The organism is Ferriphaselus sp. R-1 (genome assembly GCF_000746095.1).
In the GTDB taxonomy this organism is placed as follows: Bacteria; Pseudomonadota; Gammaproteobacteria; order Burkholderiales; family Gallionellaceae; genus Ferriphaselus.
The window spans coordinates 115,344-172,735 of the sequence record NZ_JQKP01000002.1 but is presented as its reverse complement, the minus strand read 5'-3'; the positions used below and the strand labels follow the sequence as shown (position 1 = coordinate 172,735).

General features: G+C 60.7%; 48 protein-coding genes and 1 tRNA gene (2 of these 49 cut by a window edge). 20 read left to right on the top strand and 29 right to left on the bottom strand.

Going from position 1 to position 57,392, the window contains the following annotated elements; translation table 11 throughout:
- A protein-coding gene (locus DM08_RS03220; RefSeq protein ID WP_237560206.1) for a hypothetical protein crosses the window boundary here: on the bottom strand, window positions 1-118 show its 5' portion. It extends 320 nt beyond the left edge of the window; 118 of the gene's 438 nt are visible here — the first part of the coding sequence; its start codon is at window positions 116-118; its stop codon lies off the left edge, out of view.
- Window positions 119-423: 305 nt separating this feature from the next.
- On the opposite strand from DM08_RS03220, the gene DM08_RS03215 reads away from it, so the two are divergent.
- Window positions 424-918 carry a Dps family protein gene (locus tag DM08_RS03215; protein WP_035383186.1) on the top strand — a complete coding sequence of 165 codons (495 nt, stop codon included), beginning with the start codon at window positions 424-426 and terminating at the stop codon, window positions 916-918.
- A gap of 29 nt (window positions 919-947) precedes the next feature.
- Here DM08_RS03215 and DM08_RS03210 read toward each other — a convergent pair whose 3' ends face one another.
- The 3 genes from DM08_RS03210 to DM08_RS03200 form a co-directional block, all read right to left on the bottom strand.
- On the bottom strand, window positions 948-3,221 hold the full coding sequence (locus DM08_RS03210; RefSeq protein WP_035383185.1) for a nitric oxide reductase activation protein NorD: 2,274 nt from the start codon (window positions 3,219-3,221) through the stop codon (window positions 948-950).
- 32 nt (window positions 3,222-3,253) lie between these two features.
- Window positions 3,254-4,057: a CbbQ/NirQ/NorQ/GpvN family protein gene (locus tag DM08_RS03205; protein ID WP_035383184.1), complete on the bottom strand. Its 804-nt coding sequence runs from the start codon at window positions 4,055-4,057 to the stop codon at window positions 3,254-3,256.
- A gap of 183 nt (window positions 4,058-4,240) precedes the next feature.
- A complete protein-coding gene (locus tag DM08_RS03200) occupies window positions 4,241-5,653 on the bottom strand; it encodes a ribulose-bisphosphate carboxylase (protein WP_035383183.1) in 1,413 nt (470 codons plus the stop codon).
- 126 nt (window positions 5,654-5,779) lie between these two features.
- Here DM08_RS03200 and DM08_RS03195 point away from each other — a divergent pair, with 126 nt between their 5' ends.
- A complete protein-coding gene (locus DM08_RS03195) occupies window positions 5,780-6,697 on the top strand; it encodes a LysR substrate-binding domain-containing protein (protein ID WP_035383182.1) in 918 nt (305 codons plus the stop codon).
- A 4-nt stretch (window positions 6,698-6,701) separates the two neighbouring features.
- Here DM08_RS03195 and dsbD read toward each other — a convergent pair whose 3' ends face one another.
- The 5 genes from dsbD to leuS are packed head-to-tail and all read right to left on the bottom strand — an operon-like array spanning window position 6,702 to window position 13,082.
- Window positions 6,702-8,492 (bottom strand): protein-disulfide reductase DsbD, encoded by a 1,791-nt coding sequence (dsbD, locus tag DM08_RS03190; RefSeq protein WP_035383181.1) that lies wholly within the window; start codon window positions 8,490-8,492, stop codon window positions 6,702-6,704.
- A complete protein-coding gene (gene cutA, locus DM08_RS03185; RefSeq protein WP_035383405.1) occupies window positions 8,489-8,809 on the bottom strand; it encodes a divalent-cation tolerance protein CutA in 321 nt (106 codons plus the stop codon). The genes dsbD and cutA overlap by 4 nt, the downstream gene beginning before the upstream one ends.
- A gap of 22 nt (window positions 8,810-8,831) precedes the next feature.
- A complete protein-coding gene (gene holA, locus DM08_RS03180) occupies window positions 8,832-9,836 on the bottom strand; it encodes a DNA polymerase III subunit delta (RefSeq protein ID WP_035383180.1) in 1,005 nt (334 codons plus the stop codon).
- Window positions 9,833-10,327 (bottom strand): LPS-assembly lipoprotein LptE, encoded by a 495-nt coding sequence (gene lptE, locus DM08_RS03175; protein WP_035383179.1) that lies wholly within the window; start codon window positions 10,325-10,327, stop codon window positions 9,833-9,835. The genes holA and lptE overlap by 4 nt, the downstream gene beginning before the upstream one ends.
- Window position 10,328: 1 nt before the next feature.
- Entirely contained in the window at window positions 10,329-13,082 is a 2,754-nt protein-coding gene (leuS, locus tag DM08_RS03170) for a leucine--tRNA ligase (RefSeq protein WP_035383178.1), read from the bottom strand.
- 128 nt (window positions 13,083-13,210) lie between these two features.
- Between leuS and DM08_RS03165 the strand changes: the two genes are divergently transcribed.
- The 3 genes from DM08_RS03165 (at window position 13,211) to DM08_RS03155 (ending at window position 17,969) form a co-directional block, all read left to right on the top strand.
- A complete protein-coding gene (locus DM08_RS03165; protein ID WP_035383177.1) occupies window positions 13,211-14,098 on the top strand; it encodes a phosphoribulokinase in 888 nt (295 codons plus the stop codon).
- Window positions 14,099-14,164: 66 nt separating this feature from the next.
- Window positions 14,165-16,363 (top strand): UvrD-helicase domain-containing protein, encoded by a 2,199-nt coding sequence (locus DM08_RS03160; protein WP_035383176.1) that lies wholly within the window; start codon window positions 14,165-14,167, stop codon window positions 16,361-16,363.
- Window positions 16,364-16,553: 190 nt separating this feature from the next.
- Window positions 16,554-17,969 (top strand): mannose-1-phosphate guanylyltransferase/mannose-6-phosphate isomerase, encoded by a 1,416-nt coding sequence (locus DM08_RS03155; protein WP_035383175.1) that lies wholly within the window; start codon window positions 16,554-16,556, stop codon window positions 17,967-17,969.
- A 75-nt stretch (window positions 17,970-18,044) separates the two neighbouring features.
- On the opposite strand, the gene DM08_RS03150 is transcribed toward DM08_RS03155, so the two are convergent.
- From DM08_RS03150 to DM08_RS03135, 4 genes are read right to left on the bottom strand one after another with little or no spacing between them, the layout of a single operon-like run.
- Window positions 18,045-18,767 (bottom strand): BPSS1780 family membrane protein, encoded by a 723-nt coding sequence (locus DM08_RS03150; protein ID WP_035383174.1) that lies wholly within the window; start codon window positions 18,765-18,767, stop codon window positions 18,045-18,047.
- Between the two features lie 7 nt (window positions 18,768-18,774).
- Window positions 18,775-19,722, bottom strand: a complete 948-nt coding sequence (locus DM08_RS03145) for a homoserine kinase (RefSeq protein ID WP_035383173.1) — start codon at window positions 19,720-19,722, stop codon at window positions 18,775-18,777.
- Between the two features lie 2 nt (window positions 19,723-19,724).
- Window positions 19,725-20,063 carry a DUF2782 domain-containing protein gene (locus DM08_RS03140; protein WP_035383172.1) on the bottom strand — a complete coding sequence of 113 codons (339 nt, stop codon included), beginning with the start codon at window positions 20,061-20,063 and terminating at the stop codon, window positions 19,725-19,727.
- Window positions 20,064-20,107: 44 nt separating this feature from the next.
- On the bottom strand, window positions 20,108-20,824 hold the full coding sequence (locus DM08_RS03135) for an LOG family protein (protein ID WP_035383171.1): 717 nt from the start codon (window positions 20,822-20,824) through the stop codon (window positions 20,108-20,110).
- 21 nt (window positions 20,825-20,845) lie between these two features.
- Between DM08_RS03135 and polA the strand changes: the two genes are divergently transcribed.
- The 3 genes from polA to DM08_RS03120 all read left to right on the top strand — a co-directional run bounded on the left by polA (window position 20,846) and on the right by DM08_RS03120 (window position 24,602).
- Window positions 20,846-23,563 (top strand): DNA polymerase I, encoded by a 2,718-nt coding sequence (gene polA / locus DM08_RS03130; protein ID WP_035383170.1) that lies wholly within the window; start codon window positions 20,846-20,848, stop codon window positions 23,561-23,563.
- 60 nt (window positions 23,564-23,623) lie between these two features.
- Window positions 23,624-23,700: transfer RNA gene (locus DM08_RS03125), tRNA-Met, on the top strand.
- A gap of 338 nt (window positions 23,701-24,038) precedes the next feature.
- Entirely contained in the window at window positions 24,039-24,602 is a 564-nt protein-coding gene (locus DM08_RS03120) for a response regulator (RefSeq protein WP_152555767.1), read from the top strand.
- Between the two features lie 81 nt (window positions 24,603-24,683).
- Here DM08_RS03120 and DM08_RS03115 read toward each other — a convergent pair whose 3' ends face one another.
- The 3 genes from DM08_RS03115 to DM08_RS03105 are packed head-to-tail and all read right to left on the bottom strand — an operon-like array spanning window position 24,684 to window position 25,979.
- On the bottom strand, window positions 24,684-24,965 hold the full coding sequence (locus DM08_RS03115; RefSeq protein WP_152555766.1) for a hypothetical protein: 282 nt from the start codon (window positions 24,963-24,965) through the stop codon (window positions 24,684-24,686).
- A 14-nt stretch (window positions 24,966-24,979) separates the two neighbouring features.
- Window positions 24,980-25,588: a hypothetical protein gene (locus DM08_RS03110; protein WP_035383168.1), complete on the bottom strand. Its 609-nt coding sequence runs from the start codon at window positions 25,586-25,588 to the stop codon at window positions 24,980-24,982.
- A complete protein-coding gene (locus DM08_RS03105) occupies window positions 25,563-25,979 on the bottom strand; it encodes a response regulator (protein ID WP_051937765.1) in 417 nt (138 codons plus the stop codon). Before DM08_RS03105 ends, DM08_RS03110 begins: the two co-directional genes overlap by 26 nt.
- 258 nt (window positions 25,980-26,237) lie before the next feature.
- Between DM08_RS03105 and DM08_RS03100 the strand changes: the two genes are divergently transcribed.
- Genes DM08_RS03100 through DM08_RS12160 form a run of 7 tightly spaced genes read left to right on the top strand, consistent with a single transcriptional unit; the run spans window position 26,238 to window position 37,538 of the window.
- Entirely contained in the window at window positions 26,238-26,600 is a 363-nt protein-coding gene (locus tag DM08_RS03100) for a response regulator transcription factor (RefSeq protein ID WP_035383167.1), read from the top strand.
- Window positions 26,601-26,629: 29 nt separating this feature from the next.
- Window positions 26,630-27,286, top strand: a complete 657-nt coding sequence (locus DM08_RS03095) for a GGDEF domain-containing protein (protein WP_152555765.1) — start codon at window positions 26,630-26,632, stop codon at window positions 27,284-27,286.
- Window positions 27,283-31,029 carry a response regulator gene (locus DM08_RS12170; protein ID WP_051937763.1) on the top strand — a complete coding sequence of 1,249 codons (3,747 nt, stop codon included), beginning with the start codon at window positions 27,283-27,285 and terminating at the stop codon, window positions 31,027-31,029. Before DM08_RS03095 ends, DM08_RS12170 begins: the two co-directional genes overlap by 4 nt.
- 13 nt (window positions 31,030-31,042) lie before the next feature.
- Window positions 31,043-32,185 carry a response regulator gene (locus DM08_RS03085; protein ID WP_035383166.1) on the top strand — a complete coding sequence of 381 codons (1,143 nt, stop codon included), beginning with the start codon at window positions 31,043-31,045 and terminating at the stop codon, window positions 32,183-32,185.
- 39 nt (window positions 32,186-32,224) lie between these two features.
- Entirely contained in the window at window positions 32,225-34,843 is a 2,619-nt protein-coding gene (locus DM08_RS12165) for a PAS domain S-box protein (protein WP_051937762.1), read from the top strand.
- Between the two features lie 11 nt (window positions 34,844-34,854).
- The gene (locus tag DM08_RS03075) at window positions 34,855-35,697 is read left to right on the top strand and encodes a phosphate/phosphite/phosphonate ABC transporter substrate-binding protein (RefSeq protein ID WP_237560205.1); all 843 of its coding nucleotides are present in this window, start codon (window positions 34,855-34,857) and stop codon (window positions 35,695-35,697) included.
- Window positions 35,698-35,726: 29 nt separating this feature from the next.
- Window positions 35,727-37,538, top strand: a complete 1,812-nt coding sequence (locus DM08_RS12160) for a sensor histidine kinase (protein ID WP_152555764.1) — start codon at window positions 35,727-35,729, stop codon at window positions 37,536-37,538.
- 117 nt (window positions 37,539-37,655) lie between these two features.
- Here DM08_RS12160 and purD read toward each other — a convergent pair whose 3' ends face one another.
- From purD to dusB, 5 genes are read right to left on the bottom strand one after another with little or no spacing between them, the layout of a single operon-like run.
- A complete protein-coding gene (gene purD, locus DM08_RS03065) occupies window positions 37,656-38,927 on the bottom strand; it encodes a phosphoribosylamine--glycine ligase (protein WP_035383165.1) in 1,272 nt (423 codons plus the stop codon).
- 32 nt (window positions 38,928-38,959) lie between these two features.
- Window positions 38,960-39,277 carry a hypothetical protein gene (locus DM08_RS03060; protein WP_035383164.1) on the bottom strand — a complete coding sequence of 106 codons (318 nt, stop codon included), beginning with the start codon at window positions 39,275-39,277 and terminating at the stop codon, window positions 38,960-38,962.
- A 36-nt stretch (window positions 39,278-39,313) separates the two neighbouring features.
- Window positions 39,314-40,876: a bifunctional phosphoribosylaminoimidazolecarboxamide formyltransferase/IMP cyclohydrolase gene (gene purH / locus DM08_RS03055; RefSeq protein WP_035383163.1), complete on the bottom strand. Its 1,563-nt coding sequence runs from the start codon at window positions 40,874-40,876 to the stop codon at window positions 39,314-39,316.
- A 16-nt stretch (window positions 40,877-40,892) separates the two neighbouring features.
- Entirely contained in the window at window positions 40,893-41,156 is a 264-nt protein-coding gene (locus DM08_RS03050; protein ID WP_051937760.1) for a helix-turn-helix domain-containing protein, read from the bottom strand.
- Window positions 41,153-42,160, bottom strand: a complete 1,008-nt coding sequence (gene dusB / locus DM08_RS03045) for a tRNA dihydrouridine synthase DusB (RefSeq protein ID WP_035383162.1) — start codon at window positions 42,158-42,160, stop codon at window positions 41,153-41,155. Before dusB ends, DM08_RS03050 begins: the two co-directional genes overlap by 4 nt.
- Before the next feature lie 94 nt (window positions 42,161-42,254).
- Here dusB and DM08_RS12980 point away from each other — a divergent pair, with 94 nt between their 5' ends.
- The 5 genes from DM08_RS12980 (at window position 42,255) to DM08_RS03020 (ending at window position 48,439) form a co-directional block, all read left to right on the top strand.
- The gene (locus tag DM08_RS12980; protein ID WP_035383161.1) at window positions 42,255-42,548 is read left to right on the top strand and encodes a hypothetical protein; all 294 of its coding nucleotides are present in this window, start codon (window positions 42,255-42,257) and stop codon (window positions 42,546-42,548) included.
- 73 nt (window positions 42,549-42,621) lie between these two features.
- On the top strand, window positions 42,622-43,860 hold the full coding sequence (locus tag DM08_RS03035; RefSeq protein ID WP_035383160.1) for a TolC family protein: 1,239 nt from the start codon (window positions 42,622-42,624) through the stop codon (window positions 43,858-43,860).
- Window positions 43,857-44,993 carry an efflux RND transporter periplasmic adaptor subunit gene (locus DM08_RS03030; protein ID WP_035383159.1) on the top strand — a complete coding sequence of 379 codons (1,137 nt, stop codon included), beginning with the start codon at window positions 43,857-43,859 and terminating at the stop codon, window positions 44,991-44,993. The genes DM08_RS03035 and DM08_RS03030 overlap by 4 nt, the downstream gene beginning before the upstream one ends.
- A 1-nt stretch (window position 44,994) precedes the next feature.
- Window positions 44,995-48,096, top strand: a complete 3,102-nt coding sequence (locus DM08_RS03025; RefSeq protein WP_035383158.1) for an efflux RND transporter permease subunit — start codon at window positions 44,995-44,997, stop codon at window positions 48,094-48,096.
- A gap of 16 nt (window positions 48,097-48,112) precedes the next feature.
- Window positions 48,113-48,439: a P-II family nitrogen regulator gene (locus DM08_RS03020; protein WP_035383157.1), complete on the top strand. Its 327-nt coding sequence runs from the start codon at window positions 48,113-48,115 to the stop codon at window positions 48,437-48,439.
- Window positions 48,440-48,442: 3 nt separating this feature from the next.
- Here the strand turns inward: DM08_RS03020 and DM08_RS03015 are convergent, their stop codons facing one another.
- The 8 genes from DM08_RS03015 to DM08_RS02980 all read right to left on the bottom strand — a co-directional run.
- Window positions 48,443-49,228, bottom strand: coding sequence for an ABC transporter permease (locus tag DM08_RS03015; RefSeq protein ID WP_035383156.1), 786 nt, complete (start codon window positions 49,226-49,228; stop codon window positions 48,443-48,445).
- Between the two features lie 144 nt (window positions 49,229-49,372).
- Window positions 49,373-50,287, bottom strand: coding sequence for an ATP-binding cassette domain-containing protein (locus DM08_RS03010; RefSeq protein WP_081908760.1), 915 nt, complete (start codon window positions 50,285-50,287; stop codon window positions 49,373-49,375).
- Between the two features lie 160 nt (window positions 50,288-50,447).
- On the bottom strand, window positions 50,448-51,110 hold the full coding sequence (locus DM08_RS03005) for an alpha/beta hydrolase (protein WP_035383155.1): 663 nt from the start codon (window positions 51,108-51,110) through the stop codon (window positions 50,448-50,450).
- Entirely contained in the window at window positions 51,110-51,409 is a 300-nt protein-coding gene (locus DM08_RS03000; protein ID WP_035383154.1) for a (2Fe-2S) ferredoxin domain-containing protein, read from the bottom strand. The genes DM08_RS03005 and DM08_RS03000 overlap by 1 nt, the downstream gene beginning before the upstream one ends.
- Window positions 51,410-51,433: 24 nt before the next feature.
- A complete protein-coding gene (locus DM08_RS02995) occupies window positions 51,434-52,537 on the bottom strand; it encodes a VanZ family protein (protein WP_051937758.1) in 1,104 nt (367 codons plus the stop codon).
- Entirely contained in the window at window positions 52,534-53,220 is a 687-nt protein-coding gene (locus tag DM08_RS02990) for a DsbC family protein (RefSeq protein WP_035383153.1), read from the bottom strand. The genes DM08_RS02995 and DM08_RS02990 overlap by 4 nt, the downstream gene beginning before the upstream one ends.
- Before the next feature lie 8 nt (window positions 53,221-53,228).
- Entirely contained in the window at window positions 53,229-54,386 is a 1,158-nt protein-coding gene (locus DM08_RS02985; RefSeq protein WP_035383152.1) for a UbiH/UbiF family hydroxylase, read from the bottom strand.
- A gap of 61 nt (window positions 54,387-54,447) precedes the next feature.
- Window positions 54,448-57,392, bottom strand: partial view of an efflux RND transporter permease subunit gene (locus tag DM08_RS02980; RefSeq protein ID WP_035383151.1) — the 3' portion only. The gene runs 163 nt beyond the window's last position; only the last 2,945 of its 3,108 coding nucleotides appear in the window; its start codon lies off the right edge, out of view; it ends in the stop codon at window positions 54,448-54,450.

The window sequence follows — 57,392 nt, the reverse complement described above, 5'->3', positions numbered from 1 at the left end:
CCGTGCTTACTTCCCGGTGAACGATCACTTCAGCGGTATCTGCGGCGAGCGGACTCAGGGCGAGAACGATGCCGTAGATCAGTTGGAGCGGTCTATTTCGCGTGATTTGCCTGGGCAAATGTACTCTCCTCGATTCCAAAGGGACTCCCATCATGTCGCTTCCCCTGCCCCGGCAGCTAACTGAGTGCGCGGGATGCACATGTCGACCCGAGTGCCAACATCCCCTATTAGTGTGGGTTTTTTACCCCATCTTCTATAGTGGGGTAAGTAGAGCGCATTACTGGGGGGCCGTCAAGCGTTCGTTCAGTGTGTGGCGTTGCGAGTTTGTTTGGTCGTGCTAGGATACGGCACGGGGGCTGCTGCTCGGCGGTCGCTCAAGATTGGCTGTAGCGAGCATCCCCGGTCTTTCTCATGGAGGGCATCATGGCAAGCAAAAAGATCAACTTGGCTCATATCGATATCGGGCTTTCCGACAAACAGCGTGCCGAGATCGCCGACGGCTTGAAGCATTTGCTGGCGGATACGTACACGCTTTACCTGAAGACTCACAACTACCACTGGAACGTGACCGGACCGATGTTCCAAACTTTGCATCTGTTGTTCATGGATATGTACAACGAGCAATGGCTGGCGGTCGATCTGCTGGCCGAGCGTATTCGTGCGCTAGGTTTTCCTGCACCGGGTACGTATCGCGAGTTTGCTGCGCTGACTCGTATTGCCGACAGCGAGGGTGCACCCAACGCCAAGGAAATGATCCGCCAGCTTATCGCCGGACAGGAGACCGTGGTGCGCACGGCCCGTGCCATGTTCCCGGTGGTGGATAAGGCAAACGATCAGCCGACCGCCGACATCCTCACCCAGCGGATGCAGATCCACGAAAAGAATGCGTGGATGCTGCGCAGCCTGTTGGAAGAGTGATCCGGATCAGCCCGCAGACGCGGGCTGATTCATTTGGTCAGCGAGATGAATAGCTGAGGCAGCTGTTCCGGCAAGCGGGCAACATTATCGATCACCGTGTACTGCTTGCCGAAGATGTCTGCCACATACTCGTCAGCCTTGGGGTCGAGGTTGATGCAGTAACTATAGATTCCATCCTGATCCAACTCCTTCACTGCCTGACGCGCGTCGGCGATCAGCAAATTGTCGTCCTTGGTATCCACGTCGGACGGCTGACCGTCGGTGAGGATCAGCAGCAGCTTCTTGTCCGCCTGTTGCGTTTTCAGATAGTGACCGGCGTGGCGTACCGCCGCACCCATGCGGGTGGAGTAGCCTGCCTGCATCGCCGCCAGGCGCGATTTGACCTCATCACCCCAAGGCTCCTTGAAGCCCTTCAGATGGTAGTAACGCACATCGTGGCGGGTGTTGGAGTGGAAACCGCCGATAGCGAACGAATCACCAACCTGCTGCACCGACCAGGCCAGCAAGGAAACGGCCTCCTGACTGAGTTCGAGGATGGTCTGGTTGCTGCCAGCGGCCTTCTCGCCTAGCGACTGCGACAGGTCAAGCAGCAAGGTGATGGCGAAACTGCGGCCATCGGTGCGATGCGACATGTTGATGCGCGGGTCGGGCGAACTGCCGCTCTTGTAGTCGATCAAGGAGCGGATGGCGACATCCAGATCGAGCTCCGAGCCTTCCTCCTGATAGCGGATGCGAACCTTATCCTGTGGCTTGAGCAACTCCAGCATCGCTTTCAGGCGCTTGGTCAGTTTGGCATGCTTGGTCAGCAGAGCGTCGATCATCGCCGGATTGCCGCGCGGATGCAGCGCTTCATACACGCTCACCCAGTCCGGACGATAGTTCTGTGCGTTGTAATCCCACTCGTCGTAGTGACGGGGAGGCAGCGCGTGCAACTCCGCTTCCGTGCTCTGGCGCTTGTCGAGATGCTCGAACATCTCGTCTTCGTCGCTCTCTTCGATGTAGATCCACAAGTGACGGTTATCGTCGCGGTAGTCCACCTCGGTATTGTCGAAATACATTTGGGCCGACAGGTCGCGCTGGCCGCGTGTGCGCGCGATGAACGCCAGGGCGATCGAAGCCATCGCTGCGCTGGTCGATGCGCCTGTCGCCATCAATTCATGGAAGCGTCTGACGAACTCACGGACATGCTCGTTCTGGTAGGCGTAGTCCGGATCGAGAATGGCGCGCGACAGCATGGCGAGCCGCAACCGGAACACCGAGATGCCCTGTTCTTCGAGCTGAAGGTCTTCCTCTCGGGGAACAGGGTGCAGTGCCAAGAACAACTTGCGCAGACCCGGATATTTCTGGCAGGCCAGATATTCCACGCGGGAGTCTTCGAATACCTCGACGCTGGCGCGCTGGAACGGGCTCCAGTTGTCCACGATCATCTGTTGCGACCAGCGACGATGCGCGGCCATGTGAGCCAACGCAGCGCGGTAACGGTCTATGCCCGACACGCCATTGAGATCGTCATAGACATCGGGCAAGCGGATGCCGTCGTCGGTGTAATAAGGCATAGCCTTGCGCAGGCTGGCGAAGGCGACGGAATACGGGATGAGGTAGTCGCTGTCGTTCCAAAGTGCGCGGATGTAGGCATCCAGTTTGCGCTCGTTGTCCACCAGCAAGGTGCCATGCCGCTCGCGTTGCATCACCGCAATGGCATCGGCGGATTCCAGGCGGAAATACTCCTCCTGTCGCTCAGGATGATTGTTGTAGTACTTGATGCCGTACTCGATCCAGTTCTGGAATCCCTGCAAGGACAGGACGCTCAACAGCTTGGGCGATTGTTTGAGCAGGTCGGGCAACCCGGGACTGGCGAAGGTCGTGTGGTGACCGTGGATCGAGCCAGAGGTGCGATCCATCATGTCGCGGACGATCTCGATGTAGCGGCGGAACATCTTGTCGTCGTGCAAACGGCGTGCGATGGCCCCGCTGGTTTGCAGGAACGGCACGATCGCCTTGAAGTTGGTATGCGTGGACATGTACTCGGAGAATTCGCGCAGAGTGATCAGCGCATGCTCCCCGACGATGCTGGCTACGCTGGGCGCCTCTTCCAGATAGACCAGCAATGGTTCCGCGCCACGCCCCATCTTGCCGATGATGCGGGCATTCTCGATATAGGCTGCTAGGCCCGCTTTCGACAGCAGCGCCTGGGCTTCCTTGATGCACTCGTCAAAGACGGCATTGACCTGGGAGAACCGGCAACCCAGTTGCTCCCAATACCTAGCCGCCTCTTCGGTTCTTTCCGCCACCACATCCGTCATCACTTCACCTCCTGCCGGTTTCCGTTCTGATCTCAGGCGAACGAAGCATCGATCGCGTGATCGAGCGTGTCGCGGATGTCGGCATCGTCGGTGATCGGACGCACCAGCGCCATGCGGCAAGCCGCCTTGGCATCCACGCCATTCCGGATCAACGTGGCCGCATAGACCAGCAAACGGGTCGAGATGCCTTCATCCAGGCCATGTCCCTTGAGGTTGCGCGCGGCTTGGCCGATTTGCACCAGCTTGTCGCACACCGCCGCATCCAGCCCGGTTTCCTTGGCCAGGATCGCCGATTCGAGCGCGGCATCGGGGTAATCGAACTCGAATGCGGTGAAGCGCTGTTTGGTGGATTGCTTCAGATCCTTCATCAGGTTCTGGTAGCCGGGGTTGTAAGAGATGACCAACTGGAAGTCAGGGTGGGCTTCGATCAGCTCGCCCTTTTTGTCCAGCGGCAGGGTGCGGCGGTGGTCGGTCAGCGGGTGGATCACCACGGTGGTGTCCTGACGCGCTTCCACCACTTCGTCCAGATAACAGATCGCACCGATGCGCGCTGCCGTGGTCAGCGGGCCGTCCAGCCAGCGGGTGCCGTTGGCATCCAACAGATAGCGCCCGACCAGGTCGGAAGCGGTCATGTCTTCGTTACACGCCACCGTGATCAGTGGCTTGTTGAGCTTCCAGGCCATGTATTCAATGAAGCGCGATTTGCCGCAGCCGGTCGGGCCTTTCACCATCACCGGCAGACGGGCGGCGTAAGCGGCCTCGTACAGTTTCACTTCATCGCCCTGGGCCTGATAGAACGGTTCCTTGCCCACAGTGTATTGGTTCTTGTTTGTCATCGCTAACTCCTGAGTCTCCCACATCAAGTGATGTGCATTGATAGAGCAAGGCAACGCGGGTCGATGCCGCGCTTGTCCTGCTCAAGCCCCGCACCGGCAACGGTGAGGGCTGGAATCTTGGGAAAAAAACGCCCCCATCGTGTGGGGGCGCATTTTCGTTGCTTCGATATTACCGGGCTACGCTTACTTGTGTACGCCCAGCTTTTCGCGCCAGCCTGCGAAGTACTTGTCGGCATCCTTGGGGAAGGACTCGAAAGCACGGGCGAATTCCTTGTGGGTCTTCGCGTATTCGATCGGGTCGGTACCGCTCTTCCAGCACTCGTAAGCCTGGCCGAGGGAGATACCACCGGCTGCCGGGCTGTCGATGTGGCCGAAGGAGCCGCCGCCGCAGGTGTTGATCACGTTGCCGTGGCCCAGGTTCTGGAAGAAGCCTGGCAGACGCAGCGCGTTCATGCCGCCGGAGATGATCGGTGCTGTCGGCTTCATGCCGTACCACTTCTGGTAGAAGTAAGGCCCTTGGCACTCATCGCGTTCCAGCATGTAAGCCAGCACGGTTTCCTTGGCGTGGCCTTCCATCTTGCCGTAGCCCATGGTGCCGGTATGGATACCGGAAGCGCCCATCAGACGGGAGAGCTTCATGTAGCACAGCGGATCCATACCCATCGGCGACTTGTAGGAAGTCACAGCGCCGTGGCCTGCGCGGTGGAAGTGCAGGAAGGTGTCCGGGAACGCGCGGCGGGCGGTGGTCACACCTGCTGGGCCGGTCACGAAGCCGTCAACCAGGAAGGCAACGTGCTTCTCGGAGCCGATCTTGGCAAACTCGCCGAGGATGTACTCACCGCGCTTGATCATTTCGCCGTGGAAGTCAGCAGTCACGTTAGCCGAGAACAGTTTGGCTTGGCCGGTTTCCTGTTGCGCCTTATCCATTGCTTGAACGACCTTGGGAATCACCACTTCCATCGGGCAGAACACTTGGTTGGCTTGCGGTTCATCGTTCTTGATGAAGTCGCCGCCCAGCCAGAAGTCGTAACATGCCTTGGCGAACGGATCCGGACGCAGGCCCAGCTTAGGCTTGATGATGGTGCCGGCGATGTAGCCGCCATCCACTTCGGGACGGCCCAGCACGCGCCACAAGTCGGCGATGCCAGCGCTCGGGCCATCGAACTTCTTGACCATGCACTCGGGCACCAGGAAGTCCAGCATACGCAGACCAACGTGGTCGCCCATGCCTTGGTTGTTACCCAGAATCAGGGACCACATGTGGGAAACGTTGTAGTAGCCATCGATCAGGTTAGGGTCGAACAGGTCGACGGGATAAGCGATCTTCATCAAACCGCCGCCCTTGACCGGGTCGTCGCCGAACGCAGTCTCGTCGATCTCATAGACCAGCGCGTCAACACCACGGGTGAAGTCGTCGGTGGTGGACACTTCCACATTGGTGCCGGTAGAGGATTCAGCTGCAACGTGAGCAGCCACTTCCAGGAAGCCATAACCCTTGGCGGGGATCAGCTTGTAGGCAACCAACAAGTGCTTGCCGCCAGCGATCAGGTCCGCTTCTTTCAGATTCAGGTTTGCGTAACGATTTGATTGATCCATTGTGTTCTCCTCTTGTCGTTGAATGTAACTACTACGCTGCGAACTTTACGGGTTTGCCATTATAAATAACAGTCAAATGTTTTTATTCGGACCATAAGATCTGCTTATGGTTTAGAATCCCGCACCATGCTGCCATTGAGTCTGCGACAACTTCAGGTTTTCGAAAGTGTAGCGCGCCATCTGAGTCACTCGCGCGCTGCTGCCGAACTGTATCTGTCACAGCCTGCCATTTCCATGCAGATCAAGCAGGTGGAGCAGATTAGCGGATTGGCCATGTTCGAGCAAGTCGGAAAGAAGCTGTTTCTTACCGAGGCTGGACGCGAGTTGTTGCACTACAGCCGCGCCATCATGCAGCAGATGCAGGAGTTGGAGTCCGTGCTGGGTGAGATGCGGGGTTTGGAGCGAGGCCATCTCAACATCGCTGTGGTGAGTACCGCCAATTATTTCATGCCACAACTTCTGGCCAAATTCATCCAGACCCACGCCAACATCCAGGTCAGCCTGCATGTCGCCAACCGCGATGCGGTGCTGCGCGAGCTCACCGACAATCTGGCCGATTTCGCCATCATGGGCTTGCCTGCGGAAGACGGGGAGATGGATGCACACCCGTTCATGGAGAACCCGCTGGTCATCATCGCTGCGCCCAACCACACCTTGGCTGGGCGCAGCCAGATCACACCCGGGGAGCTGGTCGGCGAGACCTTCTTGCTGCGCGAACAGGGCTCGGGTACGCGCCGGGTGATCGAGCGCTACTTCGCCAAGCACCGATTACCGTTGCCGCGCAGTATGGAGATGGATACCAACGAGGCGATCAAGCAAAGCGTGCAGGCGGGTATCGGTCTCGGCATCATTTCCCTGCATGCCATCGAGCTGGAGCTGGAGACCGCGCGCTTGCGGGTGCTCGATGTCCAGGGTTTTCCCATTCTGCGCAACTGGCACATCGTTCACCGCAAGAACAAGCGACTTTCGCTGGCGGCACAGGCTTTTGTGCAGTTCCTGCTGACCGAGGCCACCAGCCTCACCCCGCTGGCTACGCTGGCTTGAGTCCTTACAGGCCGACCGCCTGCAGCGAGCGCAGGAACAGCTCGGCATTCTGGAAGCCGGTCACACGGAAGTCGCTCAGCTCCTTGCCCTGCGTATCGAAGAACAAAGTCGCGGGTGGGCCGAACAAGCTGTAGCGCTTGAGCAGCGCCTTGTCGTCGTCATTGTTGGCCGTCACATCCGCCTGGAGCAACACCACATCCTTCAATTTGGCGCGAACCTGCGCGTCAGCAAAGGTGAAGCGCTCCATCTCTTTGCACGACACGCACCAGTCGGCGTAGAAATCCAGCATCACCCGTTTGCCATGCGCCTCGGCGATACTCGCATCGAGCTCGGCCAGTGACTTCACCCGTACGAACGGGAGATTCGCCGGAGCCTCGGCGGACGTGTGTCCCAGGGCAGCGAGCGGGCGGAAGATGTCGCGTGCGCCCGATAAAGCCCCGACCAGATAGGCCGCACCCAGCAGCAACATCAACACCCCCACGCCGCGCCACAGTTTACGCCAGCCGGAAGCGTTGGGTGGCAAGGCATCCAGCACCCGCAGGAACATGGCGGACAGGATCAGCAGCGCTGCCCATAAACCCATCTGCACCGAAACCGACAACAGCGGCGACACGATCCAGATCGCCAATGCCAACATCAGCACACCGAAGATGCGCTTGACCGACTCCATCCAGGCCCCGGCGCGCGGCAGCAAGGCTCCGGCGGAGGTGCCGATCAACAGCAGCGGCAAGCCCATGCCCAATGCCAGAGCAAACAGGGCCGAACCGCCCAGCAGCGCGTCGTGCGTCTTGCCAATGTAGAGCAACGCGCCCGCCATCGGCGCGGCGACGCACGGGCTCATGATGATGGCCGACAGCGCGCCCATGGCGAACACGCCGCCGAAATGCCCGCCGTGTAACTGGTTGCTGGTCTCGGTCAACCGGCTTTGCAGGGCGGAAGGCAGTTGCAACTCATAGAGGCCAAACATCGACAACGACAGGAGCACGAACAGCGCCGCGAAGCTGCCCAGCACCCAGGGCGTTTGCAGCGCGTTCGAGATCAGCTCGCCCGACAAGCCTGCCGCCACACCGGCAGCCGCGTAAGTGAGCGCCATGCCCAGCACGTAGGCCAGCGACAGAAAGAAGGCGTGGCGATGCGTGATCTTGTGGCCGTGGCCGACAATGATGCCGGACAGGATGGGCACCATCGGGAACACGCAGGGCGTGAAGGCCAGCAACAGTCCCGCGCCGAAGAAAACGGAGATCACCAGCCAGAAATCGCCTTGTTGCAGCACGTGGGCGATGCGGCCATCTTCGCTGGCGGGCTGGCTCGCCGCCGTTGCTGGGGCAGCGCACACATTGCGCGACAGATTCAGCGTGACCGTTTTGTTGATGGGCGGGTAGCACAGGCCATCTTCGCTGCAGCCCTGATAGGTTGCCGCCAGAGACAGGGGCTGCGCGGGGTCGGCACCTTCCAGTTCGAGCTTGGCCTGGAACGACTGATGATAGACCTCGATTTTGCCAAAGTTGGGGTCGTCCTTGGTCTCGCCGGGCGGCAACGTGATGCGGGCGAGCTTGCCGCTACCCCCCGCCAGTTCAAACGACACTTTGTTGCGATACAGATAATAGCCCGGTGTGACGCGGAAACCGGCAATCAGCGTGCGTTCGTCGCAGCTGCTGACTTCCAGTCCGAACGCCTGATCGGGGGGCAGGAAGGTGGCCGCCTTGCCGCCGCCGATGCGGTCGAACACGCCGGCCTGGGCGAAAGTCGCCGCACAGAGCAGACACAGGGATACGAAGAACTTGAATGGTTTCATGGTGTAGTCAGGTTGGTTTCTTGCGCGACCCAGGCCAGGTAAGCGGGCAGGCCTGCGACGACAGGGACCGCCACGATCTCGGGAAGTTCATAGGGATGCAACTCGCGTATCGTCTGCTCCACGCGCGGATAGGCGGCGGGCGTGGTTTTGATGAGCAGAGGAACCTCGTTTGCCTGTTCGACGGCACCGTTCCAGCGATAGACCGAACGGCATTCGGCCAGGATGTTGACGCAGGCGGCGGCACGGTCGGCGATGAGCGCAGCGGCCAGGCGTTCGGCGCTGGCGTGGTCCGGCAGATTGGTCAGGACGATCAGCATCTGTTCCACGCTATCTCCGCGCTCAGGTTTTGGCGAAGCGCAGACCCAGCTGCAGCAGCTCGTCCCAAACATCACCGGAGCGCAGGCCCTTGATGGTCTTGTCCAGCCGTGCCGCGTGGCGCAAGGCCACCTCGGCCTGTGGCAGACGGATGCGCCGCACGGCCTGGCCCACGGACTCTTGCCGATTGCCCCACACCCGCGCCTCCTTCATCAGATAACCCAGATTGTCGCCGCGCTGGATACCGCCCAGCAGCTTGACCAGCGTGCGTACCTCCTCGGTCAGCGCCCACAGGATCAGCACCGTCGCCGTACCTTCGGCGCGCAAGCCGTCCAGGATGCGCGCGTAACGCGCCGCGTTGCCGGACAGCATCGCCTCGGCCAGCTTGAACACGTCGTATCGCGCCACGTCCATCACGGCATCTTTGACTTGGTCGAAACTCAGCGCCCCCGCCGGGTAGAGCAGTGCCAACTTCTGGATCTCCTGCCAGGCCGCCAGCAGATTGCCTTCCACGCGGTCGGCCAGGAACTCCAGCGTCTCGCGCTCGGCGGATTGGCCGTGGCGCTGCAAGCGACCGGCGATCCAGGCGGGCAGTGCGCTGCGCGGGATGTCATCGGCGGCGATGGTCACGCCGTGCTGCTCCAGCGCGGCGAACCACTTGCTCTTCATGCCCGAGCCATCCAGTCGCGGCAAGGTGATGAGGGTCAGCACATCGGGCGTGAGCCGGGCGCAATGTTCCTGCAGCGCTTGCCCGCCCTCGGTGCCCGGCTTGCCGCTGGGGATGCGCAGGTCGATCACCTTGCGATCGGCGAACAGAGAGAGGCTTTGCGCGCTGTCGCGTAGTTCCGCCCAACGGAAGTCCTTGTCGGCAGTGAGCACGTCGCGTTCCGCATAGCCCGCTGCCCGTGCTGCAGCGCGGATGCTGTCTGCTGCCTCCAGCGCCAGCAGCTGTGCGTCGCCGTGGATCACGTACAGTGGTTTCAGCCCCGAAGCCAGGTGGCGCGGCAGACTGTCAGCGCTCAGCTTCATTCCTGCACGGGCGGTTTGGCGAACGACAGGCGACGGATGATCTGCTGCACCATGTCGCTGCGCATGTTCTCGTTCAGCATGACTTCTTCCTGCAGCTTGGCCAACACCTGGGTGTCATCCCAGGGGAAGTCGCGGTGCAGGGTGATCTCTTGCGCAGGCAGCCAGTCGTTTTGCTGCTGGTCGTACATGCGCAGCGAGACGTGGTAGAACAGCTGATACTCCAGCACCCGCCCGCCACCGCCCAAGGTGAGGATTCGCTTCTCGGGCAGCTCGCTGATGATCTGCAGCACCACTTGCGCCTCACCCGGCTTTTGGGTCAGCGCGATGCCATTACCCTCCAGACCGCCGCGCAACTCTTGCGCCAGTGGCGAATATTCATTCGCTACCTGCAAGTAGAGCGAGGTGAACGGCAGCTTGGCTTGTCCGCGCAGATGGAAGCCGCAGGCGGTGAGCAGCAGGGCGAACAGAGGTAACCACCAGCGCAGGCTCATCTCAGGCCACCACGTTGACGAGCCGGCCCGGTACCACGATCACCTTCTTCGGTGCCGCACCATTGAGCTGTTTCTGCACCGTGTCGGTAGCCAGCGCCAGTTGCTCGATGGCGGCTTTGTCCGCGCCAGCAGGCACCTTGACGCTGCCGCGCAGCTTGCCGTTGATCTGGATCATCAGCTCGATCTCGTCCTGCACCAGCGCGGATTCATCCACCTCCGGCCAAGCGGCGGCGAGGATGTCGTCGCCGTAGCCCAGCTCTTGCCACAGGCTTTGGGCGATATGTGGGGTGATGGGCGACAACAGGCGCAGCAGGATGGAGCAACCTTCGGTCAGTACGCCCCGGTCGGCGCTGGCGCGCGCCTTCTCCAGCGCGTTGAGCATCTTCATCGCGGCGGACACCACGGTGTTGAACTGGAAGCGGGTGAAGTCGAAGCTGGCCTGCTTCAACGCCAGATGGAGCTCGCGGCGCAGCGCCTGATCGTCGGCGGACAGTTGCGCGGCCGGTGCAGCGTTTTCGCCCAGCCCGACGGCGAAATTCCACACCCGGCGCAGGAAGCGGTAAGCGCCTTCCACACCCGCGTCCGACCACTCCAGCTGCTGTTCGGGCGGCGCGGCGAACATCATGAACAGGCGCGCGGTGTCGGCGCCGTACTGGTCGATGATGGCCTGCGGGTCCACGCCGTTGTTCTTGGACTTGGACATCTTCTCGGTGCCGCCGATGACCACCGGCTGGCCGTCAGACTTCAGCGTCGCGCCCACCGGGCGGCCACGCTCGTCGGTCGCCACATCCACGTCGGCCGGGTTGATCCACAACTTCTTGCCGCCCTCGCCCTCACGGTAGAAGGTCGGCGCGACCACCATGCCTTGGGTCAGCAGGTTCTTGAACGGCTCGTCAAGGGGTTGGAACGCGCTCCGCGCGCCGCTTGCCCCCTCTCCCCCCGGGGGAGGGTTGGGGTGGGGGGCTTTGCGCCCCACCTCACCGAACACGCCCACATCGCGCATCAGCTTGCTGAAAAAGCGCGCGTACAGCAGGTGCAAAATGGCGTGCTCGATGCCGCCGATGTATTGGTCCACCGGCAGCCACTGGTGGGCGCGCTCGTCCACCAAGCCGGTATCGCAGCCGGGGCTGGCGTAGCGGGCGTAGTACCAGGACGACTCGACGAAAGTATCCATGGTGTCGGTCTCGCGCCGCGCCGCGCCGCCGCACTTGGGGCAGGTGCACTCGTAAAACGACGGCATCTTGGCCAGCGGCGAACCCGCGCCGTCCGGCACCACGTCTTCCGGCAGCGCCACCGGCAGTTGCGCATCCGGCACCGGCACGTCGCCGCAACTCGGGCAGTGGATGATGGGTATCGGGCAGCCCCAGTAGCGCTGGCGCGAGATGCCCCAGTCACGCAGGCGGAACTGCACCTGCTTGTCGCCCAAGCCCAGCGCTTTCAGGTCGGCGGCGATGGCATCCACAGCGGCGGAATAATTCAGGCCGTCGTATTTGCCGGAGTTGACGCAGACGCCCTGCTCCTTGTCGCCGTACCATTCTGCCCAGACTTCGGTCGAGAAACTCTCGTCTGCCACCCGAATGGACTGCTTGATGGGCAAATCGTATTTTTTGGCGAAGCCGAAATCCCGCTCGTCGTGCGCCGGAACGGCCATCACCGCACCTTCGCCGTAGCCCATCAGCACGTAGTTGCCGACCCACACCGGCACTTGCTCGCCAGTGAGCGGATGGATGACTTTGAGGCCGGTGTCCATGCCCTTCTTTTCCATGGTGGCGAGGTCCGCCTCGGCGACGCTGCCCTGCTTGCATTCTTCGATGAAGGCGGTCAGTTCGGGGTTGCCCTGCGCGGCTTGCAGCGCCAGCGGGTGCTCGGCAGCGACGGCGACGAAGGTCACGCCCATGATGGTGTCGGCGCGGGTGGTGTAGACCCACAGCAAGTCTTGCTCCCCTCGCCCGCTGGCGGGAGAGGGGCTGGGGGAGAGGGCATCGTCGGCCACCCTCTCTCCTTGCTCTCTCCCGCCAGCGGGAGAGAGGGACGGAGTCCCTGCGGGGATTTTGAACGCGAAGCGCACGCCGGTGCTCTTGCCGATCCAGTTGCGCTGCATGGTTTTGACTTGCTCGGGCCAGCCGTCCAGCTGGTCGAGGTCGGCCAGCAGTTCTTCGGCGTAGTCGGTGATGCGGAAGAAGTACATCGGGATCTCGCGCTTTTCCACCAGCGCGCCGGAGCGCCAGCCGCGCCCGTCGATGACTTGCTCGTTGGCCAGCACCGTGTGGTCTACCGGGTCCCAGTTCACAGTGGAGAGCTTCTTGTAGATGATGCCCTTCTCGAACAAGCGGGTGAACAGCCATTGCTCCCAGCGGTAATACTCCGGCGTACAGGTCTTGACCTCGCGCGACCAGTCTATGCCCAGTCCCAGCGACTTGAGCTGGGTCTTCATGTATTCGATGTTGGAATAGGTCCAGGCGGCGGGCGGCACGTTGTTGGCCATGGCGGCGTTTTCGGCGGGCAGGCCGAAGGCATCCCAGCCCATCGGCTGCATCACGTTGTAACCCTGCATGCGGTGGTAACGGCTGAGCACGTCGCCTATGGTGTAGTTGCGCACGTGGCCCATGTGCAGCTTGCCGGAGGGGTAGGGGAACATCGACAGGCAGTAATACTTGGGCTTGTCGCTGGTATCGGGGGCGAGGAAGGTCTGCGCGGCTTCCCATTGCTGCTGCACGGCGGGTTCGATGTCTTGGGGGAGATAGTTGGGCTGCATCTTTTGATTACGGTTTCGTTTGCGAGCGCGCATTATAGCGGCTTGGGGCCAGGGTTGCGCAGTGGGCCACTCTGGCGCAAGAATTCTGTTAGAATCGGCCAAAAATTTTTACACTTCAGGAGAGACACATGTCCCGCAAGCATCCCGTGATCGCTGTAACTGGTTCTTCCGGCGCAGGTACGACTACAGTCAAGCGCGCTTTTGAGAATATCTTCCGCCGCGAAAAGATCGAGGCCGCCGTCGTTGAGGGCGACAGCCTGCACAGTCTGGACCGCATGGCGTTTCGCGCTGCTTCCGCCGAGGCCGCCAAGGCGGGCAACAATTCCTTCAGCCACTTCGGTCCCGAAGCCAACCACTTCGACAAGATCGAACAGACGTTCAAGAGCTACGGCGAGACCGGCAAGTGTGACCGTCGCTACTACATCCACAGCGATGCAGAAGCCAAGGATCTGAACGCACGTTTCGGCACCAACCTCGGCCCAGGCCAGTTCACACCGTGGGAAACCGTGGGCGAAGGCTCCGACATCCTGTTCTACGAAGGTCTGCACGGCCTGGTCAAGCATGGCGACATCGATGCTTCGCGCTATGTCGATCTGGGTGTGGGTGTGGTGCCTATCGTCAATCTGGAGTGGATCCAGAAGATCGCCCGTGACAAGGCCGAACGTGGCTATTCCGCCGAGGCGACCGTGGACACCATCCTGCGCCGCATGCCGGACTACATCAACCACATCACGCCGCAGTTCTCGCGTACCCGCGTGAACTTCCAGCGCGTATCGACCGTGGACACCTCCAACCCGTTCATCGCCCGTGATATCCCGACACCGGACGAGAGCTTTGTGGTGGTGCACTTCAGCGATCCTACCGGTGTGGACTTCCCGTACATGCTGACCATGATCCACGATTCGTTCATGTCGCGTCCCAACACTCTGGTGGTGCCCGGCGGCAAGATGAACTTCGCTCTGGAACTGGTGCTTGGCCCGATCATCCATGACCTGATCGAGAACAAGAAGAAGTAATCGCTGTCGTCTCACGAGAATGGGGAATCAGGTTTCTGATTCCCCATTTCATTTGTTAGGTTAAAAATGGATTTGCTTTCCGGCCTCAATCCCGAACAACGCGCTGCAGTCGAGTTGCCCGCGCGCTCTGCCTTGATTCTGGCGGGGGCGGGCAGCGGCAAGACGCGCGTGCTGACCACGCGCATCGCCTATCTCATCAGTAACGGGCTGGTGTCGCCCAGCGGCGTGTTGGCAGTGACCTTTACCAACAAAGCCTCGAAAGAGATGCAGACGCGCTTGTCGGCGATGCTCCCGATCAACACGCGCAGCATGTGGATAGGCACGTTCCACGGCCTGTGCAACCGTATGTTGCGGGCGCATTACCGCGAAGCGAACCTGCCACAGACCTTTCAGATCTTGGACTCATCCGACCAGCAAGCCGCCATCAAGCGGGTGATGAAGGCGCTCAACGTGGACGACGAGAAATATCCGCCGCGCGAGTTGCAGAACTTCATCAGCCGCAACAAGGAGCAAGGTCTGCGCGCCCATGAAGTGGAGGCTTACGATCCGTACTCGCGGCGCAAGGTGGAGGTGTACGCCGCCTACGACGAGCAATGCCAGCGCGAAGGCGTGGTGGATTTCTCCGAGCTGCTGCTGCGCTGCTACGAGTTGCTGTCGCGCAACCAGTTACTGCGCGAGCATTATCAGGCGCGCTTCAAACACATTCTGGTGGACGAGTTCCAGGATACCAACCCGTTGCAGTATCGCTGGCTCAAATTGTTGGCGGGACAGGAGAATGCCTTGTTCGCTGTTGGGGATGACGACCAGTCGATCTATGCCTTCCGGGGCGCGAATGTGGGCAACATGCAGGAGTTGCTGCGCGACTTTCATGTCGAGAGCGTCATCAAGCTGGAGCAGAACTACCGCTCGCACGGCAACATCCTCGATGCTGCCAACGCGCTCATCAGCCGCAACCGCAACCGCCTCGGCAAAGAGCTATGGACGGCGGAACACAAGGGCGAGCCGCTGCGCGTGTACGAGGCTCCCACTGACATGGACGAGGCGCGTTTCATCGCCGACGAGGTGCGTCACCTGCACCGCGAGGGCGTGGCGCTGTCCGAGATGGCGGTGCTGTATCGCTCCAACGCTCAGTCGCGCGCGCTGGAGCATGCGTTGGTGGCGGCGGGCGTGAGCTACCGCGTCTACGGCGGCCAGCGCTTCTTCGAGCGGCAGGAGATCAAGCACGCGCTGGCCTATCTGCGCCTGCTGGTGAATCCGGACGACGACAACTCGCTGCTGCGCGTCATCAACTTCCCCACGCGCGGCATTGGCGCGCGCAGCATCGAGCAGTTGCAAGAAGCGGCCAGGCAATACAACACCACGCTGTATGACGCGGCGGCACGCATGGGCGGCAAGGTCACCGGCTTCGTCGGGTTGATCGAGGCCATGCGCAGCGCCACCGCGAACCTGCCACTCCACCCGCAAGGGGTAGGCCGAGGGGTACCCGGAGCCTCCGGCTCCACCCTCTCGCTCCCCGAGATCGTCGATCACGTGCTGACGCACAGCGGCCTGATGGCCAACTACCAGAACGAGACCGGCGCGAAGAAGCACGAGGCGCAAGAGCGCATCGACAACCTGAACGAGTTGCTCAACGCCGCGACTTTGTTCGTGCATGAGAACGAGGACGACAGCCTGGTCGCCTTCCTTACCCACGCCACGCTGGAGGCTGGCGAGCATCAGGCCGACGCCGGCAGCGACGCGCTGCACCTGATGACCGTCCACGCCGCCAAGGGCTTGGAGTTCCACAGCGTGTTCATCACCGGGCTGGAAGAGGGCCTGTTCCCGCACCAGAACAGCCAGAACGAGGACGGCGGGCTGGATGAAGAGCGCCGCCTGATGTATGTGGCGCTGACCCGCGCGCGTCGCCGTTTGTATCTCACCTTCGCGCAGAGCCGGATGCTGCACGGGCAGGTGAACTACAACATGATGTCCAGTTTTCTGCGCGAATTGCCGGATGAGCTGCTGCAATGGCTGTCGCCGCGACTTACCCAGCGCACGCCATCCGCGTTCAGCGTGTCCATGCCTTCATCGCTGCCTGCTGCGCCACGCCCGGCCTCGGTCAATATGGGCTGGCGTACCGGCCAGCGCGTGTTCCATCAGAAATTTGGTGAAGGCACCATCACCGGTCTGGAGGGAAATGGCTCAGACGGGAGAGTTCAGGTCAACTTCAAGCACGCCGGCAGCAAATGGTTGGCGTTGGAGTATGCCAAGCTTACCGCTGTGTAAGCGGATGTCGCTGCGACACAATTTGTAAGAAAAATACTACATTTTGCTTATATGGGAGCATGCGAAGTATTACAATCACTCCGTGGAGGCGAGTTTGAGTTGGAGTCTGCCCAGGGGCGGGAGTTGTGGACGTAAAACACATAGATAAAGTCCGGTTTGTTGTTATTCCAATTTAAGGTTGCAAATATAGATGATATATCCAGTAATTCTGTCCGGAGGATCGGGCACCCGCTTGTGGCCCTTGTCTCGTGCGGCACTTCCCAAACAGTTCCTGCCGTTGGTCACGGATAAGACGCTCTTTCAGGAGACTTTGTTGCGCCTCAACGGGGTGCCTGAGTTGGCTCCTCCTTTAGTGGTGTGTAACGCCGATCACCGTTTTCTCGCCGCCGAGCAGTTGCGCGAGATCGACATTCAGCCCCTCTCCTTGGTGCTGGAGCCGGTCAGCCGCAATACGGCTCCCGCAGTGGCGCTGGCCGCGCTGGCCGCGCTGGAGCAGAGTCAGGATGCCATGTTGCTGGTTCTGCCTGCCGATCATTTGATCCAGAACGGTGCGGCTTTCCATGCCGCGATCGGTCATGCGGTGGAGTTGGCGCAGCAGGACAAGCTGGTTACGTTCGGGATCACTCCGGACAGCCCGTCCACCGGCTTCGGTTATATCGAGCGCGGCCAGGCGCTGGGTCAGTCCGGCGACAGTTATGCCGTGGCTCGTTTCGTGGAAAAACCGGATGCTGATACGGCGCAGCGTTTTCTGGATTCCGGCCAGTTCTTCTGGAACAGCGGCATGTTCGTGTTCAAGGCTGCAGTCTATCTGCAAGAGCTGCAGCAGTTCGCCCCCGAGATGTACGCCGCCGCCCAGGCTGCCTGGCGGGGTGGCAAGCACGATCTGGATTTCAGCCGGGTCGATGAGGCCGCGTTCGCTGCTTCGCCCTCGGACTCGATCGATTATGCCGTGATGGAGCGCACCCGCTCTGCTGCGATGGTCACCGCCGATATCGGCTGGGACGATGTAGGCTCGTGGGATGCTCTGGCGGAAGCCATTCCCGGCGATGCCGACGGCAATGTGCTGCGCGGCGACATCTTCGCTCCGCAGACCAAGAACACTTACATCCGCGCCGAGAGCCGCATGGTCACTGCCATCGGTCTGGAAGATATGGTGATCGTCGAGACGCCGGATGCGGTGTTGGTGGCGCACAAGGATTTCTCGCAGAACGTCAAGCAGGCGGTCGAATATCTGAAGCAGGCCGAGCGCTCCGAGCATCTGGTCCATCGCCGCGTTTATCGGCCCTGGGGCTATTACGAGGGCATCGATCTGGGCAAGAATTACCAGGTGAAGCGCATCGTGGTCAATCCCGGGCAGAAGCTGTCCTTGCAACTGCACCACTATCGTTCCGAGCACTGGATCGTGGTGGCGGGCAATGCCAAGGTCACCGTGGGTCGGGCTAACCGCTTGCTGCATGCCAACGAGTCGATCTATATCCCGGTCGGCATCAAGCACCGACTGGAGAACATCGGCGAGACCCCACTGTACCTGATCGAGGTGCAGACTGGCGCTTACTTGGGCGAGGATGACATCGTCCGCTTCGAAGACGTGTATCAGCGCGCCTGAGTCCGACGCTCAGTAAACGACGAGGCCGCCTCCGAAATCGGGGCGGCCTCGTGGTTTGGGTGGGGCAGAGATCGGTTACGGGTTCTGGCTCGATGCGAACAGGTCGCGGTAGGCGGCGTACAGCGAAGTGAACAGCACAGGGAGCAGCACTAGCCAGCCCAGCATCGCGGGCAGTGAGGCGGCCAGAGCGAAGGGCAACAGCATCAGGCAGTAGACCGACATCGGCACGATGTTGTCCAGACAGGCCTTCAAGCTGGCCTTGAGTGCGGGTATCGCAGCCGCTTGGTCGAAGGTGACCAGCATGGGGGCGAACTGGCCCGCCATCAGCAAGGCGGTGAACAGCGTGAAGCCGAGCAGGATCGCGAATCCTGCGCCGGCCACAGCCTGTGCGACCAACGCTGGGTCGTCGATGGGCTTACCGCTCATGAACAGGCCGACCAAGGTCGCGCCGCCAGCCAGTGTCATCACCCCGAAGATCAGCAACTGGCCCACATAGTTGATCCCGCCCAGAGTGACCAGCTGCTGGCTGTGATGGCGGAAGCCGGCGAACAAGTGCGCTAGCTCCAGTTCCTCGCCCCGGTCAAGTGCCCGGCAGCCCTGCATGTAGCCCGCCAGCAGGGCGGGGAACAGTAATGTCGCCAAAGGTTCGCCCACCGTGGGCACGGCGGACAGGGCGATCAATCCGGTCAGGCCGATCACTACCAACACCACCCACAGCACCGGGCTTTTCTGGAACAGGGTCCAGCCTTGGCGTATCCATTGCCAGCCGTGCAGGGCGGTTACTTTGCGTGCTTCCATGGGTCGTTTACTCCAGCCAGATGGCGTTGTCAGCGCTGGCGATGTGATTTTGCAGAATGCGTTTGAACTGCTCCGGATCGTGCGCGTGGATCATTTCACCCGGGCGCGGCAGGTGCAGGTCGAACAGTCTTGAGATCCAGAAGCGCAGCGCGGCTACTCTCAGCGCGATCGGCCAAAGCCTGGCTTCGTCTGCCGAGAATGGCCGGATGGCGCTGTAGGACGACAGCAGCGCGCGTGCGCGAACCGGGTCCAGTGATCCGTCCGGCCCCATGCACCAGTCGTTCGTCGTGATCGCGATGTCATACAGCAGGGTGTCGTTGCAGGCGAAATAGAAGTCGATAAGGCCGCCGACACGGGGGCCATCGAACAGCACGTTGTCGCGGAACAGGTCGGCGTGGATCACGCCCTGCGGCAATCCGTCCAATGGGTGCGCACGGTGGAAGTCGATCTCGCCGTCGAGTAGCGCCGCATCTTCTGCTGACAGGAAGCCGCGCACTTGGCGTGCAGCCTCCGCACGCCAGTCGGGGCCGCGCGGGTTGGGGAGCTGGGATGGGAAACTCTGCCCGGCCAGATGCATCTCCGCCAGCATCGCGCCTATCGCGGCACACTGCTCGGCAGCGGGGTGAGTCAGCGATTTCCCCGACAGGCGACTGACGATGCTGGCAGGCTTGCCGTTGAGCTCACCCAGAAAGCGTTCGCGGCGATCGGCTACGGGAGCCGGGCAAGGGATGCCGTGCCGTGCCAGATGCGCCATCAGGTTCAGGTAGTAAGGCAGCTCACGCGCGGTCAGCTTCTCGAACAGGGTGAGCACGAAGCGACCGTTGCTGGTGGTGACGAAGTAGTTGGTGTTCTCGATACCCGAGGCAATGCCCTGCAATTCCAGCAGTTGCCCCAGAGAATAATCCTTCAGCCAGACGGTGAGTTCCGCCTCGGTGACGCGGGTGAAAACGGACATGGCTAGAAGCGGTGTATCGTCCAGGTCGGCACGCGCAGCCCGGAATCCAGGGATTCCTGGCGGGCGAACTTGCCGTCACCACGATCATCCACCAGATAATAGGGTTTGCCGTGCTTGGGGGTGATCTTGATCATGTAAAGTCGGCCACCGGAGCGGTATTCCTCGACGGTCTGGTTCTCTTCCTTTTTGATGGTGACTTCCGGCTCCGCGTCCGGCGACTGCTCGTCCGGATTGAACGCGGGGGGTGGTGGCGCCGCCTGCAGATCGGCAGAGCGTGGCTCGGCAGCGAGGGCGGTGGCGCTCATCCCGAGGGCCAACAGCAGAGGAATCAAGTGACGCATGGTAGTTCCTAGATAGATGCTAGCCCGTATTTTAGCCGATGCCGCTAGAGGTTGAGCTGCATTTCGCGTTCGGCGGCGGAAGGCTCGAAGCCACGGGTCTCGTAGTGTTTGAAGATGGCATCGACCACAGCCTCGGGCTCGTCGATCAGTTGCACCAGATCCATGTCTTCGGGAGCGATCATGCCCTCGGTCAGCAGCGAGTCGCGTATCCACTGCATCATCCCGCCCCAGAACTTGCTGCCGACCAGGATGATGGGGATGCGCCGGGTCTTGCCTGTCTGTACCAGCGTCAGCGCCTCCATCAGCTCGTCCAGCGTGCCGAATCCGCCCGGCATCACCACATAGGCACTGGCAAACTTGACGAACATCACCTTGCGGGAGAAGAAGTGCTGGAAGGTGTGGCTGACATTCTGATACGGATTGGTGTGCTGCTCGTGCGGCAACTGGATGTTCAGCCCCACGCTGGGCGAGCGCCCGTAGAAAGCGCCCTTGTTGGCAGCTTCCATGATGCCCGGACCGCCGCCGGAGATGACGGCGAACCCCGCATCCGACAGCAGGCGCGCGATCTCTTCCGTGGTGCGGTAGTAAGCGTGATCGGGCTTGGTGCGCGCGCTGCCGAAGATACTGACAGCAGGTTGAATGGCGCTCAGTCGTTCGGTCGCGGCGACGAATTCTGACATAATGCCGAAGACACGCCATGCCTCTTTCGAGCTGGTCATGTCCGACAGTTTGGACACGGGCAGTTTGGACTGGTCGCTCATTTCATAACCTATGGTCTAACGATGAAAACACTGTTGTTGGTGGATGGCTCTTCCTACCTGTATCGCGCTTTCCACGCCATGCCCGATCTGCGCAGCCCGAGCGGCGAGCCCACCGGAGCCATCCATGGCGTACTCAACATGCTGCGGCGCTTGCAGGCCGACTACCCGGCGGATTATAGCGCCTGCGTGTTCGATGCGAAGGGCAAAACCTTCCGCGACGACTGGTATCCCGACTACAAGGCCCACCGCCCTGCCATGCCCGACGACTTGCGTTGCCAGATCGAGCCGCTGCTCCAGATGGTCGCGGCCTCAGGCTGGAACGTGCTGGCGGTCGAGGGGGTCGAGGCCGATGACGTGATCGGCACGCTGGCGCAGCAAGCGGCACAGGCCGGGTCACGGTGCATCATCTCCACCGGCGACAAGGATCTGGCGCAGCTGGTCAACCCGCTGGTGATGCTGATCAACACCATGAGCAACGAAGTCCTGGACGAGGCCGGAGTCATCGCCAAGTTCGGTGTCGAACCGGCGCGCATCGTGGATTATCTGGCGTTGGTCGGCGATGCGGTCGATAACGTGCCCGGCGTGAGCAAATGTGGCCCCAAGACGGCGCTCAAGTGGCTGGGTCAATTCGGTACGCTGGATCAAGTCATGCTTCACGCGACCGAGATCGGCGGCGTGGTCGGAGAGAGTCTGCGCAGCGTGCTCGACTGGTTGCCGCAAGCTAGACGTTTGCTCACCGTCAAGTGCGATGTTGCGCTGCCCGCACGTTTCGATGCGCTGGTCTGGCAAGACCAGGACAAGCTGCGGCTGAAGGAGCTGTTCGGACACTACGGCCTGAAGACCCTGCTGCACGAGCTGGATGCGTCCGTATCAAGAGGGCGGGCAGCGGTACCGGCCTCCGAGGCTGAAGGTGCGCAGGCCGCGCTGCCGATCGAAGCGTCGGGGCAGTACGAAACCATCCTGACCGAGGCTCAGCTCGATCTCTGGCTGGATGCACTGAACCGGGCTCCCTTGGCGTGCCTGGATACGGAAACCACTGGCCTGGACGTGATGAATGCCCGTCTGGTCGGCATCTCTTTCGCTGTCGAGCCACATCGCGCCGCCTACCTGCCGCTGGCACATCACTTTCCGGGAGCCCCGACCCAGCTTGATCTCGGCTTTGCCCTGGAGCGACTCAAGCCGTGGCTGGAGAACCCGGAGCACAAGAAGCTGGGGCAGAACCTCAAATACGACCAGCATATCCTCGCCAACCACGGGGTCCGGCTGGCGGGCGTGGCGGACGATACCTTGCTGCAATCCTATGTGCTGGAAAGCCACCGGCCACACGATATGGACAATCTCGCCCTGCGCCATCTGGGGGTCAAGACCATCAGCTATGCCGAGGTGGTGGGCAAGGGGGCCAAGCAGATCGGGTTCGACCAGGTTGACCTCGACACCGCCACGCGTTACGCCGCCGAAGATGCCGACATCACCCTGCAACTGCATCACAAGCTGGCACCCCAATTGCAGGGCGGACTGGCTTACATCTACCGCGAGATCGAGCTGCCATCGCGCGCGGTATTGTGGACCATGGAGCGCAACGGCGTACTGCTCGACAGCCGCTTGCTCGGCATCCAGAGCCGCGAGCTGGGCGAAAAGCTGCTCACCCTTGAATCGCATGCCCATGCGGCGGCGGGGCAGCCGTTTAATCTGAACTCGCCCAAGCAGATCCAGGAGATTCTGTTCGACAAGCTCGGCCTGCCGGTCAAGAAGAAGACACCGAGCGGTACGCCTTCGACCGATGAGGAGGTGTTGCAGGAATTGGCGCTGGACTACCCCCTGCCCAAGTTGTTGCTGGAATACCGTGGCCTGGCCAAACTCAAATCGACCTATACCGACAAGCTGCCGCTGATGATCAATCCGGCGACGGGTAGGGTGCATACCAACTACGCTCAGGCCGTGGCGGTCACGGGCAGGCTCTCTTCCAACGATCCCAACTTGCAGAACATCCCGGTGCGGACCGCTGAAGGGCGCCGCATCCGCGAAGCGTTCATCGCCCCGGCGGGACACAAGCTCATCTCCGCCGATTATTCACAGATCGAATTGCGCATCATGGCCCACCTGTCCGGCGATCCGGGGCTACTGGATGCGTTCGCACGGGGGCAGGACATCCACCGTGCCACGGCTGCCGAGATCTTTGGCGTGGATGCCGGGCTGGTCAGCAACGAGCAGCGCCGTCAGGCCAAGGTCATCAACTTCGGCCTGATCTACGGCATGTCGGTCTTCGGTCTGGCTGGTCAGCTCAACATCGAGCGTTCCGCCGCCCAAGCCTACATGGACCGCTACTTCGCCCGCTATCCCGGCGTGGCCGACTACATGCAGCGCACCCGGCTCCAGGCCAAGCAACTGGGCTATGTCGAGACCGTCTTTGGTCGCCGCCTATGGCTGCCGGAGATCGGCGGAGCGAACGGCATGCGCCGGCAGGCCGCAGAACGCGCTGCGATCAATGCGCCCATGCAGGGTACCGCCGCTGACCTGATCAAGCTGGCGATGGTCGCGGTCCAGCGCTGGCTGGACGAGCAAGGCAGCCGTGCCCGCCTGATCATGCAGGTTCACGATGAACTGGTGCTCGAAGTCCCCGACGGCGAGGTCGAACAGGTGAGCGCCGCCCTGCCGGGCCTGATGTGCCAGGTCGGGAAGTTACGGGTGCCACTCACGGTCAGCTGTGGTGTCGGGGCGAACTGGGAGGCCGCGCACTGATTAGGTCGATTCGGATTGACAAGGGGCGGTGAAATATGGAGAATCGCGCACTCTTCAAATGGCGAATTAGCTCAGCCGGTTAGAGCGACGGAATCATAATCCGCAGGTCCCCCGTTCGAATCGGGGATTCGCCACCAGAATTCAATGGCTTGCAGCGATGCGAGCCATTTTCCTTTTCAGCTTGTGTCTTAGCGGCTTTCCCCTGCTTGCGCAAATGCAACGTTGAGTGCGGCTGTGAGGCTTGCCCTGTGCCCAATCGCCGTATCGCCGTTCGCACCCGCTCCTCCGCAAGATGCGCACGGCGGCGGAATGTAATCTTCCCCGGTAACGGTTTCCGGAAGTGATCGGCTGAACTCTCAATCGGCTCGGCGAGCTTCGCTGAGAGGTTCTCAATGAATCAAATCGATCAATTGGTTCGGTATTATCAGACGTTTTGTGTAAAATCAAAAATGTGATAGCAAGGGGCGAGGTCAAGGTGTCAGAACAGAAGGATTATTATTCCACCATCGAGGCGGCGAAGCTGCTGGGGATTTCGGTTCGCACGGCTCAATTGTGGGTTGAGCGGCAGGTGCTGGCAGCGTGGAAAACATCGGGCGGGCATCGCAGGATTTCCCGAGAGTCGGTCGATCGACTGCTGTTGCGGAATCAGTCGAACTTGGACCTCGCATCCCTTGACAGGCGGTTCAAAATTCTCGTTGTAGAGGACAATCGAGTCTTGTTGCGATTGTATGAGGCCAATCTGTCCGGCTGGCCCATGATGCCTCGTGTCATTTCGGCTAGTAATGGGCTGGAGGCGATGGTGCTGATCGGCAAAGAGCAGCCTGATCTGGTGATCACCGATCTTAATATGCCGGAGATGGATGGTCTGACAATGCTGCGCTGCTTGAAGGAGATGCCGGAGCTCGATGGTATCGAGATAGTCGTTGTAACTGCGCTGGATAAGGCTGATTCGATGCCAGAGGCGGCATGCCGCAGGGCATACCTGTTTTGCCCAAGCCGATCCCATTTGACCAGTTGCGCGAAATTGCCCTCAAAGTAAGGGCGCGCTGGCAATCATCCTGAGCATTGCCCTGCCCACGCTTACGTCGGAGGTGTTGTGAGTGGGGCGAAGGGGCGACTTTCAACGACTGGATCCTCGTGCATCATCTTCAGACGGCGGGGCAAGATGGATGATGTCGTTCAAGCTGATTCCCTTCTCGCCGTCTGTACTTAACTCTCTGTCGATGGCGATGAGTTCGTTCAGTTCGGAGGCATACTTTTCAAGCAGGGTGTGCAGCTGCTGGTTCTCTTGGCGCTGATAGTCTATGACTGCCTCCAGCGAGGCGATTTGATGGTTCAACAGGTCGACCAGACCTTCCAATATCTCAACCCTTGAAGAAGTGTGCGTTGCGTTCGAGGGCATCTTCTCTCCTGATTTCATGTGCTTTGTTCGGCGGCCGTAAACAGCTTGCGGGCCAGGACCGGGTCAAAAAGTCGTCCCTCCAGCGCTCTTATCATGGGCTTCAGTGCGATGAGGCGCAGACTATAGTTGGGACTATCCATGTCGAGAAAGTGGTGACAGAACGAAACTAGTGCGTAGCAACGTGCGGCGAAAGGAATGCTGTCGAGCGTTGGCAGGAATCGGGTGCTGCCATCGTACCAGCACATCTGATATGTAATTATTTGATGCAAAATCTCACCTACCTCGCCTTCTGGCTGGGGGCGGGCGGCTAGCGTACATGGCGAAACGGGGGATCGGGTTTGGCCCAGATGCCGGACAGCTTGCTCCAGTTTATCGGCATAGCCGGGATCTTGCCCGGCTTGCCTGGCGAGGGAGGCGCAATGTGCGGCAATCCCAAGATTGATCCACGAGGGTTGGGCATCCTCCTCCTCGCGGGAAGATTGGAACTCCTGCGATATCAGTGAACGTAAGTCGCTGGCATATTGGTCCAGTAGCTGCTGGCGTTCGGCCAAGCGCTCGCTCAGATGACTGACCGCGTAGTGCAAGACCGGGATGTTCTCAGTTGGCTTGGTCTTGTTCAGCATTGCTGGGCTTTCTGCTCGTGATGCCGCGTGACTCTACCAATCGGATGAGTTGCAGCGGTGAGAAGGGCTTGGTGAGATACGCATCTGCCCCAGCTTGATTGGCCTTCTCTCCGATGGAAGTGTGGTCGTGCCCAGTCAACAGTATCACGAAGGCATCGCTTAGTCCTGATGTGGCCTTTACTTTCTTGCAGACCTCAATGCCGTCCATCTTGGGCATTATCACATCGAGGATTATCACTGACGGCAGGTGTTTTTTTGCAAGTTCAAATGCCTGAGGGCCATCCGCAGCGGTCAATACTTTCCGGTGGTTATAGTCCAGCGTAGTTTCCAGCAGTTTCCTTAGATACCCATCATCGTCTGCGATCAGAATGGTTTCAATTTCTTCGGTCATTTGCGTCACCCAAGTGAGGTCAGAATGGATGTGATGATAGCATGGCAATATTAATGATAAAAATGAAATAATGAATTTACCCCGTTTTGTTGGTGGATCTATTCTCTATTTAAGATTACTTATGTGTAATAAAGATTGTGTTTGTCGGGTCTTTGGTGGGGTGGTCTGTGTAAATTATGATATAAATGATAATATGTGCAGGATTTGTCATTCGGACACGCAGAAAAACATCGATGTAATAGGTGGGCTTGACTTGCAATGGAAAAAATACTTGTTGTAGATGATCAATTCGACATTCGCAGATTGCTGGCGATAACTCTGGGTGGGAGCTACGAGGTGATCGAGGCGAGGGATGGGGTGGGCGCTTTGGAAATGCTCAGATGTCATCATCCCAAAATCGTGTTGTTGGATGTGATGATGCCGGGAGATATAGATGGAATTGATGTCCTCGATGTGATCAAGCGTGATCCTGAATTTAGTGATGTGCGGGTCGCCATGATCACGGCCCGAGGGCAGTCGAATGATGTTCGTCTGGGTGAAGAGCATGGCGCTGATGCCTATTTCATTAAGCCATTCGGTCCATTGCAGGTCATACGGTGGGTGGAGGCGATGTTAAGGTGAAGGTACCCGAGGTGGATAGTTCGGGCGAGATGGTGGCGGATTTGTATGCCCAGCTCCATCGCTATGCCGAAGATATCAATCAGCTGATGTTGCAGCGAAACCAATTGATAGCGAGCAACTCCGCCCAGTTGGAGGCCGCCATGCGCGATCCTCTGACGGGTTTGCTGAATCGAAGGTTGCTCGATGCCCGCATCGATCAGGCGATTTTGAACGACCTCAGGCGCCCCTCCGGGTTCGCGCTGTTCTATATCGACCTTGATAAACTCAAGCCCATCAATGATCGCTACGGTCATGCGGTTGGTGATGCTGCGTTGAAGTTGCAGAGTGAGCGCATGGTCAATGCGGTACGCAAGGTGGACTCGGTGGCGCGCGTGGGAGGTGATGAGTTCATCATCGTTACGGAGGGGCTGGCCGATACCAAAGAGATAGCGGTCGTTGCCAATAAGCTGTTGGTGGCCTTGTCGCAGCCGATCGGCTTGGGTGAACATAGCCTGAAGATGGGGGCCAGTATCGGTGTCGTGAGATTCCCGATGGATGCTACTTGTGCGGCAGAACTGTACCGGCTTGCCGATCAGATGATGTATGCGGTTAAGCACTCGGGTGGAGGGCGATTCCGGATAGCCGGTGTCGATGGTGTAAGCGCTCATCTGCTTGAGATTGAGCGACCGGGCAGCGGCGAATCATGAGATCCATACTGCGGGGGCTGCAGAGTCAGTCAGTGGTGTTCAAGATGTCGGTCGGCTTCGGGTTGATGCTATGCATCGTCGCCGTGATCGGCACCATCGGTATCTATAACCTGCATGTCAGGAACGAACTGATCTCTGAACTCTACGAGCGGGACTTTCATCGGGTCATTCACGTCAAGGATGTCAGCGCCGATCTTGCCAATATCGATGCCAGGGTCAATCGACTGGCATTCCAAGGTGCACACTCGGGTAATGGACTGGCTGGTGAGCTGGTTGTCTTCAGTGAGCTGCAAAATCGCCTGCGCAAGAATATCGCCGAGTTGCACGACCACCGGTACGGCAATCGGGCGGGTGTTTTGGTCGCCAAGATGGACGAGGTGCTGCCGGAGTATTTTGTCATCGTTAATCAGGTTCAACTGTTGTTGCGGGAGAACGGGAGGGATGCGGCGGACGACATACAAAAGATGATCGAAGCATCCGGCTATGCGGATATCCGTACCGAGCTGGAGGAGCGGCTGGCGGGACTATTGGCTCAGGAAGAGCTTGAGATCCGCGAACATGTGGAACGTGCGGAGCGGAACTCAGAGAGCGGTTTATGGCAATTCATCGAGCTATTGATATTTGCGTTGCTGGTCGGTAGCGGCCTTGCCCTGGTGATCGCCCACAGTATCCGCGTGCCGACGCGATTGTTGCAGGGGGCCATCGACTCGTTGACCAATGGGCAACTTTTTGAGCGTGTGCCGTTCACGGATCTTAAAAACGATGTCGGCGATATGGCCAGGTCACTGCTGGGATTGCAGTCCAAAGTGCAGAGTGCCGAGGAGTCCCACTGGGTGAAGAGCAATGTCGCTCTGATCGTCCGGGATCTGCAGAGTGCCAAGAGTAAATCTGATTTTGCGCGCATTTTGATCCGCAACGTCGCAACCACGATTGATGCTCAAGTGGGCTTGGCTTACTTGTTCGATGAGGGCATCGATGGACTGCGACTGATGGGAAGCTGGGGTTACCGGAATCGCAATGATTTGCCGATCGAGGTTGAGTTCGGCTCCGGCTTGATCCGCCAATGTGCTTTGGATAAGCTGCCGATATCGCTCCATGATATTCCCTCGGACTCTATTGCGATCTCCTCAGGTCTGTGCGAAACATGCCCGCGACATATCTGGCTGTTTCCGGTTATTGCGCGCAACGACGACGTGCTTGCAGTGATCGAGATCGGTATGCTGGCCCCTGTATCCGAGCGTCATCGCGCTTTGCTGACCGAGCTGTCCACCACCTTGGCGTTGATGATCGATGTGATTGAGCGTAACGAGAAGCTTGCCTGTCTGCTTGCTGAGTCCGAGCGCCAGAGTCAGCAACTCAAGCAATCCGAGGACGTGTTACAGCGCAGTAACACCGAGTTGGCTGTGCGGACGGAGGAGCTTAAGCGCCAGACACGTGAGCTTATTCGCAGTCAGCAGGTGATGGCGGAAGCAAATGTGGCGGTGGAAGAGAAGAATCTCGAACTGATAGCCGAAAAGGCCAAGGCGGAGCAGGCTACCAAGGCGAAAAGCATGTTTCTCGCCAACATGAGCCACGAGATACGGACCCCGATGAATGCCATCATTGGCATGTCTAATCTGGCGCTGAAGACGAAACTGGATGCTCGACAACGCGACTATGTCGAGAAGATCTTTTCGGCAGGTACCGCGCTGCTCAATATTATCAACGACGTACTCGACTTCTCGAAGGTGGAGGCGGGTAAGCTGGAGTTGGAGTGTGCTCCGTTCTGGCTGGATGAGGTGATGGGCAGTTTCGCAGTGCTGGTCGCCGACAAAGCCCGCCAGAAGGACCTTGAGTTCCTGATCCATGTCGCGCCTGATGTTCCCCAGAGTCTCGTTGGCGACGCACTTCGCTTCGGGCAGGTGCTGACCAACTTGGTCGGCAATGCCATCAAATTCACTGACGCGGGGATGGTCAAGCTTGATATCAGTGTGGTCGATCATCGGCCTGGGGCGGTAGAACTGCAGATTTCCGTGAAAGATACCGGCATAGGCATGTCGGTGGATCAGGTGAGCGGGCTGTTCGAGGCCTTCACTCAAGCCGACACATCGACCACTCGCCGGTACGGGGGGACAGGGCTGGGGCTTGCTATCAGCAAACGCATCGTCGAACTGATGGGGGGGCGGCTCTGGGTAGAGTCGACTTTGGGGCAGGGGAGCGAATTCAAGTTCCGCGTTTGGCTGGAAGTGTCAGAGAGGCGGCATCAGGTCCTGGCGATACCCGATGTCGGTGCGATACGCACACTGGTCGTCGATGACAATGAGGACGCGAGGGAAATTCTGGTAGAGCAGCTCAAGGCGTTGGGTATCGAAGCCACCTCTTTCGGCGATGTGCATGCGGCCATTTCGGCCATCGAATCGCAAGACGGGATTGATCCTTATCAGCTCGTATTCATGGATTGGCGCATGCCGGAGATGGATGGTATCGAGGCTGCGATGATGATCAATCGGGAACTGCTCATTCAGCATCCGCCCCGTATCGTCATGGTAACGGCTTTTGGGGCAGACAATGTTTATCAGGCTGCGCAGGATGTCGGCGTGGCCGGCTTCCTGGAGAAGCCGGTCAATTACACGATGCTGTGGGATGTCGTGGCGCAGCTCTTCGCGCCGGCCATCTATGAGTCCGTTGCCGGTGAGAAGCATGACGATAAACGTATGCCCGACTTGGCCGGCCTCAATGTGATGCTGGTCGAAGACAATCCCATCAATCAGCAGATCGCTCGGGAGTTATTGATCGCAGCAGGGGTCGAGGTGACGTTAGCCGGTAACGGGCGAGAGGCTCTCGATCTGTTGCAGGCGGCGGCTGACCCGGTACCCTGGCAAGTCATTCTGATGGACATGCAAATGCCGGTGATGGATGGGCATGAAGCTACGATAGCGATACGTAAATTGCCACGTTTCAAGGGACTACCGGTGATCGCGCTAACTGCCCACGCCCTTGCTCATGAACGGAAGCGGTGTTTCGAGGAGGGGGTGAATGACCACCTTACCAAACCGATCGATCCTGACTCGCTCTACCACGCCCTCGGTCGATGGGCGGGGCGGGGTGTCGCTGATGTGCAGACGGTTGAGGCTGTGCCCGACTTGTTGCAGATCGAAGGAGTCGATACTGCGACTGGTCTCAGGCTGGTGGCGGGCAATCAGGAGCTTTATCGGTCTTTGTTGCAGCAGTTCGCTGCCACTTTCTCCGATGTGACGGCCCGGATCGGTGGTCAGCTCGATGACGGAGATGGGGCGGAGGCGCAAAGAACGGCGCATACGCTCAAGGGGGTGCTGGCCAATCTTGGCGCACATGAGCTTTCTGCGCTTGCGGCTGAGCTGGAGGGTGCAATCCGTGACAAAGCCGGGCGCAAACAGCTCGACTCTTGCTTGAGCTCGCTGGAGGGGCCCCTCAAAAGCATGACCGATCAGATTCTGCAATGTTTGCCGGAAGTTCCTCTTGCCCGTACGGAGGCCCGATCACCTTATCCTGACGCGGAGTTGCATGCCGTCCGCACAGAGCTGTTGTACCTTTTAGAGCAGGGCGATGCTATGGCCCAGGCGCGTACTGAGCAGCTAAGGGGGCAGTTGGAGGCGCTGCTGGGCGAACAGGCGGGCGCTTTTATCGCCAGTGTCAACAACTTTGATTTTGATGTGGCTATTGGCTTAATGCGAGCCTCTGGAAACGGTGCGGATGCTGCATCGGAGAACCAACCATCGATGTAGAGGATAAGCGGATATGCAATTATTTATGCCGATAAGGCAGACCATTCTGATAGTGGACGATGCAGCAACGAATTTGCGGCTGCTTTCCGGCTTACTCTCTGAAAGCTACCGAGTGCAAGTGGCAAACACTGGAAAGAAGGGCTTGTTGCTGGCAAGGCAGCACAAGCCAGACCTCATCTTGCTCGATGTGATGATGCCGGGCATGGATGGCTATGAGGTTTGTCGACTGTTGAAGCAGGATCCTGATGTCGCCGACATCCCGGTGATTTTCCTGACTGGACGTAGCGAAATAGAAGACGAGCAGACCGGACTGATGTTGGGGGCCGTCGACTACATCACCCGCCCTATCGCGCCAGCCATTCTACGCTCAAGGATAAAGGCTCAACTTGCCGTCAAGAGCAGCATCGATACCTTGCGGCAAATCAACGATTACCTCGATGTCGCAGTTTCGCACCGGACTTTGGAGCTGAATTCGATCAAGGATGCTGTGGTGATGGCGATGTCGTCGCTGGCCGAGGTTCGTGATGTTGACACCGGCAACCACCTAATACGCACCAAACTCTACATGAGGCTGTTGGCTGACAAACTGAAGGGACATGCCAGATTCGATGCTTTCTTGACCGAACATAACATCAGTCTGGTGTCGAAGCTTGCCCCGTTGCATGACATAGGAAAGGTGGGCATTCCGGATCGCATTTTGCTGAAGCCGGGGCGTTACGAGCCGCAGGAGATGGAGATAATGAAATCGCATCCCGCGTTGGGGAGGGATGCCATCGTCCATGCGGAGGAGCTACTTGGCGCAAGGATCAGCTTCCTTGATCTTGCGAAGGACATCGTCTATTACCATCATGAGAAATGGGATGGCTCCGGTTATCCGGAGGGGCTGTCGGGAGATGACATTCCGATAGCGGCAAGAATGATGGCGGTTGCAGACGTGTACGATGCTTTGATCTGTCGGCGTGTTTACAAGGCTCCGATGCCACATGAGGCGGCGTGCAAGATTATGCTAGACGGGCGGGGTAAGCACTTCGATCCCGATGTCCTCGATGTGTTCCTGGCTCATCACGAAGACTTTTATGCCATTGCTCTGAGTTATGTGGATGAGGATGATGTACTCCAAGCCAAGGCCGACTTCGCCGAACGGGCGAAGGGGTGAGCGGCGAAGAGAGAGATTTTTGGGGTGACAGGGGGCGTGATGAGTGAGGGGCTGGAAGTGGTAGGTGACGAGGGTTACGACTTACTGAGAACGGTTATCGACGAGAACCCCAACATCATTCTACTTAAGGACTGGAATGGTAAGTTCATCCTGGGAAATCGGGCGTTGGCCAACCTGTATGGGACGACCCCGAACGAGTTGGTGGGCAAGGATGATGGTGCGTTCAACCCCAATCGGGAGCAGGTCGAGTTTTATCTACAAAACGTGCGCGAAATCATGTCGCAGAACGAGACGCGGATCGTGATGGAGGAGTCCACGGATGCCGTGACCGGTGAGACGCATTACTACCAATCGATCAAGAAACCGTTGCTGGCACCAGATGGCTCCCCGCAGATATTGGTGATCGCCACGGATGTTACCGACTTGCGTCGGGCCAAGAATGATCTGGAGGAAAGTGAGCGCCGTTTGCAGTATGTGTTGGATGTTACCCAGGAAGGCATTTGGGATTGGGATATCCGCTCCGGGACCGTCACTCACAATGTCAGATGGTGCAAGCTACTTGGGTTCGATGAGCGCTACGCGCGCCATCCATTTGAGATCTTTTCGGCACTTGTCCACCAAGAGGATGTGTCGAGGGTCAGGCGATCGATCGAGGCCTGTCTGTCCAACGGGGGGCCTTACCGTAGCGAGCATCGCATGCATCGTTCCGATGGAGCCACTATCTGGGTACTCGACCGAGGGGATGTGGTTGAGCGGGATGAGGCTGGAAATGCATTACGCATGGTCGGTAGTGTAATCGACATCTCTGAGCGCATCCTCGCGGCACAAGAGTTGGAGCGACGGGAGTCCTACTTGCGTGCCACGCTCGACAACTTTCCGTTCATGATTTGGCTGAAGGATGGGGAGAGTCGCTTCCTGACTGTCAATCGCCGTTTTGCCGAGGCTAGTGGACGGTCTGATCCCGATAGTGTGGTCGGCCTGTCTGACCTTGATCTGTGGCCCGAAGAGCTCGCACTCAGCTACCGGTCGGACGACCAGGAGGTGATGCAAAGCCAACGCGAGAAATTTGTTGAGGAGCCGCTCGAAGCGGAAGGTACCCGAATCTGGATAGAAACATACAAGCATCCGGTCTTTGCGCCCACGGGGGAGGTCATCGGCACGGTCGGCTTTGCTCGTGATGTCACTGAGCGGCATCAAATGGCACAGGCTCTGGCAAACAGCGAGCTACGCTGGCAGCTGGCGCTAGAAGGTAACAATGATGGTATCTGGGACTGGAACATTAAGGATGGAGCGGTGTTCTACTCCACCCGCTGGAAATCCATGCTCGGATTTTCCGAGGAGGAACTGCCAAATCAGCTAGAGGAGTGGCGCAGTCGAGTCCATCCGGACGATATCGCTAGTGTGATGGATGCCATTGACGCACACTTGGCTGGCCATACAGCGTTTTACCAGACCGAGCACAGACTGAAGTGCAAGGATGGCGGATACAAGTGGATATTGGATCGGGGCAAGGCGATATTCGATGCCGATGGCAAACCCTTGCGCATGGTTGGGTCACATACTGACATCACCGACCGGCGGGATGCTGAGATGGCATTGCAGGACCGCAATGAGCAGCTGGATACCATCTTTGCCCTGAGTCCTGATGGCCTGATTTCGTTCGATAATCAGGGGCTGGTCAAATACGCGAACCCGGCGTTCTCCACACTGGTCGGCCTGGAGCTGTCTGAGGTCATGGGGCTTAGTGAGTCGAAGTTTGTCAAATTGATGTCAGCGAGCTGCCAGGCTGGGACCGTCTTTCTAGACCTTTCGACCCAGAAGCGGACTATTGAAGATAAGGGTGATAGTAAGAAACGTGCAGAGACGATCCACATCGCCCGTACAGGCAAGGTGCTGGAGATGTCGCTGCGGAGCTGCCGCTCACATACCCTGTCTCGCATAGTGTATTTCCGGGATGTCACCTACGAGTGGGAGGTGGCGCAGATAAAAAGTGAATTCTTGTCGACAGCGGCTCATGAGCTGCGCACTCCGATGGCCTCGATCTATGGCTATACCGAGCTGTTGCTGAATCGGTCCTATCCCGAGGGGGATCGGAAGGAAATGCTGGAAGTGGTCTTCAGGCAGTCGGCATTGGTCAACAGCATCATCAATGAGCTGCTGGATATTTCCAGGATAGAGGCCCGTCGGGGTAAGGATTTTGTCTACAAGAAGAACGAAGCCCGCGAGGTATGCCAGGAGGTATCTGCCAATTTCAACATCGACGGACACAGGCCGTTGATTTTGCAGATGCCCGATACCCCTCTGTTCTTCAATGTCGATCGGAGCAAGATCGGTCAGGCACTGAGCAATGTGTTGAGCAATGCTTACAAGTACTCGCCAGGTGGGGGTGATGTCATGCTCAGTCTGGCGTCCGAGGTGCATGATGCCGTGCATTATTGCGTGATGCGTATCACCGATCATGGTATCGGGATGACCAAGGGCCAAGTCGCTCGGGTCTGTGAAAGATTCTATCGTGCGGATACTTCCGGCAGCATTCCAGGGACCGGACTTGGGATGAGTATCGTCAAGGAGATCGTTGAGTTGCATCGAGGTAAGCTTCACATAGCAAGTACGCTGGGCGTCGGGACGACGGTCTCTATCTTTATTCCGGCGATTTGAAGGATTATCAAGTGCAGCGTTTTTTAAGATTACTTGGGGCCGCCCTTTGTGGGGTATTGCTCTATGCTGGGCTCGCTCAATCAAGTGAACTCGGACAAACCTTTACTTTCGGCATTGTTCCGCAGCAATCGGCTAGTCGATCGGCAGAGGAGTGGGGGCCGTTGCTTGCCGAGTTGAGTCTGCATACCGGATTGAGCTTCAGGTTTGCCACGGCACCTAGCATCCCGGTATTCGAACAGCGACTGGGACGAGGCGAGTACGATTTTGCCTACATGAATCCCTACCACTATGTGGTCTTTCATCGCGTATCGGGTTACCGAGCTCTAGCCAAGGAGCAGGCAAAGATGCTCAAGGGAATTATCGTGGTACGGAAAGATGCCAATGTACGGGCCTTACCCGACCTGGCTGGGCAGGAGGTGGCCTTTCCGGCACCGGCAGCATTCGCGGCCTCGATTCTGACCCAGGCCGAATTCGAGCGGCAGAGGGTCAAGATCACCCCACGTTATGTGTCGTCGCACGAATCGGTATACCGAGCGGTTGCCGCCGGATTGTATCCGGCGGGTGGAGGAATACCGCGAACTCTGGAGGCGGCTCCCGATGCAGTTCGAGGGCAATTGAGAGTTCTGGTACAGACCGCCCAGTACACGCCCCATGCCATAGCTAGCGCACCACGGGTGAGTCCCGAGATTGTTGAGCGAGTTCAACAGGCTTTGGTGTCCATGTCCTCGACCGAGAGGGGACGCCAGATTTTGCGCGGGCTTACGTTCAGCGGAATTATGCGTGCCGAGGATGAGGCGTGGAATGATATTCGCGCACTCGACCTCAAGATGCTTGAGCGCTTGGGTACCCCATGAGCCCATCGCGACATCGTTGGTGATTGTCCGTGCGCTTCCGAACCAAGACCATTATTGGCATTGGCCTGATCGAGGCCACCCTGCTTGCTCTGCTGATTTCCAGTGTGATGGCGGTACTGGCGCGCTCCAACGAACGCGAGCTGGAACAGCGCGTCAGACTGGCTGGAGAGTTGCTTGCTGGCGCATCCAGGGAGGCAGTGCTAGCTCAGGATCTGGCAACTCTGGAAGGGCTGGTTGACGCAGCCATCGCATCCAGCCATATCGACTACGTATCGATTCTCGATCAGGATGGACGAGTCTTGGCCCAGCGAGGGGATGGGACCTTGCTTGCTCGTCCGTTTCATGCCGACTCTTCGTTCAGCTCGGTGCAGGATGATGTTTTCGACTGGGCAACGCCGATCCAGGTCAAGGGTGTGAATTATGGCCAGGTCCGAGTCGGCCTGTCGACACTACCTTTGGCCGCATTGGTGGAATCTGCTCGGGAATGGGCGGGAGGCATCGCGCTCCTCGAAATGGCTTTGGTGGCCTTGTTTTCCTGGATGCTGGGAACTTATCTTACTCGACAGCTGGTCGGCCTGAAGGATGCCAGTCATCATGTCGCGCAAGGTGATTTCGATTATCGAATTCCGGTGCGCGGTAAAGATGAGTTGGCTGAGGTGACCGTTGCGTTCAACCAGATGACGGCGACGTTGCGGCACAGGAACGAACAGCTTGCCGAAGAAAGTGCTACACGTTCAGAGACTGCTCGGCAGCTTGAGGTCACCGCATCCCAGCTCAGGCAACGTGGCGAGCAAATGGCCGCTATTTTTGCCCTGAGTCCGGACGGATTCGTTTCGTTCGATTTACAGGGGCGAGTCGGTTTGGTGAATCGCACGTTCCAGACGATCCTGGGGGTGGATGGTTCGACGGTGCTGGGGTTGGAGCTTGAGGAGCTGGTTGCTGTGTTGCGTGGAAAGTGTGTCCAGGCGCGGTCGGGATGCCTGGAGCAACTCATGCATGACGAGGCGGCGGTGGGGGCGGGTAATCGAGGTGTGCGCTGCCTGATCGAGCTTGCCCAACCCACCGGCAGATTGCTGGAGATCAGGGTGCAAAGGGCTTTGATCGGACACGTGTCCATGGTGCTGCATTTCAGAGATGTCACCTTCGAGGCCGAGATTGATAGGCTGAAAAGTCAGTTCCTCATGATGGCGGCGCATGAGTTAAGGACACCACTGGCTAGCATCTATGGTTACTCCGAGCTGCTGGCCTCTGGCCGGATCATGTCACAAGATCTGGAGGAAGTAGCCAATGTCATTCACCGCCAATCAGGAGTGCTGGCCTCGATTATCGACGAGCTACTCGAACTTTCGCGGATCGATGCTTACAAGGGCTCGCTCTTCGAGATGCGCGAAGTCTCTCTGTTCGAGCTGGTTCAGGCCAAGGTGGCTGGTTTTCTAGTCCCGGAGGGGCGCGCTCGGCCAGTACTTACACTTCAAGATGACTCGCGTGTATATGTCGATGTGCAAAGAATTGGTCAGGTGATGGAGCATCTGGTCGACAACGCCTATCGCTTCTCCCCTGGAGATACCCGCGTCGATGTCGCTGTAGGGCAAGAGCGCGGTTCGGATGGTGAGATGCGAGCTGTGCTCGAGATCCGTGATTCCGGCATAGGCATGGATCAGGAGCAGCAGAAAAGATCGTTTGAGCGATTCTACCGGGCCGACTCATCGGGGGTGATGCCCGGCTTGGGGCTGGGTATGACGATTGTGTATGAACTGGTCAAGTTGCACGGTGGCAGGATCGCTATCGTTAGCAGTCCGGGGCAAGGAACCTCGGTGTCTGTCAGTTTGCCGATCGTTTGATGTCATAAGATCAGGCAGGCTTCATGTGCCGGGCGCAACCTGCTCGAACCCGGCGCGTTGCGCTTGCCGGTTATGGTGCGCGCGGTCCGCTCCAGCTGGGGTGGCGAGGTGGCCGGATTACCTGCGTGCGATCGCTCGGTAGCCGATGTCGCGGCGCATCTGGGCACCGTCGAAGTGGATGCCGTCGGCGACTTCGTAGGCGCGCTGCTGGGCGCGCTTGACCATGTCGCCCAGCGCGGTGACGCACAGCACGCGGCCACCGTTGGTGACGACCTTGCCGTCTTGCATGGTGGTTCCGGCGTGGAACACGTGGGCATCGTCCTGCGGTTTGGGCAGGCCGGTGATGACATCACCTTTGCGCGGGGTGTCGGGATAGTTGGCGGCAGCCATCACCACGCCCAGCGCGGTGCGTCTGTCCCATTCAGCTTCGACCTGGTCCAGCGTTCCGGCGATGGCGTGCTCCATCAGCACCGACAGATCGCTCTTCAGGCGCAGCATGATGGGCTGGGTCTCGGGGTCGCCCATGCGGCAGTTGAATTCCAGCACCTTGAGGCCGCCGTCCGGCGAGATCATCAGCCCGGCGTAGAGGAAGCCGGTGTAGGTCACGCCCTCGGCTTCCATGCCGCGAACCACCGGCAGGATGACTTCGCGAATGGCCTTGGCGTGAATGGTGGGCGTGACGACGGGCGCGGGCGAATACGCGCCCATGCCGCCGGTGTTGGGGCCGTGGTCACGGTCGAGCAGGCGTTTGTGATCCTGGCTGGTGGCCAGCGGCAGCACGTTCTTGCCGTCGACCATGACGATGAAGCTGGCCTCTTCGCCTTCCAGAAACGCCTCGATCACCACCCGCGCGCCCGCGTCGCCGAAGCTATTGTCGGCCAGCATCATGTCGATGGCGGCATAGGCCTCCATCTCGGTCATCGCCACTACCACGCCCTTGCCGGCGGCCAGGCCGTCAGCCTTGATGACGATGGGCGCGCCGTGTTTGTCCACGTAATCGCGCGCCAACTCGACATCGCTGAACGTCTCGAAGAACGCGGTGGGGATGTGGTGGCGGGTCATGAAGCGCTTGGCGAAGTCCTTGGAGGATTCGAGCTGCGCAGCGGCCTTGGTCGGGCCGAAGATCTTCAGCTTCTCGGCGCGGAAGGCATCCACGATGCCCGCCGCCAGTGGCGCTTCCGGCCCGACCACGGTGAATTCGATACTTTCGCGTTTGACGAACTCGATCAACTCTTGGATGTCGGTGATGGGCAGATTCTCCAGGCCATCTTCCAGCGCTGTGCCCGCATTGCCGGGCGCGACGAACACCTTTTGCACCCGCTCGCCTTGCGCCAGACGCCAGGCCAAAGCATGTTCACGACCACCGGAACCCACCACTAGAATTTTCATATTCGACTCGCTGATACTGTTGTTTGGACGTACTACCGGCTCAGGCGGTAGATCAATGCGATAGGCGTGCCGCTCGATCCGGTCCCCGCATCCTGCAACACGAACTCGCCGGTGATGGCGAAACCCTTGTCCTGCAACTGCTTGAGGAACAGGGCGCAATTCTCTTTGGCCGCCAATTCGGGCGTGGCGATCAGTGCAGGGTTGGAGATAGAGAACGAGCGCAGCACCACCGGACCGCCGGGTTCGGCGTTGCAGCGCACGATGGCCAGCTCGCCCGCTTGGCTCGCACCCATACCCAACGCCAGCAGCAGGGGCGACACCATCATCTTGAGCAGTCGTGTGGTACGCATGTCGCCTCCTGTCGCGTGTGTCGGGTCAGTCCGGATTTAGTGGCGGAAATGGCGGTAGCCGGTGAACACCATGGCGATGCCGTGCTCGTCGGCGGCGGCGATCACTTCGGCATCACGCATCGAGCCGCCGGGCTGGATCACAGCCTTGGCTCCAGCTGCCGCAAGTACGTCGATGCCATCGCGGAACGGGAAGAAAGCATCCGACGACACCACGGAATCGACTAGACTCAGACCGGCGTGCTGTGCCTTGATGCTGGCGATCTTGGTGCTATCGACGCGGCTCATCTGGCCCGCGCCCACGCCCAGCGTCTGGCCGTTCTTGCAGAACACGATGGCATTGGATTTCACGTACTTCGCCACACGCCAGGCAAACAGCAGGTCGGCCAGTTGTGCGGCGGTCGGCTGGTTCTTGGTGACGACCTTGAGCTGGTCGGCCTGCACGTTGAGCGCATCCGGCGACTGCACCAGCAAGCCACCGCCGACGCGCTTCACGTCCCAGGCATTGTGGGCGTTGGACAGCGGCACGGTCAGCACGCGCACGTTCTGCTTGGCGGCGGTGACGGCCAGTGCAGCGTCGGTGGCGCTTGGCGCGATGATGACTTCGACGAACTGGTTGGCGGTGATCTGCGCAGCGGAGGCTTCATCCAGCTCGCGATTGAAGGCGATGATGCCGCCGAAGGCGGAAGTCGTATCCGTCGCGTAGGCCAGCTTGTAGGCGTTCAGCGCGGAATCCGCGATCGCCACGCCGCAGGGATTGGCGTGCTTCACGATGACGCAGGCGGGTTGATCGAAGGTCTTGACCAATTCCCACGCCGCATCGGCGTCGCCGATGTTGTTGTAGCTGAGTTCCTTGCCCTGCACCTGAGTGTAGTCGGCGATGCCGCCGGGCAGCGCGATCAGGTCGCGGTAGAAGGCGGCGCTCTGGTGCGGATTCTCGCCGTAGCGCATGTCCTGCACCTTGGCGAAATTGAAGTTGATCTGCGCAGGGAACGAGCTCTTGCTGCCGTCGTTGCGGATGGCGGTGAGGTAGTTGCTGATCATGCTGTCGTAGGCGGCAGTGTGCGAGAACGCCTTCTTCATCAGGTCGAAGCGGGTGGCATCGGACACCGCGCCGCCATTGGTCTGCATCTCGGCCAGCACGTCGGCGTAATCGGCCGGGTCAGTGACGATGGCGACGTGGCCGTGGTTCTTGGCCGCTGCGCGCACCATGGTCGGGCCGCCGATGTCGATGTTTTCGATCGCGTCTTCCAACGTACAGCCGGGCTTGGCGACGGTCGCCGCGAACGGGTACAGATTCACAACCACCAGGTCGATGGTCGGGATGCCGTGCTTTTCCAGCGTGGCGACGTGCTCGGGCAGATCGCGGCGCGCCAGAATACCCGCGTGGACTTTGGGCTGCAGCGTCTTGACGCGGCCATCCAGCATCTCGGGGAAGCCGGTGTAGTCAGCGACTTCGGTGCAGGGCACGCCGTTGTCGGCGAGCAGCTTGGCCGTGCCGCCGGTGGAGAGCAGCTTCACGCCGAGGGCATGCAGGCCCTGGGCGAATTCGAGTACGCCGGATTTGTCGGAGACGCTGATGAGGGCTTGTGTGATGGCCATGAGGGTCTTTCGTGGGTTATTTGATCTTGAGGTCCTGCATCTTCTTGCGCAGGGTGTTGCGATTGATGCCGAGCAGCTCGGCGGCGCGGGTCTGATTGCCGCCCGCATGATGCAGTACGGTCTCGATCAGTGGCTTTTCGACACAGCGGACCACCATGTCATAGATCGAACTGGAAGGGTGCTCGCCCTCCAGATCGCTGAAATATTCGTTCACCGCATCACGCACGTAACGGGCGATCTCGTTCTCGCCGACCGGGCCGCAGCCACATTCCTTGCTCATGCCGCCAACTCCTCCCCGTAATGCAGGCGCTCTCCGCGCTCTAGTTGTAAGTCAAAGAATTCACACACCGCCGCCATTTGCTCTTCCGTGGAGGGCAGCTGGTTCATGTGATGACGGAACTGCGCCGAGCCGGGCAGCCCCTTGGTGTACCAGGAAATGTGCTTGCGCGCGACGCGCGTGCCGCTGTATTCCCCGTAGAAATCGTACAGGTCTTGTAGATGAGCCACCAGCACCGCGCGGATCTCGGCCACCTGCGGCGCGGGCAGATGCTGTCCGGTCGCCATGAAGTGAGCGATCTCGCGGAACAACCAGGGACGGCCCTGTGCGGCACGGCCTATCATCACCGCATCCGCGCCGGTGTGCTGCAGCACGTACTGCGCCTTCTCTGGGGTGGTGATGTCGCCATTGGCGATCACCGGGATGCGGACTTCAGCCTTCACCGCTGCGATGGTGTCGTATTCCGCATCGCCGGTGTAGCCGCAGGCGCGGGTGCGGCCATGGATGGCCAGCGCCTGGATGCCGCTACTCTCGGCGATGCGAGCGATGTTGATGGCGTTGCGACTGGACTTGTCCCAGCCGGTACGGATCTTCAGTGTCACCGGCACATCGACCGCGCCCACCACCGCTTCGAGCAGCGTCTGCACCAAAGGCTCGTTCTGCAACAGCGCTGAGCCTGCCATCACGTTGCAGATCTTCTTGGCCGGGCAACCCATGTTGATGTCTATGATCTGCGCGCCGTTGTCCACGTTATATTTCGCCGCCTCGGCCAGCATCTTGGGGTCGGCCCCGACGATCTGCACCGAGATCGGGTCGACCTCGCCCTCGTGGTTGGCGCGGCGCATGGTCTTTTCGGAGCCGTACAGCAGGGAGTTCGAAGCCACCATCTCGGACACGGCCATCCCCGCGCCCATCTTCTTGCAAAGAATGCGGAAAGGTCGGTCGGTCACGCCCGCCATGGGGGCGACGATCAGATTGTTCTTGAGCTGGTAGGGGCCGATGCGCATCGGTAAACTCCGGAAAGGGCGCTGATTATAATCGAAACTCTGCCCATTCCCGAAGCTGCCGACAGCTATTTTTCACTTCGACTATAATGCCGCCATGTCCATGCCATCGTCCCTCCTGTCGCGTTGCCTGCTCGCCGCTCTGGTGCTGCTGACCCTTTGGCTGGGCTGTGTCGGGCATGCCTGGGTAGGAGATGCGCAGGATAACGGCCTGATCGAGTTGTCCCTGGATGCTCCGGGTGACGACACGACGGACCGGGACGCTCCCATCTCGCAGCCTTCCCTCCGCTATCCTGCACTGCTTGCCGCCAGCTACCCGACGGACAGGGCGCGCGTCTCCATCCCCAGCCGCTCCTTGCCGCCGGACCATCCGCCACCCGAACTCGCCTGATCCAGTACCGCGCGCGCATTGCTTGCGCCGCACGCTGCTGCCCGTGCAGCACCTTGGACCTATGGATTCGAACATGACAACAAAACATCACGTATCACTGGCGGCTAGTGCCTTGCTGGTCGCGCTGGCCGGGAACGCCACCGCACTGACCTTGCCGGAGGCCCTGACCCTGGCCGAACGACACAGCCCGGCACTCAGGGCCGCCAGGGGGCAACAACAGGGTGCGCAAGCCGCACTCGACACCGCGCGCGCCTATCCCAATCCCGAAGTCGAATACGGCGCGGGCAATTCGCACCTGATGCCTGCCACGCCGCACCCCGGGCGCAACCGTCTGCTGGCCGTCTCCCAGCCGCTGGAGCTGCCTTCGGTGCGCGATGCCCGTGAGCGCGCAGCCGAGGCCGGCGCACTCTCCGGCTCGGCCCAGCTGATGGATGCCCGGCTCAATCTGCACGCCCAGGTCAAACAGGCGTTCCTTGACATCCAGCGCCGCGATAGCGAAGCGCAGCTGGCGGAAGAATCCCGCGCCTTGCTGGCGCAGATCTACAGCCGGGTGAAGCTGCGGGTCGAGGTGGGCGAGGCATCGCGCTACGAGTTGATCAAGGCCGACGCCGAGATGCTGGCTGCCGAGAATGCGGCGCAGAGCGCCGAGATCAGGGTCGTCCAGGCCAAGGATCGTCTGCGCGCCCTGCTGGGCACGGCGTTGGACGACAGCTTCGACATCACGCCGACCACATTGCCGCCCGACGAATTGCCCGCGCTGGCGACGCTGCGAGAAGAGTTGCTGGCCCACCAGCCCTTGCTCAAGGCCGCCGAGGCCGAGACCCGGCGCGCCGCTGCGAAACTCGATCAGGAGCGCAGCCTGCGTATCCCGCAACCCACGCTGAAGTGGAGCGCCGAGCAGCATCCCGATGTCAACCTGTGGCGCGTCGGCATCGCCCTGCCGCTGCCCTTGTGGGACAGGCGCGCCGGTCCGATTGGTGAAGCCCAGGCCAATCTGGAGCGCGCCGAGGCTGAACAGGAGCGTATCCGCAGCAACGTCCTGAACGAGCTGGATCAGGCCTATGGGCGCTACCGCATCGCCCAGCGCCAGCTGCACATCTTCGAGACCGGGCTGATGCAGGGTGCGGAAACCGCCCTCAAGGTCGCCGAGGCCGCTTATCGCTACGGCGAGCGCGGCATCCTCGACTACCTCGATGCCCAGCGCGTCGTCCGCAGCACGCGCATGGATTACCTGAATGCTCGTTACGAATTGCAGTTCGCCCTGGTCGATATCGAACGACTGCGCGGCACCCTCGCTGGAGAACACCCATGATGACCAAGAACATTTCCATCCTGCTGCTAGCCGTTCTGCTGTCCGCCTGCCAAGGCAAGCAGGAAGCTCCCGCCAAAGTGGCCGAAGACCCCTCCATCGTCACCGTTGCGCCCGAACTGCTCAGCCGCCTGACCATCGCGGTAGTCGGGGCCGCAGAAATGGCCGAGACCCTGCGCGTCCCGGCGCGCATCGCCGTGGACGAGCAACGGGTCGCCCGCATCGGTGCCGCCGTGATCGGACGGTTGACCGACATTCATGCCGAGCTCGGCCAGCGGGTGAAGCGTGGCGAAGTGCTCGCCTCCCTGCACAGCACCGAACTGTCCTCGGCACAACTGACCTATCTCAAGGCACTGTCGCAGGAAGGCTTGCAGCAACGCGCCGTCAGCCGCGCCAAACTGCTGTTCGAGTCGGATGTGATCAGCGCCGCCGAGTTGCAAAAGCGCGAGAGCGAGCTGCTCCAGGCCCAGGCCGAGCGCCACGCCTCGCAGGATCAGCTCAAGGTGCTGGGCATGACCGATGGCGACATCAACAAGCTGGGCGCGACGCGCTCGGTGCACTCGCTCTCGTCTGTCACCTCCACCGTGGATGGCGTGGTGATCGAGCGCAAGGTGACGCAGGGCGAGGTGGTGCAGCCCGCCGATGCCCTGTTCACCGTGGCCGATCTGTCACAGGTCTGGCTGGTCGCCGAGATTCCCGAGCAGCAGGCCGGGCTCATCAAGACGGGCGACGTCAGCGAGGCCGAGGTGCCTGCGCTGGAGGACCAGCGCGTGAAGGGCAAACTGATCTTCGTGTCGGATACGGTCAAGCCCGACACCCGTACCGTGACTGCGCGCATGGCGATGGAGAATCCGGGCCACACGCTCAAGCCGGGCATGCTCGCCTCTATGCTGATCCACGGCACGCCCCATCAGCGGGTGATGGTCCCGGTCGTGTCCGTGGTGCGCGAAGACCGGCGCGACTATGTCTTCGTCCAGATCGACGCGCAGCACTTCCAGTTGCGTCAGGTCAAGCTCGGACAGGAGAACGCCGGGGTCGCTCCGGTGCTGGATGGCTTGTTCGAGGGCGAGAAGATCGTCACCGAAGGCGCTTTCCACCTGAACAACGAGCGCCGCCGCAAAGAACTGGAGGGCTGACATGTTGACCGCCATCATTCGCGCTGCAATCAAGCAGCGCCTGGTATTGGTCGTGGTCGCCGTTTGCCTGCTGGCATTCGGTCTCAACGCCAGCCGCAAACTCTCGGTCGATGCCTTCCCCGATGTGACCAATGTGCAGGTGCAAATCGCCACGGTGGCGCAGGGACGCTCGCCGGAAGAGGTGGAGCGCTTCGTCACCGTGCCGCTGGAAATGGCGATGACCGGCCTGCCGGGGCTGGAAGAGATGCGCTCGCTCAACAAGCCCGGACTGTCGCTGATCACGCTGGTATTCACCGATGCCACCGATGTGTATTTTGCCCGGCAACTGGTAATGGAGCGGCTGATCGAGGCGGGCGGACGCATGCCGCAGGGCGTGACACCCACGCTGGGCCCGCTCTCCACCGGCTTGGGCGAGGTCTATCAGTACACGCTGGACCGCACCGATGACGGTAAGCGTGCGCTCACCAAGGACGAGCTGACCGAACGCCGCATCGCGCAGGACTGGGTGGTGCGCCCCTTGCTGCGCGGCATCCCCGGCGTGGCCGAGATCAACTCACAGGGCGGCTACATCAAGCAGTATCAGGCGCTGGTCAATCCGGACCGGATGCGTTACTACCATCTCACCTTGCAGGAGATCTATCAGTCACTGGCGCGCAACAACGCCAACTCCGGCGGTGGCGTGCTGCCGCACTACGCCGAGCAATACCTGATCCGAGGCGTGGGGCTGGTGAAGTCGCTGGACGACATCCGCGCCATCGTGCTCAAGGAGCAGGACGGCGTGCCGGTGCTGATGCGCGACGTGGCCGAGGTGACCATCGGGGCTGAAGAGCGTTACGGTGCCGTCATCAAGAACGGCGACACCGAGGCGGTCGGCGGCATCGTAATGATGATGCGCGCGGGCAACGCCAAAGAGGTGGTCGGACGCATCAAACAGCGGGTGCAAGAGATCAACGACAAAGGCATGCTGCCCAACGGCCTGAAGATCGTGCCCTATTACGACCGCAGCGAGCTGGTGGATGCTGCGCTGCATACGGTGGTGAAGACCCTGATCGAGGGTGTGATCCTGGTAGTCATCGTGCTGTTCCTGTTCCTGGGTGATGTGCGCTCCTCGCTCATCGTCGTCTCCACGCTGGTGCTGACCCCGCTGATCACCTTCATGGTGATGAACCACTACGGCCTGTCCGCCAACCTGATGTCGCTGGGTGGCCTGACCATCGCCATCGGCTTGATGGTGGATGGCTCGGTGGTGGTGGTGGAGAACGCCTTCCAGCGCTTGGCCGAACGGCGCGGCAGCGGGGTGAGTCGACCGCGCGTGGTGATGGAGGCGGCAGCGGAAGTCGGCACGCCGGTGGTGTTCGGCGTGTCCATCATCATCCTGGTGTTCCTGCCGCTGATGACGCTGCAAGGCATGGAGGGCAAGATGTTCGCCCCGCTGGCCTTTACCATCGCCATTGCCCTGTTCGTCTCGCTGGTGCTCTCGCTCACGCTCACGCCGGTGCTGAGCTCCTACCTGCTGATCGGCAAGGACGAGTACGACACCCGGCTGGTGGCGGCGATCAAGCGCCCGTACCTGAGGTTGCTGGAACAGGCGCTGGCCCAGAGCCGCAAGACGGTGCTGCTGGCCGTGGGCACGTTCGTGCTGGCATTGGCATTGCTGCCCTTGCTCGGCACCGCCTTCATCCCCGAGATGAAGGAAGGCTCCATCGTGCCCGGCATCAATCGCGTGCCCAACATCTCGCTGGAAGAGTCCATCAAGATGGAGATGGAGGGGATGCGACGGGTGATGCAAGTGCCGGGCGTGAAGTCGGCAGTGTCCGGCGTGGGGCGCGGCGAAAGCCCCGCCGACGCGCAGGGGCAGAACGAATCCACCCCCATCGTCAGCCTCAAGCCGCGCGACGAGTGGCCGGACGGCTGGACGCAGGACGACATCGCCGAGGCGATCCGCACCAAGCTGAACACCTTGCCAGGCGTGCAGGTGGTGATGGCGCAGCCGATCTCCGACCGGGTGGACGAGATGGTGACCGGGGTGCGCTCGGACGTGGCGATCAAAGTGTTCGGCGATGATCTCGACCAGCTCAAGCAGAAGGGCGATGCCATCGCCCGCGTCGCCGCCACCATCAAGGGCGCGCAGGACATCCGCGTCGAACGGGTGACCGGCCAGCAATACCTGGCGATCGAGGTCGACCGGCAATCCATCGCCCGCTACGGACTGAATGTGGCCGATGTACACGACGTGATCGAGACGGCCATCGGCGGCAAACAGGCCACCGAGATCTACGAGGGCGAGCGCCGTTTCGCCGGGGTGGTGCGTCTGCCGCTGTCCTTCCGCAACGATGTCGCCACCATCCGCAGCCTGCTGGTCACCGCGCCCAACGGTGCCCAGGTGGCGCTGGAGAACCTGGCTCGCATCGAGGTGCTGGACGGCCCGGCGCAGATCAGCCGGGAGAGCGCCAAGCGCCGCATTGTGATCGGCGTGAACGTGAAAGATCGCGACCTGGGCGGTTTCGTGGCCGAGTTGCAGCAGGCGGTGGAGCACAAAGTGAAGCTGCCGGAGGGCTACTATCTGGAGTGGGGCGGTCAGTTCCAGAACATGGAGCGGGCGATGGGTCACCTGATGATTATCGTGCCGGTGACCATCGCGGCGATCTTCTTCCTGCTGTTCCTGCTGTTCGGCTCGTTGCGCTTCGCCACGCTCATCATCACCGTGCTGCCCTTCGCCTCCATCGGCGGCGTGATCGCCCTGTTCATCACCGGCGAATACCTGTCGGTGCCCGCCTCGGTCGGCTTCATCGCGCTGTGGGGCATCGCGGTGCTGAACGGCGTGGTGCTGGTGTCGTTCATCCGCAGCCTGCGCGACGAAGGCCTGGAACAGGACGAAGCGATACGGCAGGGCTGCCGCCAGCGCTTCCGCCCGGTGTTGATGACCGCCACGGTGGCGATGCTGGGGCTGATCCCGATGTTGTTCGCCACCGGTCCGGGTTCGGAAGTACAACGGCCACTGGCCATCGTGGTGATCGGCGGACTGGTCAGCTCGACACTGCTGACCCTGGTGGTGCTGCCGACGCTGTATCGCTGGTTCGAGGAAAAGCCCATCGAGGCTTGAGAGAGGAGGTACGAGTATGAAAGAGATCAAGGCCATCATCCAGCCCAAGCGGCTGGAGCGCATCCGCGATGCCTTCCGGCAGATGCCCGGCTTCCCCGGCATGACCATCCTGAAAGTGCAGGGCTGCAGCGGGCATCAGGGGCTGGAACGCCATAATTCCCTGCGCGCCGAGCTGACCGAGTTCTCCGACAAGATACGGCTGGAGATCGTCAGCCCGGACGAACAGGTCGCCGAGGTCGTGCAGTTGATCCATCAGCACGCCTACAGCGGCAAGCAGGGGGACGGCCTGCTTTGGGTCACCGATGTCGTAGATGTCCGCCGTCTGAGTCTGCCGCCGAGCTGAGTCTCAACGCCCCAGCCGGCGGCGGAACAACACCAGTGACAGGTAGTAACCCGCCAGCGCATACGCAATCAGCACGGCCAGATGCAGCCCAGCCTGCGCCGGCACCGTGCCGCTGAGTAGCGGACGGGCCAGGTCGATGGCGTGCGACAGCGGGAGCAGGGCGGACAGTGTCTGCAAGGCCGGTGGCAGTTGGGCCACCGGGAAGAACACGCCGCACAACATCATCATCGGGGTGATGACCAGAGTGAAGTAATACAGGAAGAAGTCATAGCTGGGTGCGAGCGCCGTCATCACCAGCCCCATTCCGGCAAAGCACAGCCCAACCAGCAGCGCCAGCGGAATCGCCCACAGCGACAGCCAGGTGTGCGACAGGCCGAACAGCCAGATCACTCCGAGCACCGCGCTACCTGCCATCAGGCTTTTGGTCGCCGCCCACAGCACCTCGGACAGCACGATGTCGTCCAGCGTCACCGGCGTATTGAGTATCGCCTCCCAGGTGCGCTGCTCGTGCATCCGCGCGAAACCGGAATACAGCGCCTCGAAACTCGCGCTGTTCATGGTGCTGTAGCACACCGTCCCACCCGCGAGGAACAGCATGTACGACGTGCCGCCCATCTCCGGCACCAAACTGCCCAGCCCGTAACCCAGGCCGATCAGGTAGATCATCGGATCGGCAATGTGACCAATCACCGAGGCCGCTGCGATCTTGCGCCAGACCAGGAAATTGCGCTGCCAAATGGGGAAGAAACGGCGGCTCAGGCGGGGGAAGGCGAAGATGTCAGAACGCATGCGCCAACTCCGTCATTCCGGCGTAGGCCGGAATCCAGCAATTTGAAATAACCGCGTAGCGGACAGAGGCTGGTTTTGTCGCGCTACGCACGAGCCAGTCTAATTGACTGGGTTCCGGCGTGGGCAGGAACGACGATGTTTTGTTCATTCGCGCATCTCCCGTCCCGTCAATTTCAGGAACACGTCTTCCAGATTCGCCGGTCGGTGCAGATAGCGCAGCGTCGGGTGGCCATGAAGGTGCGCCAGCAGCGGCGCGGGGTCGGCGGCGTAGCAGAACACGGTCTCGCCACTCTGCTCAAAGCGGGCAGAGTAGCCCGCTGCGTGCTGTGCAGACCACGCTTCCACGCCTTCGCCGAACACCTCCACCACTTGCGGTTCGATGTTTTGGGCGATCAGTTCGCGCGGGCTACCTTCGGTGATGAGGCGACCGTGGTCCATCACCGCCAATCGGTGGCACAGGCGCTCGGCCTCGTCCATGAAATGGGTGGTGAGCAGCAGCGTTTTGCCTTGCGCGGTGAGTTCGCGCAGGCGCTGCCAGATCAGGTGGCGCGCCTGCGGGTCGAGGCCGGTGGTCGGCTCGTCGAGAAAGATGATGTCGGGGTCGTTGACCAGCGCCCGCGCCAGCGTTAGTCGCCGCTTCATGCCGCCGGAAAGCGTCGGCACTTTGGCATCACGCTTGTGACTGAGATTGGCGAACTCCAGTAGCGCGGGGATGCGCGCTTCGATCTCGGTATCTTTCATACCGAAGTAGCGGCCATACACCAGCAGGTTCTCGGCCACGGTGAAGTCCGGGTCGAGGTTGTCCATCTGCGGCACCACGCCGACCTTGACCCGCGCCTCGCGGGCGCGTTCGGGCACCGGTTCGCCCAGCAGCGACAGCTCGCCCGCATCCGGCGTGATCAAGCCCAGCAGCAGGCGCAGCGTGGTGGTCTTGCCCGCGCCGTTGGGGCCGAGCAAGCCGTAGCATTCGCCGCGCCGGATGCTGAGGTCGAGGCCGTCCACCACCGTCTGACTGGCGTAGGCTTTGCGCAGCTTGTCTGCGCGGATGACCACACTCACGGCAGCCACCCACCGAAGGATGTCATTCCCGCGCAAGCAGGAATCCAGCAAAAAGACTGTTCCCGCACAGCGGACAAAATCAGCGTTGTCCCGCTTCGCGGGGATTTCATTTGAAGGGCTGGATTCCCGCCTACGCGGGAATGACGGTATGGGTGGCAATTCACAGCGCCACGCCCTGAAAGTGTTTCCGCACCAGGTCGGCCAGTAGCGGCAGACGGCGATGGAAGAAATGGCCACTGTCCGGCACCACCACCACCGGGATATGCTGCGGTCGCGCCCAGGCCAGCACGGCATCCAGCGCGATGATCTCGTCCTTCTCGCCGTGGATCAGCAGGGTATCTTTTGGCACTTGGGGCATGTCGGAACTGAGTTGGTATTTGGCGACCAGCCGGTGCACCGCCGGGCCGACCAGCACCAGATGGCGCGGCTTGAGCGGCACCGAGGCGCGCGCGGCGACATAGCCGCCGAAAGAGAAGCCCGCCAGGATCAGTGGCAGTTCGCCGAACTGGTCGCGGGCGAACTGCGCCACCGCGACCAGATCCTCCTCCTCGCCGTCGCCGCCGGTGAACTCGCCCTCACTCTCGCCTGCGCCCCGGAAGTTGAATCGGAACGCGGCGCAGCCCAGTTCGGCGAAAGTGTTGGCCAGCGTGGTGACGATCTTGTTGTCCATGCTGCCGCCATCCAGCGTCAGCGGATGGGCGACCAGCGCAATGGCGCGCAGCTCGCAATCCTGCCCGGTCTCGGCGCAAGCCTCCGGCAGGTGGACCACCCCTTCCAGTTTGCCTGCCGGGCCTGGCAGGGTGAATTTGCGCCGCTCGGCCATCAGACCTTCAGACGCTCGACCACTTGGCCGTGCTTCAGGTGCGACTCGATGATCTCGTCGAGATCGGACTCGTCCACATAGGTGTACCACGTCTCTTCGGGATAGACCACGATCACCGGGCCCAGGTCACAGCGCCCCAGGCAGCCCGCCGAGTTGATGCGGATATTGGGCAGGCCCAGTGCCTTGACCTTGTCCTTGGTGTAATCGCGCAGGCGTTGCGCGCCGAGGTCGTTGCAGCAACCTTCGCCGGGAGCGCGCTGGTTGGTGCAGAAGAAAACGTGCTTGTCGTAGAAACCCATGTCGCCTCCAATAAGTGGCGGCGATTATACCGCGATGCCGCGCCCGTCCCGCCTATGCCACAGGTAGCTCAGCAGCAGGAAGGGGAACACCAGTGCTACGGTCTGCGTCAGGCCGTTGTAGTTGAGCAGATGCAGGTAGCGCCATTGGTAGAGCGGAAGGGCGGACGAGGGCGCGGATTCGTCGAGGACGAAGTGCGTAAGCACCAGATAGGCCGCGCAACTCAGCCAGGCCAGGCTGCGCACACCGCGCGGCGACAGCAAGAGCGCGGCAGCCAGCAGCGACAGCCCGGCAGCGATGCCGAGCATGGCTTCGCTGTTCAGCCACAGGAACAAGGCCCAGGATTTGAGCAGTGCCGCCGCTGCGATGAACTTGGTCAGCGACACCGCGCACAGTAGCAAGACCAGCCCGATTACCGCATGGCGACGTTCACGCAGCAACATCAGCAACAGGCTGCCCAGCATCAGCAGATTGAGCGTAACCGCCAGACTCTCCTGCCAGCTGAAGATGTCCGGTGGCGGCGGCAGGAAGGGCTTGCGCGCCACTTCGCTGATGAACACGTTGCCCAGCATGGGCAGCGAGGGGTTGATCTGGGCGAATACCCACAGGGCGACCAGCGTCAGGCCGAAATCGTTGCCGCTGCCGAACAGGCGGCGACGCAGGCGGAACAAGTGCTGGGCGAACCAGATGCGCGGGGCGATGCTCACCGCCAGCAAAGCGCCCCCCAGCGTGCCGCCGACATTGGTCAGCAGATCGAGGTTGGAGCCGGTGCGCATCGGCAGATAGAGCTGGGCGAGCTCCATTCCGCCCGACAACATCGCCCCGCCCGTCACCGCCAGCACGACACTCCACCCGGCTCCCAGGTGCGACCGCAGGATCAGTCCCAGCAACAGGCCGAATGGCAGGTAGGCCAGCACATTGATGAGCGCGTCGAACCAGGTATAGGTCTGCAACAACGGTGCCGTCAGGACATCCTGCCAGCTCAGTCCCAGATCCTGCCAGCCCGAGAACGGGGTCAGGCTGACATAGACGATGAACAGTACATAGGTCGCCAGCAGGTAGAAACGCAGACGGATGCGCGGTGCGGCAGGAGGTTCGCGGCGGGGTGGGAGCGCGGGTTGCCGCGTCATTGCAAGGCTTTTTCCAGTTCGGGTGCTGGCAGGAAGCCCGGTACCACCTGGCCATCGGCGAAGATCAGCGCGGGCGTACCTTGCAGACGGAGCCTGCGCCCAAGCTCCCTCACTTTGGTGGTCGGCGTGGCGCAACTTGCGGCGGGCGGCTGCACGCCGTTGAGCATCAGATCATCCCAAGCCGCGACCCGGTCCTTGCTGCACCAGATGCCCTGCACCTTTTCCTCCGATCCGGGGAAGATCGGATACAGGAACAGGTAGAGCGTGACATTGCTGACCTTTTGCAACTCGCGCTCCAGCTTCTTGCAGTAGCCGCAGTTCGGGTCGGTGAAATACGCCAGCTTGCGGCTGCCGTTGCCCTTGACCTTCTTCAGCGCCAAGTCGAACGGCAGATTTTTAAAGTCCACCGCGAACAGTTTCTTGCTGCGCTCTTCCGTGAGGTTGCGCATGGTTCTCAGCTCGAACATGTTGCCGACGATCAGGTGCGTCACTTTTTCATCGGTATAGAACAGCTGGCTTTCCGTCACCACCTCGTACAGCCCCGGCATGGCCGACTTGTTGACCTGGGTCACCTTGCCCACTTGCGGATAGTTCTTGTCCAGTGCGGCCTTGATTTCGGCTTCGCCGGCGTGGGCGCAGAGCGAGGCCAATGACAGCAGACCGGCAAACAGTGATTTCAGCATGGGAGTCCTCAGATCAGGGCGTGACGCGCCAGCATGCGCTTGGCCGGAGTCAGCTGGTGGGTGGCGGACAGACCGAGGTTGCGCACTTTGCGCAACAGCGGGTCGGCGTTGCAGAACAGCTTTTTCAGCGTATCGGTGGTGGTCAGCATGGAAAAAATATCTTCCTGACGAGCGCGGTCGTAGCGGCGCAGCAGGGCATGATCGCCACAATCAGGTTGCGGGCCGCGCGCCAGCAGCACCTGTGCCAGTTCGCGCGCATCGCGGAAGCCGAGGTTCACGCCTTGTCCGGCCAGTGGATGCACGTTGTGCGCGGCATCGCCCACCAGCGCCAGACGCGGCTTGACGATATGCGGCAGGCGCAGGATGCGCAGGGCAAAGGATGCAGGCGGCGTGACCAGTTCCAGCTCGCCCAAGGTGTGATGCCCAGCGGCGGCGACCTGCGCGCAGAGCTCGTCGGACGAGAGTTCGAGCAGTTCCGCCGACTTTTCCGGCAACACTGACCACACCATCGACATTTGCTGCTGCGGCAGCGGCAGATAGGCCAGGATGCTGTCCGGGCGGAACCACTGATAGGCCACGCCGCGATGCGGCTTTTCGCAGCGGAAGTTGGCGACCACGCCGTGCTGCTGATACGGTGTCGGTGCTTCGTCCATGCCCGCTTGCTTGCGCACCCAGGAATCGCGCCCGTCCGCGCCGACCACCAGCTTGGCGCGTAACTCACGGCCATCGTCCAGCCTCAGCGTGGCGGTGTTCAGCGCCAAGTCTAGCGAGGCGCAGCGAGCCGGATTGAACATGGTGAGGTTGTCCTGGTCGCGGATGGTGTCCCACAGCGCTTCCTGCATCAAACGGTTTTCGAGGATGAAGGTGAGTTCCGGCGCGCCGATCTCGTAGGCGCTGAACTCCAGCTCGGAGTTGTCATCGCCGAACACCCGCATCGCCTCCACCGGCTGCACGCGGCTCATGTCCTGGCGCTGCCAGGAACCGCACTGCTTGAGGAATTCGACGTTGCCGGGAGTGATGGCGTAGATGCGGGGGTCCCAGCCTTCGTGGGAGAACTGCGCCGATTGGCCTTCGACCAGGGCCAGATTCAGCCCGCTGTCCTTGAGCGCCGCCGCCAGACTGGCACCGACCAGACCGCCGCCGACGATGACGACATCGAATTCCATCGCTAGATCCCCTTCCGAAAAGACGGCGGCATCATACCACGCACCGCCTGCGGTTCAGGGATCAGGGCTGTTGCTCATCCGGTGCGCGGCTGGCTTCCTCGGCGAAGACGGGGAATAGCAACGGCAACAACAACAAGGTAAACAGCGTGGCGGAAACGATGCCGCCGACGATCACCACGGCGAACGGGCGCTGCGTCTCGGAACCGATGCCGTGCGACAGTGCCGCCGGCAGCAGGCCGATGCCCGCCATCAGCGCCGTCATCAGGATGGGTCGTAAGCGCATCACCGCGCCGTCCATCACGCTTTCAACCAGCGTCTTGCCGTTGCGCATCCCTTCGATGAACTGCTCGACCATGATCACGCCGTTCTGCACCGAGATGCCCGCCACCGCGATGAACCCCACCGCCGCCGAGATCGACAGATGCAGCCCGGCCAGCGCCAGCCCGCCCAGCCCGCCGATGGCGGTGAACGGCACCATCAGCAGCACCAGCAAGGATTTGCGCATGGATTTGAACGCCCAGAACAGCAGCACGAAGATGAGCAACACCGATACCGGAATGATGAACTTCAGGCGTTTGAGCGCTCGCTGCTGGTTCTCGAACTGGCCGCCCCACACCAGGTTGTAGCCGGCGGGCAGTTTCACCTGAGCCTTGACCTTGTCCATCGCCTCGGCTACGAAGCTGCCTTGGTCACGCCCGAGCAGGTTGGCCTTCACCGCCACCAGCCGACCCCCCGCTTCGCGTCCGATGCGCGCCGCACCTTGGCGTACACTGATGTCGGCGATGGAGCCGAGCAGGATGTTGCCGTTGCCACTGGGCAGAGCGATAGGCAGTTGCGCCACATCGTCCACCGCATCGCGGTACGACTTTGCAAGCCGCAGGGTGACATCGAAACGACGGTCGCCCTCGTAGAACACGTTCGCCGTCGTCCCACCCAGCGCAGCCTGGATGGTGTTGCTGACATCGGAGATATTGAGGCCGTAGCGCGACATGCGCAGCCGGTCGATGGTGATGTTGAGTTCGGCCTGACCGCCAATCTTGATGGCAGCCACGTCGGTCGCGCCCCGGATGCCGCGCAGCACGTTGGCGACCTGTTCGCTCTTGGCTTCCAGTATCTCCAGGTCCGGGCCGTAGATCTTGACCGAGATCTCGCCCTTCACGCCGGACAGGGCTTCCTCCACATTGTCCTGCACCACCTGCGAGAAATTGGTCGGCACGCCCGGCATCTGCTCGATCTTTTTGGTCATATCGGCGATCAACTGTTCCTTGTCGCTAAAGCGCCAGGTTTCGCGCGGCTTCATGTCCGCCATCACTTCCAGATTGTTGGTGCCCTTGGGATCGGTGCCGTCATCAGGCCGCCCCACTTGCGTGATGACATTGTTCACCTCGGGATAGGATTTGAGAATGGCGCGAACTTTCTGCTCTACCTCCTTGGTCTTGTCCAGCGCGGTGGCGGGCGGCAGGGTGATGGTCAGCCAGATGTTGCCCTCGTCCAGCTTCGGCAAAAACTCGCTGCCCAGCATGGGAGAGCCCAGCAATGCGATCGCCAACAAGCCCAAGGAATAAGCAACGATGAGCTTACGGCGTTCAGCCGCCCATACTAGCAAGGCACGATATCGCTCCTGCAAACGGTGCATCCAGTCACTGTGCTGCTCGGCTAGGTCGTATCTGCCCACGGCGTAGCTCAACAGTGCCGGAATCAGCGTCAGCGTCAGCAGGATCGCACCCAACAGGGCAAAACTCAGGGTGAACGCCATCGGCGAGAAGATCTTCCCTTCGACTCGCTGGAAGGTGAAGATGGGCATGAAGGCCAGGATGATGATGGCCTTGGCGAACAGCACCGGTGTGCCGATTTCGATGCTGGTGTGTTTGAGGATGTTCAGCCGTCCGGCGTAGGTATGGTGGCGCGCCACATCATCGGTTTTGGCCAGCGCCAGCCTCACCATCAGCGCCTCGACCAGCACCACGGCGCTGTCGATGATGATGCCGAAGTCCACCGCGCCCAGCGAGATCAGGTTGGCCGACACGCCGCGCGCATCCATCAGGATGAAGGCGAACAGCAAGGCCAGCGGAATGATCGCCGCCACGGTCAGTGCCGCGACCCAGTTGCGCAGGAAGATCACCAGGATAGCCACCACCAGCAGCGCGCCGACGATCAGGTTCTCGGTCACGGTGTGGACGGTATGACGCACCAGATCGGTCCGGTCGTAGTACGACACGATTTTCACGCCGGGCGGCAGCTTGTGGCCGAGCCGCTCTAGCCGTTCCTTGAGCGCTTCTACGATCTTGGTCGCGTTCTGCCCCTTGGTCATCTGCACGATGCCCTGCACCACATCGTCATGCTGGTTGAACGCCACCATGCCCGATTTCGAGCGATTCCCGATCAGGACCTCGCCGAGGTCGCCTACCAGTACGGTCTTGCCGGCATGGGCCGATACGACCACGCGCGCGATGTCGTCCACGGAGTGAAACAAGCCTATGGTGCGCAACACCAGCCATTCCTCGCCACTCTTCATCGCTCCGCCGCCGCTGTTGGCGCTGTTGGCACCGATGGCCTGGGCCACCTGGTCAATGGTGACGTTGAACTTGCGCAGCAGGAAGGGGTTGATCTGGACCTGGTATTCCTTGACCGTGCCGCCGAAGCTGACCACATCGGCGATGCCGGGCACCTGGCGGATGGCAGGACGGATCACCCAATCCTGCAAGGCGCGCACCTCGTTCATCGGCATATTGGCCGGAGCCTCCACCACGTAGCGGTAGATCTCGCCCACGGCATTGGTCAGCGGTGCCAGTCGGGGTTGCACGCCAGGAGGCAGGCTGATGTTGCTCAGCCGCTCCAGCGTCTGTTGGCGGGCGAAGTAATCTTCCGTGCCATCGGCGAAGGTCAGCGTCACCACCGACAGCCCGGAGATGGACACCGAGCGCAACTGCGTCATGCCCGGCGTACCGTTCATCTCCAACTCGATGGGCAAGGTGATGTTGCGTTCAACCTCTTGCGGGGCCAGCC

What these genes read in the sequence shown, in the direction of transcription:
- DM08_RS03050 (WP_051937760.1), bottom strand. Translation starts at nt 41,156, where the DNA reads ATGAGCAAGGAATGTGGCTGCGGCCCGGTCGGCGAGAACGAGATCGCC.
- cutA (WP_035383405.1), bottom strand. Translation starts at nt 8,809, where the DNA reads ATGCTGATCGTCCTGACCAATCTGCCGGACCACGCCAGCGCCGAACGC.
- DM08_RS03095 (WP_152555765.1), top strand. Translation starts at nt 26,630, where the DNA reads ATGGTGGCGGATTTGTATGCCCAGCTCCATCGCTATGCCGAAGATATC.
- DM08_RS03025 (WP_035383158.1), top strand. Translation starts at nt 44,995, where the DNA reads ATGTTGACCGCCATCATTCGCGCTGCAATCAAGCAGCGCCTGGTATTG.
- DM08_RS03165 (WP_035383177.1), top strand. Translation starts at nt 13,211, where the DNA reads ATGTCCCGCAAGCATCCCGTGATCGCTGTAACTGGTTCTTCCGGCGCA.
- DM08_RS03195 (WP_035383182.1), top strand. Translation starts at nt 5,780, where the DNA reads ATGCTGCCATTGAGTCTGCGACAACTTCAGGTTTTCGAAAGTGTAGCG.
- DM08_RS03000 (WP_035383154.1), bottom strand. Translation starts at nt 51,409, where the DNA reads ATGGGTTTCTACGACAAGCACGTTTTCTTCTGCACCAACCAGCGCGCT.
- DM08_RS03145 (WP_035383173.1), bottom strand. Translation starts at nt 19,722, where the DNA reads ATGTCCGTTTTCACCCGCGTCACCGAGGCGGAACTCACCGTCTGGCTG.
- DM08_RS12980 (WP_035383161.1), top strand. Translation starts at nt 42,255, where the DNA reads ATGTCCATGCCATCGTCCCTCCTGTCGCGTTGCCTGCTCGCCGCTCTG.
- DM08_RS03215 (WP_035383186.1), top strand. Translation starts at nt 424, where the DNA reads ATGGCAAGCAAAAAGATCAACTTGGCTCATATCGATATCGGGCTTTCC.
- DM08_RS03085 (WP_035383166.1), top strand. Translation starts at nt 31,043, where the DNA reads ATGCAATTATTTATGCCGATAAGGCAGACCATTCTGATAGTGGACGAT.
- polA (WP_035383170.1), top strand. Translation starts at nt 20,846, where the DNA reads ATGAAAACACTGTTGTTGGTGGATGGCTCTTCCTACCTGTATCGCGCT.
- DM08_RS03110 (WP_035383168.1), bottom strand. Translation starts at nt 25,588, where the DNA reads ATGCTGAACAAGACCAAGCCAACTGAGAACATCCCGGTCTTGCACTAC.
- DM08_RS03210 (WP_035383185.1), bottom strand. Translation starts at nt 3,221, where the DNA reads ATGACGGATGTGGTGGCGGAAAGAACCGAAGAGGCGGCTAGGTATTGG.
- DM08_RS03015 (WP_035383156.1), bottom strand. Translation starts at nt 49,228, where the DNA reads ATGCGTTCTGACATCTTCGCCTTCCCCCGCCTGAGCCGCCGTTTCTTC.
- holA (WP_035383180.1), bottom strand. Translation starts at nt 9,836, where the DNA reads ATGAAGCTGAGCGCTGACAGTCTGCCGCGCCACCTGGCTTCGGGGCTG.
- DM08_RS03060 (WP_035383164.1), bottom strand. Translation starts at nt 39,277, where the DNA reads ATGCGTACCACACGACTGCTCAAGATGATGGTGTCGCCCCTGCTGCTG.
- DM08_RS03205 (WP_035383184.1), bottom strand. Translation starts at nt 4,057, where the DNA reads ATGACAAACAAGAACCAATACACTGTGGGCAAGGAACCGTTCTATCAG.
- DM08_RS03035 (WP_035383160.1), top strand. Translation starts at nt 42,622, where the DNA reads ATGACAACAAAACATCACGTATCACTGGCGGCTAGTGCCTTGCTGGTC.
- dsbD (WP_035383181.1), bottom strand. Translation starts at nt 8,492, where the DNA reads ATGAAACCATTCAAGTTCTTCGTATCCCTGTGTCTGCTCTGTGCGGCG.
- DM08_RS03200 (WP_035383183.1), bottom strand. Translation starts at nt 5,653, where the DNA reads ATGGATCAATCAAATCGTTACGCAAACCTGAATCTGAAAGAAGCGGAC.
- DM08_RS03140 (WP_035383172.1), bottom strand. Translation starts at nt 20,063, where the DNA reads ATGCGTCACTTGATTCCTCTGCTGTTGGCCCTCGGGATGAGCGCCACC.
- DM08_RS03020 (WP_035383157.1), top strand. Translation starts at nt 48,113, where the DNA reads ATGAAAGAGATCAAGGCCATCATCCAGCCCAAGCGGCTGGAGCGCATC.
- DM08_RS03005 (WP_035383155.1), bottom strand. Translation starts at nt 51,110, where the DNA reads ATGGCCGAGCGGCGCAAATTCACCCTGCCAGGCCCGGCAGGCAAACTG.
- lptE (WP_035383179.1), bottom strand. Translation starts at nt 10,327, where the DNA reads ATGAGCCTGCGCTGGTGGTTACCTCTGTTCGCCCTGCTGCTCACCGCC.
- DM08_RS12165 (WP_051937762.1), top strand. Translation starts at nt 32,225, where the DNA reads ATGAGTGAGGGGCTGGAAGTGGTAGGTGACGAGGGTTACGACTTACTG.
- DM08_RS03030 (WP_035383159.1), top strand. Translation starts at nt 43,857, where the DNA reads ATGATGACCAAGAACATTTCCATCCTGCTGCTAGCCGTTCTGCTGTCC.
- purD (WP_035383165.1), bottom strand. Translation starts at nt 38,927, where the DNA reads ATGAAAATTCTAGTGGTGGGTTCCGGTGGTCGTGAACATGCTTTGGCC.
- DM08_RS03105 (WP_051937765.1), bottom strand. Translation starts at nt 25,979, where the DNA reads ATGACCGAAGAAATTGAAACCATTCTGATCGCAGACGATGATGGGTAT.
- DM08_RS02995 (WP_051937758.1), bottom strand. Translation starts at nt 52,537, where the DNA reads ATGACGCGGCAACCCGCGCTCCCACCCCGCCGCGAACCTCCTGCCGCA.
- DM08_RS03160 (WP_035383176.1), top strand. Translation starts at nt 14,165, where the DNA reads ATGGATTTGCTTTCCGGCCTCAATCCCGAACAACGCGCTGCAGTCGAG.
- DM08_RS12170 (WP_051937763.1), top strand. Translation starts at nt 27,283, where the DNA reads ATGAGATCCATACTGCGGGGGCTGCAGAGTCAGTCAGTGGTGTTCAAG.
- DM08_RS03155 (WP_035383175.1), top strand. Translation starts at nt 16,554, where the DNA reads ATGATATATCCAGTAATTCTGTCCGGAGGATCGGGCACCCGCTTGTGG.
- DM08_RS02990 (WP_035383153.1), bottom strand. Translation starts at nt 53,220, where the DNA reads ATGCTGAAATCACTGTTTGCCGGTCTGCTGTCATTGGCCTCGCTCTGC.
- leuS (WP_035383178.1), bottom strand. Translation starts at nt 13,082, where the DNA reads ATGCAGCCCAACTATCTCCCCCAAGACATCGAACCCGCCGTGCAGCAG.
- DM08_RS03150 (WP_035383174.1), bottom strand. Translation starts at nt 18,767, where the DNA reads ATGGAAGCACGCAAAGTAACCGCCCTGCACGGCTGGCAATGGATACGC.
- dusB (WP_035383162.1), bottom strand. Translation starts at nt 42,160, where the DNA reads ATGCGCATCGGCCCCTACCAGCTCAAGAACAATCTGATCGTCGCCCCC.
- purH (WP_035383163.1), bottom strand. Translation starts at nt 40,876, where the DNA reads ATGGCCATCACACAAGCCCTCATCAGCGTCTCCGACAAATCCGGCGTA.
- DM08_RS03135 (WP_035383171.1), bottom strand. Translation starts at nt 20,824, where the DNA reads ATGAGCGACCAGTCCAAACTGCCCGTGTCCAAACTGTCGGACATGACC.
- DM08_RS03115 (WP_152555766.1), bottom strand. Translation starts at nt 24,965, where the DNA reads ATGCCCTCGAACGCAACGCACACTTCTTCAAGGGTTGAGATATTGGAA.
- DM08_RS02985 (WP_035383152.1), bottom strand. Translation starts at nt 54,386, where the DNA reads ATGGAATTCGATGTCGTCATCGTCGGCGGCGGTCTGGTCGGTGCCAGT.
- DM08_RS03100 (WP_035383167.1), top strand. Translation starts at nt 26,238, where the DNA reads ATGGAAAAAATACTTGTTGTAGATGATCAATTCGACATTCGCAGATTG.